The organism is Guptibacillus hwajinpoensis (assembly GCF_020171785.1).
In the GTDB taxonomy this organism is placed as follows: domain Bacteria; phylum Bacillota; class Bacilli; order Bacillales; family Guptibacillaceae; genus Guptibacillus; species Guptibacillus sedimenti.
The window spans coordinates 1-53654 of record NZ_JAIVAE010000019.1 but is presented as its reverse complement, the minus strand read 5'-3'; the positions used below and the strand labels follow the sequence as shown (position 1 = coordinate 53654).

Annotated in this window: 55 protein-coding genes, 2 tRNA genes and 2 rRNA genes; 1 reads left to right on the top strand and 58 read right to left on the bottom strand. The window is 40.8% G+C overall.

The genetic code is table 11. From position 1 onward, the window contains the following. The 47 genes from LCL91_RS20955 to metG all read right to left on the bottom strand — a co-directional run. Positions 1 to 89 (bottom strand): 16S ribosomal RNA (locus tag LCL91_RS20955); the annotation flags it as partial. A 427-nt stretch (positions 90 to 516) separates the two neighbouring features. Continuing rightward, a complete protein-coding gene (gene lysS / locus LCL91_RS20950) occupies positions 517 to 2010 on the bottom strand; it encodes a lysine--tRNA ligase (protein WP_224885279.1) in 1494 nt (497 codons plus the stop codon). A gap of 198 nt (positions 2011 to 2208) precedes the next feature. Further along, positions 2209 to 3195, bottom strand: a complete 987-nt coding sequence (gene dusB / locus LCL91_RS20945) for a tRNA dihydrouridine synthase DusB (RefSeq protein WP_160921593.1) — start codon at positions 3193 to 3195, stop codon at positions 2209 to 2211. Between the two features lie 16 nt (positions 3196 to 3211). Then, complete coding sequence (locus LCL91_RS20940; RefSeq protein WP_224885277.1) at positions 3212 to 3424, bottom strand: helix-turn-helix domain-containing protein; 213 nt, start codon at positions 3422 to 3424, stop codon at positions 3212 to 3214. Further along, positions 3376 to 3900 carry a 2-amino-4-hydroxy-6-hydroxymethyldihydropteridine diphosphokinase gene (folK, locus tag LCL91_RS20935; protein WP_224885276.1) on the bottom strand — a complete coding sequence of 175 codons (525 nt, stop codon included), beginning with the start codon at positions 3898 to 3900 and terminating at the stop codon, positions 3376 to 3378. The genes LCL91_RS20940 and folK overlap by 49 nt, the downstream gene beginning before the upstream one ends. Then, positions 3893 to 4258: a dihydroneopterin aldolase gene (folB, locus tag LCL91_RS20930; protein WP_098445941.1), complete on the bottom strand. Its 366-nt coding sequence runs from the start codon at positions 4256 to 4258 to the stop codon at positions 3893 to 3895. Before folB ends, folK begins: the two co-directional genes overlap by 8 nt. 14 nt (positions 4259 to 4272) lie before the next feature. Beyond that, entirely contained in the window at positions 4273 to 5091 is an 819-nt protein-coding gene (folP, locus tag LCL91_RS20925; RefSeq protein WP_425589707.1) for a dihydropteroate synthase, read from the bottom strand. 75 nt (positions 5092 to 5166) lie between these two features. Then, entirely contained in the window at positions 5167 to 6021 is an 855-nt protein-coding gene (pabC, locus tag LCL91_RS20920; RefSeq protein ID WP_224885274.1) for an aminodeoxychorismate lyase, read from the bottom strand. After that, positions 6012 to 6596: an aminodeoxychorismate/anthranilate synthase component II gene (gene pabA, locus LCL91_RS20915; protein WP_224885272.1), complete on the bottom strand. Its 585-nt coding sequence runs from the start codon at positions 6594 to 6596 to the stop codon at positions 6012 to 6014. Before pabA ends, pabC begins: the two co-directional genes overlap by 10 nt. Positions 6597 to 6614: 18 nt before the next feature. After that, positions 6615 to 8027, bottom strand: a complete 1413-nt coding sequence (locus tag LCL91_RS20910) for an anthranilate synthase component I family protein (RefSeq protein WP_224885281.1) — start codon at positions 8025 to 8027, stop codon at positions 6615 to 6617. A gap of 217 nt (positions 8028 to 8244) precedes the next feature. Then, a complete protein-coding gene (gene cysK, locus LCL91_RS20905) occupies positions 8245 to 9168 on the bottom strand; it encodes a cysteine synthase A (RefSeq protein ID WP_224885270.1) in 924 nt (307 codons plus the stop codon). Positions 9169 to 9257: 89 nt separating this feature from the next. Continuing rightward, positions 9258 to 10139, bottom strand: a complete 882-nt coding sequence (gene hslO / locus LCL91_RS20900) for an Hsp33 family molecular chaperone HslO (protein WP_224885268.1) — start codon at positions 10137 to 10139, stop codon at positions 9258 to 9260. Between the two features lie 269 nt (positions 10140 to 10408). Next, positions 10409 to 11194, bottom strand: coding sequence for a type III pantothenate kinase (locus tag LCL91_RS20895; protein ID WP_160921611.1), 786 nt, complete (start codon positions 11192 to 11194; stop codon positions 10409 to 10411). Between the two features lie 159 nt (positions 11195 to 11353). Further along, positions 11354 to 13288: an ATP-dependent zinc metalloprotease FtsH gene (gene ftsH / locus LCL91_RS20890; protein WP_224885266.1), complete on the bottom strand. Its 1935-nt coding sequence runs from the start codon at positions 13286 to 13288 to the stop codon at positions 11354 to 11356. 70 nt (positions 13289 to 13358) lie between these two features. Beyond that, positions 13359 to 13898: a hypoxanthine phosphoribosyltransferase gene (gene hpt / locus LCL91_RS20885; RefSeq protein ID WP_098445932.1), complete on the bottom strand. Its 540-nt coding sequence runs from the start codon at positions 13896 to 13898 to the stop codon at positions 13359 to 13361. A 21-nt stretch (positions 13899 to 13919) separates the two neighbouring features. Then, the gene (gene tilS / locus LCL91_RS20880; RefSeq protein WP_224885264.1) at positions 13920 to 15305 is read right to left on the bottom strand and encodes a tRNA lysidine(34) synthetase TilS; all 1386 of its coding nucleotides are present in this window, start codon (positions 15303 to 15305) and stop codon (positions 13920 to 13922) included. A gap of 91 nt (positions 15306 to 15396) precedes the next feature. Then, the gene (locus LCL91_RS20875; RefSeq protein ID WP_224885262.1) at positions 15397 to 16374 is read right to left on the bottom strand and encodes a serine/threonine protein kinase; all 978 of its coding nucleotides are present in this window, start codon (positions 16372 to 16374) and stop codon (positions 15397 to 15399) included. Beyond that, entirely contained in the window at positions 16343 to 17071 is a 729-nt protein-coding gene (locus LCL91_RS20870; protein WP_224885260.1) for a vWA domain-containing protein, read from the bottom strand. The genes LCL91_RS20875 and LCL91_RS20870 overlap by 32 nt, the downstream gene beginning before the upstream one ends. 59 nt (positions 17072 to 17130) lie before the next feature. After that, entirely contained in the window at positions 17131 to 19590 is a 2460-nt protein-coding gene (gene spoIIE, locus LCL91_RS20865; RefSeq protein ID WP_224885258.1) for a stage II sporulation protein E, read from the bottom strand. 492 nt (positions 19591 to 20082) lie between these two features. Then, positions 20083 to 20157: transfer RNA gene (locus tag LCL91_RS20860), tRNA-Glu, on the bottom strand. Positions 20158 to 20169: 12 nt separating this feature from the next. Next, positions 20170 to 20246, bottom strand: a tRNA-Met gene (locus LCL91_RS20855). Positions 20247 to 20458: 212 nt separating this feature from the next. Continuing rightward, a complete protein-coding gene (locus tag LCL91_RS20850; RefSeq protein ID WP_098445927.1) occupies positions 20459 to 20941 on the bottom strand; it encodes a S1 domain-containing RNA-binding protein in 483 nt (160 codons plus the stop codon). 74 nt (positions 20942 to 21015) lie between these two features. Then, complete coding sequence (locus LCL91_RS20845) at positions 21016 to 21399, bottom strand: FtsB family cell division protein (RefSeq protein WP_098445926.1); 384 nt, start codon at positions 21397 to 21399, stop codon at positions 21016 to 21018. 12 nt (positions 21400 to 21411) lie between these two features. Beyond that, positions 21412 to 22002 (bottom strand): spore cortex biosynthesis protein YabQ, encoded by a 591-nt coding sequence (gene yabQ / locus LCL91_RS20840; RefSeq protein ID WP_224885256.1) that lies wholly within the window; start codon positions 22000 to 22002, stop codon positions 21412 to 21414. Next, positions 21999 to 22307 (bottom strand): sporulation protein YabP, encoded by a 309-nt coding sequence (gene yabP / locus LCL91_RS20835; RefSeq protein ID WP_159780784.1) that lies wholly within the window; start codon positions 22305 to 22307, stop codon positions 21999 to 22001. The genes yabQ and yabP overlap by 4 nt, the downstream gene beginning before the upstream one ends. Before the next feature lie 130 nt (positions 22308 to 22437). Then, positions 22438 to 22698, bottom strand: coding sequence for an RNA-binding S4 domain-containing protein (locus LCL91_RS20830; protein WP_098445923.1), 261 nt, complete (start codon positions 22696 to 22698; stop codon positions 22438 to 22440). A gap of 15 nt (positions 22699 to 22713) precedes the next feature. After that, positions 22714 to 24171, bottom strand: a complete 1458-nt coding sequence (gene mazG, locus LCL91_RS20825) for a nucleoside triphosphate pyrophosphohydrolase (protein ID WP_224885253.1) — start codon at positions 24169 to 24171, stop codon at positions 22714 to 22716. 3 nt (positions 24172 to 24174) lie between these two features. Further along, a complete protein-coding gene (locus LCL91_RS20820) occupies positions 24175 to 25767 on the bottom strand; it encodes a putative polysaccharide biosynthesis protein (RefSeq protein WP_224885251.1) in 1593 nt (530 codons plus the stop codon). Positions 25768 to 25941: 174 nt separating this feature from the next. Further along, complete coding sequence (gene spoVT / locus LCL91_RS20815; protein ID WP_224885249.1) at positions 25942 to 26472, bottom strand: stage V sporulation protein T; 531 nt, start codon at positions 26470 to 26472, stop codon at positions 25942 to 25944. Between the two features lie 151 nt (positions 26473 to 26623). Further along, positions 26624 to 30157, bottom strand: coding sequence for a transcription-repair coupling factor (mfd, locus tag LCL91_RS20810; RefSeq protein WP_224885247.1), 3534 nt, complete (start codon positions 30155 to 30157; stop codon positions 26624 to 26626). A 194-nt stretch (positions 30158 to 30351) separates the two neighbouring features. Continuing rightward, positions 30352 to 30582, bottom strand: coding sequence for an anti-sigma-F factor Fin family protein (locus LCL91_RS20805; RefSeq protein WP_224885245.1), 231 nt, complete (start codon positions 30580 to 30582; stop codon positions 30352 to 30354). A 57-nt stretch (positions 30583 to 30639) separates the two neighbouring features. Continuing rightward, the gene (gene pth, locus LCL91_RS20800) at positions 30640 to 31197 is read right to left on the bottom strand and encodes an aminoacyl-tRNA hydrolase (RefSeq protein ID WP_224885243.1); all 558 of its coding nucleotides are present in this window, start codon (positions 31195 to 31197) and stop codon (positions 30640 to 30642) included. A gap of 121 nt (positions 31198 to 31318) precedes the next feature. Then, on the bottom strand, positions 31319 to 31969 hold the full coding sequence (locus tag LCL91_RS20795) for a 50S ribosomal protein L25/general stress protein Ctc (RefSeq protein WP_224885241.1): 651 nt from the start codon (positions 31967 to 31969) through the stop codon (positions 31319 to 31321). Positions 31970 to 32046: 77 nt separating this feature from the next. Beyond that, the gene (locus tag LCL91_RS20790) at positions 32047 to 32997 is read right to left on the bottom strand and encodes a ribose-phosphate diphosphokinase (protein WP_159780777.1); all 951 of its coding nucleotides are present in this window, start codon (positions 32995 to 32997) and stop codon (positions 32047 to 32049) included. A 106-nt stretch (positions 32998 to 33103) separates the two neighbouring features. After that, the gene (gene glmU / locus LCL91_RS20785) at positions 33104 to 34471 is read right to left on the bottom strand and encodes a bifunctional UDP-N-acetylglucosamine diphosphorylase/glucosamine-1-phosphate N-acetyltransferase GlmU (protein WP_224885239.1); all 1368 of its coding nucleotides are present in this window, start codon (positions 34469 to 34471) and stop codon (positions 33104 to 33106) included. Positions 34472 to 34665: 194 nt separating this feature from the next. Next, positions 34666 to 34956 (bottom strand): septation regulator SpoVG, encoded by a 291-nt coding sequence (gene spoVG, locus LCL91_RS20780; protein ID WP_098445913.1) that lies wholly within the window; start codon positions 34954 to 34956, stop codon positions 34666 to 34668. 204 nt (positions 34957 to 35160) lie between these two features. Next, a complete protein-coding gene (locus tag LCL91_RS20775) occupies positions 35161 to 35535 on the bottom strand; it encodes a RidA family protein (protein WP_224885237.1) in 375 nt (124 codons plus the stop codon). Continuing rightward, the gene (purR, locus tag LCL91_RS20770; RefSeq protein ID WP_098445911.1) at positions 35532 to 36386 is read right to left on the bottom strand and encodes a pur operon repressor; all 855 of its coding nucleotides are present in this window, start codon (positions 36384 to 36386) and stop codon (positions 35532 to 35534) included. Before purR ends, LCL91_RS20775 begins: the two co-directional genes overlap by 4 nt. 62 nt (positions 36387 to 36448) lie before the next feature. Beyond that, on the bottom strand, positions 36449 to 37318 hold the full coding sequence (gene ispE, locus LCL91_RS20765; RefSeq protein ID WP_224885235.1) for a 4-(cytidine 5'-diphospho)-2-C-methyl-D-erythritol kinase: 870 nt from the start codon (positions 37316 to 37318) through the stop codon (positions 36449 to 36451). Positions 37319 to 37478: 160 nt separating this feature from the next. Then, on the bottom strand, positions 37479 to 37661 hold the full coding sequence (locus LCL91_RS20760; RefSeq protein WP_098445909.1) for a small, acid-soluble spore protein, alpha/beta type: 183 nt from the start codon (positions 37659 to 37661) through the stop codon (positions 37479 to 37481). 134 nt (positions 37662 to 37795) lie between these two features. Then, positions 37796 to 38053, bottom strand: a complete 258-nt coding sequence (veg, locus tag LCL91_RS20755; protein ID WP_098445908.1) for a biofilm formation stimulator Veg — start codon at positions 38051 to 38053, stop codon at positions 37796 to 37798. Between the two features lie 289 nt (positions 38054 to 38342). Then, entirely contained in the window at positions 38343 to 39221 is an 879-nt protein-coding gene (gene yabG / locus LCL91_RS20750) for a sporulation peptidase YabG (protein WP_098445907.1), read from the bottom strand. A gap of 170 nt (positions 39222 to 39391) precedes the next feature. Then, entirely contained in the window at positions 39392 to 40267 is an 876-nt protein-coding gene (gene rsmA, locus LCL91_RS20745) for a 16S rRNA (adenine(1518)-N(6)/adenine(1519)-N(6))-dimethyltransferase RsmA (RefSeq protein WP_224885233.1), read from the bottom strand. Next, entirely contained in the window at positions 40264 to 40821 is a 558-nt protein-coding gene (gene rnmV / locus LCL91_RS20740; RefSeq protein ID WP_224885231.1) for a ribonuclease M5, read from the bottom strand. The genes rsmA and rnmV overlap by 4 nt, the downstream gene beginning before the upstream one ends. 145 nt (positions 40822 to 40966) lie before the next feature. Then, a complete protein-coding gene (locus LCL91_RS20735) occupies positions 40967 to 42271 on the bottom strand; it encodes a G5 and 3D domain-containing protein (RefSeq protein ID WP_224885229.1) in 1305 nt (434 codons plus the stop codon). Positions 42272 to 42433: 162 nt separating this feature from the next. Then, positions 42434 to 43204, bottom strand: coding sequence for a TatD family hydrolase (locus LCL91_RS20730; protein ID WP_224885227.1), 771 nt, complete (start codon positions 43202 to 43204; stop codon positions 42434 to 42436). A gap of 279 nt (positions 43205 to 43483) precedes the next feature. After that, on the bottom strand, positions 43484 to 45424 hold the full coding sequence (gene metG / locus LCL91_RS20725; protein ID WP_224885225.1) for a methionine--tRNA ligase: 1941 nt from the start codon (positions 45422 to 45424) through the stop codon (positions 43484 to 43486). 513 nt (positions 45425 to 45937) lie between these two features. Here metG and LCL91_RS20720 point away from each other — a divergent pair. Continuing rightward, a complete protein-coding gene (locus LCL91_RS20720) occupies positions 45938 to 46216 on the top strand; it encodes an AbrB/MazE/SpoVT family DNA-binding domain-containing protein (RefSeq protein WP_098445902.1) in 279 nt (92 codons plus the stop codon). A gap of 51 nt (positions 46217 to 46267) precedes the next feature. On the opposite strand, the gene rsmI is transcribed toward LCL91_RS20720, so the two are convergent. From rsmI to rrf, 11 genes are all read right to left on the bottom strand, one after another. Next, positions 46268 to 47134, bottom strand: a complete 867-nt coding sequence (gene rsmI / locus LCL91_RS20715) for a 16S rRNA (cytidine(1402)-2'-O)-methyltransferase (RefSeq protein ID WP_224885223.1) — start codon at positions 47132 to 47134, stop codon at positions 46268 to 46270. Positions 47135 to 47138: 4 nt separating this feature from the next. Next, positions 47139 to 47396, bottom strand: a complete 258-nt coding sequence (locus LCL91_RS20710) for a GIY-YIG nuclease family protein (RefSeq protein WP_224885221.1) — start codon at positions 47394 to 47396, stop codon at positions 47139 to 47141. Then, positions 47383 to 48120, bottom strand: a complete 738-nt coding sequence (locus tag LCL91_RS20705) for a tRNA1(Val) (adenine(37)-N6)-methyltransferase (RefSeq protein ID WP_224885220.1) — start codon at positions 48118 to 48120, stop codon at positions 47383 to 47385. The genes LCL91_RS20710 and LCL91_RS20705 overlap by 14 nt, the downstream gene beginning before the upstream one ends. Before the next feature lie 82 nt (positions 48121 to 48202). Continuing rightward, positions 48203 to 48547, bottom strand: a complete 345-nt coding sequence (gene yabA / locus LCL91_RS20700) for a DNA replication initiation control protein YabA (RefSeq protein ID WP_224885218.1) — start codon at positions 48545 to 48547, stop codon at positions 48203 to 48205. 16 nt (positions 48548 to 48563) lie between these two features. Continuing rightward, positions 48564 to 49391, bottom strand: a complete 828-nt coding sequence (locus LCL91_RS20695; protein WP_098445897.1) for a PSP1 domain-containing protein — start codon at positions 49389 to 49391, stop codon at positions 48564 to 48566. Between the two features lie 4 nt (positions 49392 to 49395). Beyond that, positions 49396 to 50382, bottom strand: coding sequence for a DNA polymerase III subunit delta' (gene holB, locus LCL91_RS20690; RefSeq protein WP_224885216.1), 987 nt, complete (start codon positions 50380 to 50382; stop codon positions 49396 to 49398). Positions 50383 to 50404: 22 nt separating this feature from the next. After that, positions 50405 to 50734, bottom strand: a complete 330-nt coding sequence (locus tag LCL91_RS20685) for a cyclic-di-AMP receptor (RefSeq protein ID WP_098445895.1) — start codon at positions 50732 to 50734, stop codon at positions 50405 to 50407. Positions 50735 to 50769: 35 nt separating this feature from the next. Next, positions 50770 to 51411, bottom strand: coding sequence for a dTMP kinase (gene tmk / locus LCL91_RS20680; protein WP_224885214.1), 642 nt, complete (start codon positions 51409 to 51411; stop codon positions 50770 to 50772). Between the two features lie 4 nt (positions 51412 to 51415). Continuing rightward, the gene (locus tag LCL91_RS20675) at positions 51416 to 52855 is read right to left on the bottom strand and encodes an aminotransferase class I/II-fold pyridoxal phosphate-dependent enzyme (protein WP_224885212.1); all 1440 of its coding nucleotides are present in this window, start codon (positions 52853 to 52855) and stop codon (positions 51416 to 51418) included. A 155-nt stretch (positions 52856 to 53010) separates the two neighbouring features. Next, the gene (locus LCL91_RS20670) at positions 53011 to 53205 is read right to left on the bottom strand and encodes a sigma factor G inhibitor Gin (protein ID WP_165999059.1); all 195 of its coding nucleotides are present in this window, start codon (positions 53203 to 53205) and stop codon (positions 53011 to 53013) included. A gap of 342 nt (positions 53206 to 53547) precedes the next feature. Then, a 5S ribosomal RNA gene (gene rrf / locus LCL91_RS20665) occupies positions 53548 to 53654 on the bottom strand; the annotation flags it as partial.

Below are 53654 nucleotides of genomic sequence, written 5' to 3'. Positions count from 1 at the left end.
GGGAGCAAGCTCCCATCTCTTCGCTCGACTTGCATGTATTAGGCACGCCGCCAGCGTTCGTCCTGAGCCAGGATCAAACTCTCCGATAGAAAGCTTAATCTAGCTTTTAAAACAATTTGTTTCCGTAGAAACAACTACTTACATGGCGTTTCGTTCAGTTTTCAAAGAGCAATTCGTTTCTTTCAATGTCGTTTTCAGCGACTTTATTAATATACCATATTAACTCAGTTGGCGTCAACAACTTTTTTGAAATTGTTTTTTGTGTTAACCGCGTTGTTGCGGCGACCTATATAACTATATCAGGGTTGTCTTAGTAACGCAAGCTTTTTTGAAATCTTTTTTTTAAAAGTTTTTTTGCCTCCTATGCCTTGTGTATTGTAATGAAATCATTGTACTGATACCTACGTAAAACATACATTTATTTGTGCCACCATCAACACTAAGTCATCCATTGAAAGATGGAAACAAAGATAAAAAAAGAATGAAGCTCGATGAACGAACTTCATTCTTACCCTTTTATCGCTCCGTATTTCTCATCTGCGGAAATAGAAGTACATCTCTAATGGAAGGAGAATTCGTTAATAGCATAACGAGACGATCAATTCCAATACCTAGACCACCGGTTGGTGGTAAGCCATACTCTAGTGCTTCAATAAAGTCATGGTCCATCATATGTGCCTCATCATTACCTTGCTCGCGCTCGACTAATTGCGCTTCAAACCGTTCTCTCTGATCAATTGGATCATTAAGCTCCGTAAAGGCATTAGCATGTTCACGAGCTACGATGAACAACTCAAAACGATCTGTAAAACGACCGTCTTCAGGGTTTTTCTTAGCAAGAGGTGAAATCGCAACAGGATGGCCGTAGACAAATGTTGGTTGAATTAGCGTGTCTTCTACTTTCTGTTCAAAGAATTCATTCACAACATGACCAAATTCCATTGTTTCTTTTACGTCTACACCGTGTTCTTTTGCAAGACTCCGCGCTTCTTCATCCGTCATTTCTTTCCAGAAATCTACGCCAGTTACTTCTTTAACAGCATCAACCATATGAACCCTCTTCCATTTTGGTTCAAGATTGATTTCCTCTTCCCCATACTGAATAGTTGTAGAGCCTGTCACTTCTTTCGCGATATGTGCTACCATTTCCTCAGTCAATGTCATCACATCTTTATAGTCCGCGTAAGCTTCATACAGTTCAAGCATAGTAAATTCAGGGTTATGCCTAGTCGATACACCCTCGTTTCGGAAAACACGTCCAATTTCATAGACGCGCTCCATACCACCCACAATTAAACGCTTAAGATGAAGCTCAATAGCAATACGCATGTAAAGCTCCATATCAAGTGCATTATGGTGAGTGACGAACGGACGCGCCGAGGCCCCTCCTGGAATGGAATGCATCATTGGTGTTTCCACTTCAAGAAAGCCTTGATCATCAAGGTAGCGGCGCATCGATTGAATGATACGACTTCTAGCAATAAAGGTTTCTTTTGATTCTGGACTCATAATCAAATCAAGGTAACGCTGACGGTACCGTTGTTCAACATCTTTTAAACCATGGAATTTATCAGGTAGCGGACGAAGTGACTTCGAAAGCAAATGAAGGTCGTTAACCTTTACGGAAAGCTCTCCCACTTTTGTTTTAAATGCCTCACCGCTTACTCCGATAATATCTCCAATATCCATCGAATCAAAAAGATCGTATTGCTCATCTCCAACAGTATCTTTTCTAATATAGAGCTGGATTTGACCAGTTAGATCCTGTATATGCGTGAAACCAGCTTTTCCTTTTCCACGTTTAGTCATAATTCTACCAGCTAACGAAACGGTTTTATTTTGTTCAGCTAGTTCTTCTTTTGTGAAAGAATCAAATTCTTCTAGCATTTTGCTAGCAGTATGAGAACGATCAAATCGATGTCCGAATGGATCAATGTTGTTCTCTTTTAGCACATCAAGCTTTTCTCTTCTTACTTTTAGAAGGTCATTCAATTCAAGCTCCTGACTCATCTCTATCACTCCTGTCAAATCTATGTTTATCCCGCTATAACTTTATCGGAAAGCACTATGAATAGCAAGCCTTCCTATATATAAAATCAATGACAAATGCGCCGGGTGTATCATGACATATATGAAGAAAACTGCCAGTATCCATTACTGGCAGTCCGTTATTTCCTAGATGTAGTATAGGAAATGCTAGTTAGAAAGTCAAACCGCCTGTTTCGCTTCCAATTCTTCAATAAATCCATACAGTAGTTCAGCTACACCGTTTCTTGTATTCGTTTCATTAACTTTATTCCTTATTGTCCCATTACCGCGAATTCCTTTTAAATACCAGGCTGCATGCTTACGCATCTCACGTACTGCAACATTTTCACCTTTTAGTGCGATGAGACGATCAAGATGGAGCATAGCGACATCTATTTTCTCACGAGGTGTGGGATCATCTAGAATTTTTCCAGTTTCGAGATACTGAACCGTACGATAAAGCATCCACGGATTTCCTAGTGCGCCTCTTCCAATCATCACTCCGTCTACTCCCGTTGTCTCAATCATTCTTTTTGCATCTTGGGGCGTCTTCACATCTCCATTCCCGATTACAGGTATAGAAACTGACTCTTTTACTTGTCGAATAATATCCCAGTCCGCTTCCCCTTCATACATCTGGACACGTGTACGGCCATGAAGTGAAACAGCTTTACCACCTGCAGCTTCAATTGCTTTTGCATTCTCAATCGCGTAAATGTGATCTTCGTCCCATCCACTACGCATTTTAACCGTAACAGGTTTTTCTACTTCCTTTGTAACAGCTGAAACCATTTCATAGATTTTATTAGGATCTAGAAGCCACTTGGCACCCGCATCACATTTTGTTATCTTCGGAACAGGGCACCCCATATTAATATCAATAATATCTGCGTTTGTGGCTTGGTCAACATAGCGAGCAGCACCAACAAGCGTATCTTTTTCGCCACCAAAGATTTGAAGACTCATTGGTTTCTCTCGGTCATCTACAAAAAGCATATCCATCGTCTTCTCATTCTTGCGCAAAACAGCTTTATCGCTAACCATTTCAGCACAGACTAACCCCGCACCAAACTCTCGAGCGATTAACCGAAAAGCTGGATTACATACGCCTGCCATGGGAGCAAGGACAACGGGATTCTTTAACGAAACATCTCCTATTTTCAACATACTATCACCTCAATTCTCAACTGTGTTTTAATGGAAAGAGTTCATCTATTGATACTCTAAGCTTTTGTGCTACTAATTGCATAAATTCGTTTGTAGGCTTTCGATTTCCACGCTCGATCTCCCCTAGTACGGATACCGATACACCAAGTTCTTTTGCTAGCTGTTCCTGAGTATACCCTTTTAACTTTCGAAAAGCGCGAATACGTCTTCCGTAGATTTCCGCTTCCATAGACGTACACCTTCTTTATCTTCTATATGATTAAAATAAGAATCAATCCTCTTATTAGTAGTTGGAATAATAATTTCAGGATTCAGTTCATGAAGAGGAATGATAACAAACCCTCTTTGAAGAAGTCTAGGGTGTGGAACCACCAAACCCTCTGCTACAATATTTTCTTGATTATAAAGCAGGATGTCAAGGTCTATTGTTCGTGGCCCCCATCTGATATCACGCTCTCTCCCAAGAGACTGCTCAATGCCTTGGAGAATCTCAAGTAGTTGAAAAGCGTTCATCTCCGTTTCTAGCATAGCTACCATATTAAGAAACGGACCTTGCTCCGTCACTCCTATAGGGGCAGTTTCATATAAAGAAGATGTCGAAGTAATCTGTACTCCTGGGTATTCTTGCAACCTTAATAAGGAGGTTTGGATATAGCTCTCTCTATCCCCGATGTTGGAACCAATTCCAATATATACACTATTCATTTCGTTCCCTCTTCATCTCGATCGCAACAGAGTCATAATGGCCATCTATTGGTGGATCAGGTTTAATCACTTTAACCGTACACGCACGAACAATTTCAAATTGCAGAAACATCTTATCCGCTATTTCCTCAGCTACTGTTTCAACTAATTTCCTAGGCGTCCCTTCTACGATACCTTTTATAACATTATACGCATCTGCATAATTCACTGTATAGTTTAGATCATCCGATTGACTGGCATTCGAAAGATCTGCTTCGAGTGTTAGATCGACATAAAAACGTTGGCCGAGCTTATTTTCTTCAGGGAATACTCCGTGGTATCCGTAGAATTTCATTCCGTTTAGATAGATTTTATCCATCCCATTCACTCTCCTTATCCATTGAGATGAGGTTTAAGCATCGCATCCATCATACGAGCCATTCGTGCCATCTGCTTTACGTCATGAACTCTGATAATTTGTGAGCCCCGCTCAATGCCAAGACAAACAGTTGCGCCAGTTCCTTCCACTCGATCATCAGGTGGCGTATTTAAAGTCTTTGCTACGATGGATTTTCTTGATGTACCAAGCAACACAGGATATCCTAATGCAACGAATTCATCCAGCCTTCTCATTACTTCGAGATTCTGCTCATGTGTTTTGGCAAAACCAATGCCGGGATCAAGAATGATATTCTCATCTTTCACGCCTGCTAAACGAACAATCTCTACGCTTTCTTCTATATCTGCCTTTATATTAATCATGATATCACTATAGTTCATGTCTTTACGATTGTGCATTAAAATAATAGGAACTTCGTGTTCTGCAGCCACAGTAGCCATTTCTGGATCTGCCTTGGCTCCCCACACATCATTAATGATATCTGCACCAGCTAGGACCGCTTGGTTGGCAACTTCTGCTTTATACGTATCAATTGAAATAGGTACGTTAACCGCGTGACGAACCGCTTTTATAACAGGAACAACACGGCGAAGCTCTTCTTCCAATGAGACAGGAGTTGCCCCAGGCCGAGTTGATTCTCCCCCAATGTCAATTAGATCTGCGCCGTCTTCAACTAGTTGGACCGCATGGGCAACTGCCTGTGCAGTCGTATTATATTCTCCACCATCTGAAAATGAATCCGGAGTTGTATTCAGGATACCCATAACCCAGGTTTTTTCATTCCAGTTTATTAGCTTGTCCCGCCACTTCATCATCATTGGATGTGCTTTATGCTTATCAATTACCGTTGCCACGCAGCTCACTCCTCTTCGTACGTATGTTCTTAGTTAGTATTCCTCTCGACTCATTAATGAAGTGCGATGGTGTTCATATTGAAGGATGAGCTCGTTCGTCGCAGGACCATCAAGTCCGGGTAAAGGCTTTTGTTCAATTTGAAACAACGGAACGATTTCTTGAATAGAGTTTGTAACAAACACTTCATCTGCTTCAAGAAGGGATTCTCTCTGGAAGCCACCTTCTCTTACGCTAATCCCCATTTTTCTTGCAACATGCACAACAAACTGTCTTGTGATTCCATTTAAAATTCCCGTCGAAAGGTCCGGGGTAAAAAGAATGCCGTTTTTAAACCAAAATAAATTTGAAACTATGCCTTCCGCTAGCCTTCCATCTTGTGATAGAAAAATGCCTTCAATTGAAGGATCACTTCCAACTTCTCTTTTCGCGAGGATATTATTTAAATAATGATGTGACTTTAACCTATATTCCCCCTCTGGGGAATTCCGCCTAAGAGAAAGAATGACACCTCGCTTTGTCTTCCGAACAGGATTACCAATTGCTTTCACATAAACAATAACCGTCGGAGTTAGGTATTCATCTGTTTTAAGTCCAATTTCTCCGGCTCCCGCTGAAACGTTCAGTCGAACATACGCGTCCTTCATTTCATTGGCTTCTATCGTTTGCTTTATCTGTAATAGGAGTTCGTCATACGTATAAGGGAGTGAGATCTGAAGATTTTCAAGTGAATTACGTAGGCGCTTATAGTGATCACCGAATAAAAAAGGGTGACCTTCATAAGTTCGGAATGTCTCAAATACGCCGACACCATATAAATAACCATGATCAAAAACCGAGATAGCCGCTTCTTTTTCGTCAATAAGCTTCCCATTAATCGTTAGAAACATTGTTCTTTTCGATGCGTTTCAATAAAGTTTTTCAATAATTTTTTACCAGTACCGGTCATAATAGATTCAGGATGGAATTGAACACCTTCGATCGCAAGTTCTTTATGACGGATGGCCATAATTTCACCCTCAGCTGTCCACGAGCTAATCTCAAAACATTCTGGAAGAGTTTCTTTTTTTACTATTAGCGAATGATACCTCGTTGCAGTAAACGGATTCTCAAGATCTTTGAAGATTGATCTTCCATCATGATGCATTTGAGACGTTTTTCCATGCATCAGTCGATCTGCTTTTATCACATCACCACCAAATACTTGAGCAATGGATTGATGACCAAGACATACACCGAATATCGGTATCCTTCCTGCAAAATGCTTAATAACTGCCATGCTAATACCCGCTTCATTCGGACTGCATGGTCCGGGCGATACCATTATGAAAGATGGATTAAGCTCCTCGATTTCCGAGATAGTGATGTCATCATTTCGTTTCACAACAAGCTCTTCACCCATTTCACCAAGGTATTGAACCAGGTTATACGTAAATGAATCGTAATTATCAATCATTAAGATCATTCTAATTCCTCCTCTAAGCTAATCTCTGCTAGTCTCTTTTACTTCACTTAACTCTTTTGCCTTCCATAAAGCTCTTGCTTTCTTTAATGACTCTTTATACTCAGCTTCTGGATTGGAGTCAATCACTATACCTGCGCCAGCCTGGACATGTGCAATGTTATCTTTAATAACCATTGTGCGGATCGCAATATTCAACTCCATATCATCATTAAATCCTATCCATCCAATAGAACCAGTGTAAACCCCACGGCGAACAGGCTCAAGTTCTTCGATAATTTCCATCGTTCTTATCTTTGGAGCACCCGTAATTGTACCACCAGGAAATGTGGCTTTAATAGCATCAAAAGCCGTTGCTTCTTTTGAAGAAATACCACGCACGTTGGAAACAATATGCTGCACGTGTGAATATTTCTCAATCACCATAAACTCATCTACTACCACCGTGCCGTATTCACATACACGTCCAAGATCATTACGTTCAAGATCAACAAGCATTACATGCTCTGCACGTTCTTTTTCATTTTCGATGAGCGTACGAGCAAGCTGTTGATCCTCTTCATCATTCTTCCCTCGTGAACGCGTACCAGCGATTGGCCTAGTACTCAATTCTACGCCCTTTTTCTTAATTAGAAGCTCCGGGGACGCACTGACAAGATCGAATGTATCGGTATGGATAAACGACATGTACGGTGAGGGATTAATCGTTCTAAGCGTTTCATATATCGAAACAGGGTCAGAATGGAGTGTTCTGGATTCTCTAAGTGAAAGATTCACTTGAAAAACATCTCCAGCCGATATATATGCTTGTATCTTTTGAACAGCTGACGAAAAGGCATGCTGATCCATTGAAAATAACTGTCTTGTCTCTTTTGAAAAAGAAGAAGCGTTTAACGGTTTAGTTACGTCCTTTTTCGCCCACTTTCGTTTATACATTTTCAGACGCTGCTCAGCTTCATATTCCTCACCATTTGGAGTCTGTGAAATGAACCACAGCTTTTCTGATAAATGATCATACACGCCAACATCTTCATAAACGATGAAGAAAAGTTCCGGTAGTTTGAGATCATCTGCAGCTACCTGTGGCAGTTTTTCAATTTGGCGAACAATATCATAACTAAGATACCCCATGGCACCGCCTTGAAAGTCCGGTAAAGACTCGTCGTTGATCGCCACATGACGCTGCATCCATTCCTGCATTAACTCTAATAAATTGCCGTCTAAGTATTTAGGATCTTTTCCTTCCTCAATAATTGTTAGAGAAGTACCAGATCCAATAAGCGAAGCAATTGGCTTGATTCCAAACATACTATATCGACCACCACGTGTACTATCCAATAAAATATGCTCTTCACATTCTTCGGCGAATGATTTATATCGTGAAAACCACTCATCCGCGCTTAACTCGATTGTTTCATAAATCGAATGACGCATGGTTTTCTCTAGCTGTTCTGGCAAACTGTTCACACCCTATCAAAAGCTTAAGCATACGCTGCCGCTCAGTTTATGCCTCTATTCTACATGAAGTTCCCTTACGCTTCATCCTTTTTATCCTCCCCAAACACTTTCAAATACTCAATTAGAAATACTTACCTATTCTATTGCCTAAAATAGAAAAGCAGCCCTTATAAGGACTGCTTTTCGTGGTTTCTTATTCATCATCAAATTGAAACAGTGGTGTACTTAGGTAACGTTCCCCATTACTTGGAATGACAGCAAGAACTTTTTTACCTTTACCAAGCTTCTTAGCTACTTCAAGCGCTGCATATATTGCAGCACCTGAAGAAATACCGCCTAGAATCCCTTCTTCTCTTGCTGCCTTTCTAGCCCACTCAAAAGCTTGATCGTTTTGAACTTGGATGACTTCATCATAGACATCCGTATTCAGAACCGCAGGTACAAATCCAGCACCAATCCCTTGAATTTTATGAGGACCAGGTTTCCCACCAGATAAAATAGGCGAGTCGGTTGGCTCTACAGCGTAAAGCTTAACTGACGGAAAGTGCTTTTTCAATACTTCACCTGCACCTGTAATTGTTCCACCAGTACCAATACCCGCAACAAATCCATCAAGCTGGTCCATCTGTTCAACAATTTCTTGACCCGTTGTACGACGATGCACGTCAGGATTTGCTTCATTTTTAAACTGTTGGGGCATGTAATACCCGTGCTCTTTTGCTAACTCCTCGGATTTGCGAATAGCTCCGCCCATACCTTCAGAGCCAGGAGTAAGAACAAGCTTTGCTCCGTATGCTTTCAATAGGTTACGTCGCTCCATACTCATCGTATCAGGCATAACGAGAACAGCCTGGTAGCCTTTTGCTGCTGCAACCATCGCAAGACCAATTCCTGTATTACCACTTGTAGGCTCCACAAAAGTATCTCCGGGCTTTAATTCGCCCTTTTCTTCAGCTGCTTCAATCATTGCAAGGGCAATACGATCTTTCACGCTGCTTCCAGGATTCATAAATTCAAGCTTTAAGTATACCTCTGCGTGGCCCTCATCAGCGATGCGGTTAAGTTTCACAATAGGTGTTTGACCGATTAGATCTGTAATTGAATTTGCTATTCTCATCGTCGCGCCTCCTCAAACCCGAGTATTTTTATAGGGATTATCTAACCTAAAGAATATCACCACTAAACTTATCTGTCAATTTGAACCTTTTATACTTTGCTTTCAGCGTATAACTTTTGAAGTTCTTCTTTTGAAAAGTGGTAGTGCGCGTTACAGAAGTGACAAGCGGTTTCTGCTTCTCCATCTTCCTCAATCATATTATTAATTTCTTCTTTTCCAAGTCCCATAATCCCATTCGAGAAACGCTCTTTCGAACAGCTACACTCAAATTGGACAGGCATGTTGTCGATGATTTTAATATTTTCTTCTCCAAGAAGAGCATACAAAATCTCTTCTGGCGTTTTTCCAGATTCGATTAATTTTGAAATTGGCGGAATGGCTTCAATTCGCTTCTCAATAAAACGGATGGTTTCCTCACCAGCGCCAGGAAGCAATTGAATCATAAATCCACCAGCTGCAAGGATCGTGTTATCCGGATTTACAAGGACACCAACGCCAACTGCTGAAGGTACTTGCTCAGAAGTAACAAGATAATACGTAAAATCTTCTCCTAATTCTCCAGATACAATCGGAACTTGCCCTGTAAATTTCTCACGCATGCCAATATCTTTCACCACTGATAAAAAGCCGTCGCGTCCTACAGCTTGAGCCACATCGAGCTTCCCATGATCATTTAAATCAAAGTGAACGTGGGGGTTGCTGACATACCCGCGCGTTTCACCTTTGGCATTCGCGTCCACAATAATAGCGCCGATCGGGCCCCCGCCTTCAATTTTTACCGTAATTTTTTCTTCTCCTTTTAGTCCAGTAGCCATCATTGTCGATGCTGTCATCGCGCGCCCAAGCGCAGCAGATGCAGTTGGCCAAGTCGTATGACGTCGCTGTGCCTCCGCAACCATTTCTGTACTAGATATCGCATAAGCCCTTACATTACCATCGAATGCAAGTGCTTTAATTAAATAATCATTCATTACTTTGTAGCTCCTTTCACTAATGGGCCATTGCCCACTTACACGATACATTATTTTTTCAAGAACTTCCATTATGAGCAACTGGGTCTAGAAGGTAAGAAGATCCTTGCATTAAAAGTCGTAATATCATTACTTTCCCCTTGATTACTTTAAACTTTCTTCTGCTATCACATTTCTCGAGAAAGTTGTGAGGGATCAAAACAACTTTTTATTGAAATGCCTATTATTCATAATTTCCCCAAAAACGTCAAATGAAAAACGCATCCCTTTTATCGGTATGCGTTTAACTCTTCTTTGTTCTTATTATAGATAAAATGCAAACCTTTCAGCGTTAAGAATGGGTCGACCACATCTATAAGGTCGCATTCCTCCGCAATTAGAGAAGCGAGTCCCCCGGTAGCAATAACAGTTGGTTCTTTAGGAGAATGCTTTTTCATACGAGAAACGATTCCTTCTACTTGACCAACATAACCATATAGCGTCCCGCTCTGCATCGCGCTCACCGTGTTTTTTCCAACAATATGGTTTGGCTTTGCGATTTCTATACGCGGAAGCTTCGCTGCATGCATGTAAAGCGCTTCTGTTGAAATGTTAATGCCAGGCGCAATCGCTCCGCCCACGTATTGTTTTTGTTCATCAATATAGCAGTACGTTGTGGCGGTTCCAAAGTCAACAATAATAAGAGGCGCTCCATAGAGATGAATGCCTGCTACAGCATTGACGATCCGATCGGCTCCTACTTCTTTTGGGTTATCATACTTTATATTGAGTCCTGTCTTAATTCCAGGACCGATAACTAACGGTTTATGGTGAAAATACTTCTGGCACATACGCTCAAGAGCGAACATGATTGGAGGCACAACAGATGAGATGATAATACCTTCTACATCATCAAACGAAAGTTCTTCATGAGAAAAAAGGCCTTTGATGACCATTGCGTATTCATCTTCTGTCTGCTTTCTGCTTGTCCCCATTCGCCAGTGGTGGGTTAACTCTTCACCTTCATACACACCGAGAACAATATTCGTATTTCCTACATCAAGCACAAGTATCATATTATCACCTTATTTAAAAATTTAACTTCGGTAACACTCTCTATAGTTATACCACACATTGGATTCAAAAACGAAGGTCTTTTTTGAAAACGGTTACCGATTCTGTAAAGGGATAGAAAAAGCAGGATGTCATTGTCGACATCCTGCATTAGCATAACCTTATTCTTGCTCTTCATTTGTTTCAGGATTTTCTTCCTTCTTAGAGATGTTTACTTTCACATCTTCAGAGCTAGCAGTAGCATGGTGACCTTCAGGAAGTTTTCCGTCTTCAACAAGAGAACGGATCTGTTCAGCATCAAGCGTTTCGATATCTTTTAGCGTTTCAGCAACAAGATTTAACTTTTCCTGATTTTCTAGAAGAATCTCACGACAGCGAGTGTACGCTGATTTAATGATGCTTTGAACTTCTAAATCAATCTCATTGGCGAATGAATCACTATAGTTCTGTTCATTTTGAATATCACGTCCAAGGAAGACGTTTCCTCCTGAACCTGATCCAAACTGCATCGGACCTAGCTTTTCACTCATACCATATTCCGTAACCATGCTACGGGCAATAGCTGTGGCACGTTGGAAGTCATTGCTCGCTCCAGTACTTGCTTCACCGAAGGTAATTTCTTCTGCTACACGACCACCAAGTAAACCAATGATTTTATCAATCAATTCTGGTTTCGTCATTAAGTAACGATCTTCCTTAGGAAGTGTTACCGCGTAACCACCAGCCTGGCCACGGGGAACAATCGTAACCTTATGAACAATATCGGCATTATCAAGCTGTGTACCAATAATCGTGTGACCTGCTTCGTGATAAGCAACGATGTTTTTCTCTTTTTCAGAGATCACGCGGCTTTTCTTAGCAGGACCAGCAATAACGCGGTCTGTCGCTTCATCAATATCGTTCATATCAACCTTTTTCTTGTTATGACGAGCAGCTACAAGAGCAGCTTCGTTCAATAAGTTCTCAAGGTCTGCACCAGAGAATCCTGGTGTACGCATCGCGATCGTTTTTAAATCAACTTCATCGCTTAATGGTTTGTTGCGTGCATGTACTTTAAGGACAGCTTCACGACCATTTACATCGGGACGGTTAACCGGAATTTGACGGTCAAAACGTCCTGGACGAAGAAGTGCCGGATCAAGAATATCAGGACGGTTTGTAGCTGCAACGATGATAATTCCTTCATTTGCACTAAAGCCATCCATTTCTACGAGAAGTTGGTTAAGCGTCTGTTCACGCTCATCGTGACCGCCACCAAGACCGGCACCACGTTGACGACCAACTGCATCAATCTCATCAATAAAGATAATACAAGGTGCGTTCTTCTTCGCATTTTCGAATAGGTCACGTACACGAGATGCACCGACACCAACGAACATTTCTACGAAATCAGAACCAGAAATGGAGAAGAACGGAACGCCTGCTTCACCAGCAACTGCTCGTGCTAGCAACGTTTTACCTGTACCTGGAGGTCCTACGAGTAGAACACCCTTTGGAATACGGGCACCAACTGCAGCAAACTTACGAGGATCCTTCAAGAACTCAACGACCTCGACAAGCTCTTGCTTCTCTTCATCAGCACCAGCTACGTCTTTAAAAGTAACTTTCTTTTTCTCTTCGCTGTATAACTTCGCTTTACTCTTACCAAAGTTCATAACACGGCCACCGCCGCCTTGAGCCTGGTTAAGAAGGAAGAAGAACAGAATGAAGATAATGACGAAAGGAATGATACTTGTTAGAAATGTAACCCAACCGCTTTGTTCAGGAGCTGGTTCTGTCGTTAACTCTACATTTCCTTCATCAGCTGCAGTTAAGATATTCTCCACAGCTCTTTCTGAGTCAGGTACATTCGTAACGAATGTATTAGCATCTTCGCTATCTTCACCACCACCAGCTAATTGACCAGTAACCGTGTAAACCCCACGCTCAGGTTGTAACGTTAACTCTTGAATTTCACCATTATTCAATTTGGACTGAAATTCGCCGTAATCGAGAACATTTGCCTCATTGTTTGTTCCATTAAAGAAACTGACAACACCTACTACGACGAGGAAAATTAACAAATAAAATATTGTATTTCGGAAGATACGATTCATTCCTTACCTCCTCCCACGAACAGGAAACCATAGATTATCTTACCATACTGGCACAACTGACTACAACAAATTAACCTTGATAAATCTCGGGTTTAAGAATCCCGATAAACGGAAGATTACGATACCTCTCAGCGAAGTCAAGACCGTACCCTACAACAAACTCATCAGGAACAATAAATCCTGCTACATCAGGCTTAAGATCAACTTTTCTTCCAGTTGGTTTGTCAAGAAGCGTTACAATCTTAATTGACTTTGCTTTGCGGTACTTTAGAAGATCAATCAGATAACTTAGCGTTAACCCACTATCAATGATATCTTCGAGAATAAGAACGTCGCGTCCTTCTACTGAAGTATCAAGATCTTTGATGATCTTTACTTCTCCAGAAGAAACAGTTGAGTTCCCATAACTTGAAACGTCCATAAAGTCCATTTCTAGATGACAAGTCATGCGCTTTGTTAAATCACCCATAAAAGGCATTGCACCTTTAAGGACGCCAATCACAAGTGGAAAACGATCCTCATATTCATCCGAAAGCCGTTTCCCTAACTCGCGGCATTTCTCTTGAATCTGTTCTTCACTAATTAATGTTTCTTGAATTTCGTTTAACATCAGTAGTATTGCCCTCCCAACCTATGTAAGTGTTTTTTTCTCATAGTGCAAATGCACAAGCTGACTCTTTCTTGCAGACAGTGTTGCCTTTTCAGAACGGGTTACTCCAGCGACCCAGATAATTTGACCCGTTACATCCTCAACAATTGGCCAAACATCACGTTCTGAACGGTCTATTTTACGGTCGATAAAAATATCTTTTACCTTTTTCGTCCCTATCATGCCTTTTGGCTGAATTCGATCACCAGGTCGTCTCGAGCGCACAACTGCTGGAAGCAAGTGTCCCTCAACAATAAGATCATTACCCGTGAGTGATTGTGGTACGTTTTTAACTGGAACGGCCGTAATCGTTCCGGTCGGCGTTTCCACAGAACCACGTAAAGGGAGATGATACGTATACGGTTCTGGTTGCAAAAAGGTTTCAAAAGAAAAATTACAGGTGGTATAAGATTTTACCGCCCTTAATTTTAGAGGTAAATTAAGGGAAGCAGAAGGATGCTCAGAATCGAGCATTAACCGCAAATCCTCAATATGTATAGAAGAAAAAGGAGCATTGCCTCTATAAAGATAGTTTAATATTAGATGAATCACTCTTCTTTGTAAAGGAATAGGGAGGCATTGATACGCCTTGTTGTCCATCTTCACAAATTTGTCATTTTGATCAATGATCACTTTTTCTAAATGTTGCTTTGCTAACTCCACTAAAAACCCTTCATCATCTTGCATTCGCTCACTATATAATTGGTACCGTTTGTGAACATTTGGATTCTCTTCTTTAAGAAAAGGAAGCACATGGTGGCGAAAGCGATTCCTCATATAATCATCTTTGTCATTAGATGGGTCACTTCTATAGTCCAACATATGATCGCTACAATAACGCAAAATCTGTTCCTTCGACACACAAAGAAAAGGACGAATAAGGTATCCTGTTGAGAAAGGACGCCTAGCAGGAATACCCGCAAGTCCTGAACTGATGCTACCATGAACTTGTCTCATTAACATTGTTTCAACTTGGTCGTCTCCATGGTGGGCAAGTGCAAGGAGATTTGCCTGGTGTTTTTCCATCTTTTCCTTAAAAAAGTGGTAGCGACATTCCCTAGCTGCAACCTGTGTCGAGATCTGATGTTGCTCTTTATAGTGGTTTACATCAATTGTAGAAGCTTCAAAGGTGATGTTTTCCTGATGGCAGTAGTGCTTAACGAACAATAAATCCTCTGCAGACTCTTTGCCTCGTAGGCCATGATCGACATGTGCAGCAACCAACTTTAATTGGAAAGACAATGCGACATTGCCCAAATAGTGAAGTAAAGCAATTGAGTCTGGTCCTCCAGAAACCCCAACGACAATTGTATCTCCACGATTGATTAGATGATGCTTATGAATAAACTGGTCGACATCTTGCAACAACCTCTGTCTTCCTCTCACTTCCTGCTTGAATTAAACAGTTATTCATTTTAGTACTATTAACCTAACGACCACGTTCTCAAACATATCTTTTTTAAAAAATGTGACCAACTAAGTATAAAGTATAGAAGAATAGAAGGAAAGCGACGAAAAGAACGGTTTCAATCCACCCTGACCGTTTTTTCTTGGCTGGAGAACGATTACGACGTGATGCGACTCGAGAATTGGCAGAGAGACTTTTATTTTTACGTACTTTCGATTTCTCTCCTCCTTGTAAAAGAACGAAGAGTTCTTGCCTCATTTCTGAAGCATGTTGATATTTTCCGAGTAAAGCTTTGCTAAGAATCGGTTTATATTCTTTAAGAAGTTGATTATTCTCAATCTTGTTCATTAAATAGTCTTCTGTTCCTTTCTTGGGACGGTCAAACCGTTTTGGATAGCCAGCGTTTAGAACGATCATAGCTACTGAAAACAAATCATAGGAAGGCTCAGCTACCCGATTACCGAGCCCCCAATAGCCCCGATCAAAAAACTCCGTAAATTCCTTAACAGACCTTCCTATCGACGTCGTCCCTCCCACATCGAGCCACCTCAATTTTGGAGGAGATCCTTCAACCAAAAGGTTGTCCGGCTTTAAATCGCCAAAAACCCACCCTTCTCTATGAAGAGCCGAAAGATCACGAAGCAATTGAAGCATTAAAATGCCAATCCACTCTTTTCCTCTTCGATTAATAAAAGCAAAAAGTGGTTCTCCATCAATGTATTCCATGACGTAGAAAGGATAACATTTTCCATTTCGTTCCCAATCATCGATCTCATAGAAAAACGGCCCAAGAACTGTTCCCTGGACCATTGAAAGCTGCTTTAGAACATTTACTTCTGACGTAATGGACATACTGTCAATTCCTATTTTTAAGGCTACTCGTCCTTTTAAAGAGTCTGCCAAATACACCGTACCGAGAGCACCGCTCCCTAATTTTTTCATGATTTGATAGGTTTGTTTGTTCCATTTCCCGCTAATTCTTGTTCCACGGGGAACATCAGCTAGTTGATTCTTCGATGTACCCGTCATCTAGCAGCCCTCTCTTTGAACGTTTATTCTGATAAGCCTCAATCGCTTCTTTTAAGGCAGGACCTGTTGGCGTAATACCACCAGTTGTTAGTTTCGGGAAAATGGTATGAATATCCTTCAGTATCGGTGTCCAATCCATCAGCCTCTCTACCTGCTTCCGTTTCCCGGGAAATGCATAAAGGGCATACTCATTTTCACCAATTCTTGAATGAAGACTAATCGAAAGATCGAGCAGGGCATCTTCTACTGTTGGAAGTTTATGCTGCATACTCGCACTTGTATCAATCATAATTAACACTTCCAAATCCATGGTCTCCCCCAGTTCGTCAACCACTTCGACTACCTGCCCCCTTTTGTCAGGTGGTAAGTCTTCTATTTCTTTATCCTGACCCAAGATCGATTGCAATTCCTTATGAATAAATCCTTGAATCGTCTGGGTCATTGCTTTACGCGTTACCATTTGCACCGTATGCGATAGCTGTTTCGCATAAACTAGCTGGTGGATGCCCCCGCCAGATAAAGCGATGTTTTCTATTTCCATTAATCCATCGGTCCGCTCATTTTCATCAAGTACACCTATTACATTAACCGTCATCCCGTGCTCTCTTGCAAGTGCAGCCATAGCCACCGGATCTTCCCCCTGATTCGAACATCCATCTGTTATTAAAAGAATCTGCCGTAGTGTTCCTTTTTTCATCTGGACTCCTCCTTTTATGCTGTTACAAGCATCGCCTTTAGGAGGAGAGTTTATACACCCTACTGCGCCTTTTTCTTTCGAAATGATGGGGCTGAATAAATTGGGATCGTCGACCATTTAGGTACGTTTCGTTTGATTCTCGCCACAACAATTGTCATGTCGTCATCAATTCTGCCATATTCGGTTCGGATCACCTCTTCCATAATGAGGTCTGCGATTTCTTGCGGTTTATCTGTGTCCAGCTCTCGAATTTTTCGCTTCATCCAAAATTCTGGATTCTCAATATTTTTCACACCTTCATAAATGCCATCACTCATCATTATTAGTAAATCGCCAGCCTTTAATTGCTCACTTACGACCTCAACATCAAATTCAGGAATAATACCCATTGGTAGATTACCTGATTCCACCATCATTACGCGATCGCCTCGCTTTATAAAACTTGGGATGGAGCCGATCTTAAGGAACTTTGCCGAAGCATCTTGTAAATCAATCATCGCTAAATCGAGTGTAGAAAACATTTCATCGGTATTCCGTAAAGAAAGCACGGAGTTAACCGATTTAATGGCAACAGTTTCATCAATTCCAGAATGAAGAATTTTTTGGAGAAGTTGAATGGTCTCTGTGCTTTCTTGGTGCGCTCTCTCTCCATTGCCCATTCCATCACTAATCGCAATCGCATATTTTCCAGCACCTAATTCAATTGTTGAATGGCTATCTCCAGAAAGCCACGCTCCTCCTTTTGCTGCATTTGCTACACCTGTTTCAATCACAAAATCTTTTGCTGATCCAAAGTAAAGGTGACAAGTATCGTGCTCGTGCTCAGCACAGACCTCTCTTTTGACAATGATGTTTTCTTTTAAAATGTCTGAAAGCATCGGCGCGATTACTTTCTCTCCTTCTCCTCTTCCGCCACATGCTGGAATCTTCATCTCAATGTCGACGTTTCCTTCATCAAGACAATAAATTTCTACCTGTCCAACTTCTAAACCCATACTTTGAATCGCATCCATGATTTGTTCTTCTTGTTGATGGAGGTTATCACGTTCTTTTTGAATCTCCCTCGCAAAATCTCCCATCACATGGGAAACGCCGCGCAGTTGATCTGCCACGATTTTTCTACTCTCACGAACCTGCTTTTTTAATAAACGATTTGCGTGATAGTGACTCATCTCCTTTCCAATAATATCGATAACTTTATTGGCCTTAATGCAGTGCTTATCAAAATCTCTTTTTAAGCTATAGTTCGTTAATTCAGTTGTTTGTTCAAGTTCCTCCATAATTCCTGTCATATAACCGTATGTGGCATCAAAGTTTTTTGCCCAGCACGTTTCTTTCTTAAAACAATTTTGGCACGTTTTTTCAGTCACATGACTTAGAAAATAATCCACTTCCCTCTCAGACTGATCATCAGCTTGGATATCAGAATCCGTAAAGCTACTTGAGAGCGCTTGAAATAAATTCGAAAATTGTTCGACGCGATTGGCTGTAACATCACGTACTTTCCGAAGGTATTGCTGTTGTTCATTGGCATGCTCAACCGTCCCTGGAATGTATTTAGAAAGTTGAGAGGTAACTTTAGATGGGGTAAAGAAAAAGAGCAATACGGCAATCACCGATTCCATCAAGTTAGGATACAAAAATTCAGGACCGCTCCCGTATAGGGCAATCAATAGTGTCCCTATAAGAAGCCCCATCCCGACGCCGACTTTCCTCCCATCCTTTAGTAACCCTCCAAGTAATCCCGAAAATGCGAGCATACTCATCTGATAGAGACTGGCAACATTAGCAAGTGCCAGAATTAATCCAGTCACTACCCCAACTGTTGAACCAATGGCCGCTCCTCCCACATAAGCAAAAATTAATACAAGATAACGTGATAAGATGTTTTCAATCGAAAATCCATAAACAACCCAACCGATCGTTCCAGTTAACATGGTTGCAAGCAAAATAATGAAGCTAATGATCTCCTCATTCTTAAGTGCCTGCGTTCTTTTCTTGATTGAAAGAATCGGTATGCTTTGAATAAATATAATGGTTAAAATCATTCCAAGCGCACCCTCTACCGCTGCTAATATCCAATTTGTATTAGCTAGAGAGCGCTCTGTCAGTAAACTCAAAATGAGTCTTCCTATCATACTTGTAGCAAACACTAGAATCGGTAGGGTCTTAACGAGAGAAAGAGAGGATAATTTCACAAAACGATTAATGATAAGAAAAACAAGAATGCCACACATAATAAATGCAGTGTTCTGTAGATTAGAAGTAGAAATGGCTCCGGCTAGCAAGGCGGCGATTATCATAGGTGCACGTTCACGTCTTAGAAAAAACACAGCTCCAAAAAAAGGAATGGCGAAAGGGGTTACTTGTGTAAGAATGACGGCTCGTCCAAGTAAAAATCCTATTACAAACAGAAGTAATCCACGTTGGAAAAGAATCGTTTCTACCCGACTTTTTGTTCCATGAATCCATTTTCCCACCCTTGATTTTGACCTCTCCATGACTAATTCGCTTTGCATTCCCCCACCTGCTTTCATTGATTCTATTTTTCACCGATCTGCTTGAAGCAGTTTGTGTAAATTATTAAACCATAATCAATTTTCGCTTTTTGTCAAAAAACAGGAGAGATATGTTAAAAACTTCTCGACTTCTTTCAGGGAAGCTTGTCAATCACGTGTAGAGAGAAGAAGAAATCTGTAAGCTAGGTGAGGGGTTTTTTCATCATCTTCAGTGAATTAACTTAAGAAAAATCTAGCTTCGCCCCCCTTTTTGAAATCGAACATGCGTTAAAAATAAAAAGGTCGAAATGTTAAAAATAAACTAGAAAAGAAATGTGATTGAAAGGGAAAAACGAGGTTTCTTTCTTCTTTTCCACCAGATAAGTGAACCATCAATTTGGATTTTCGCTCAGAATAAACTAAAAAAAGGTCCGACATTTTAGATCATGTCGGACCTTTTTAGCAAACTTTGTATATTGTAAGCATTTATATGTATAGTTATTAAAAAATAAGTGGTGACCCGTACGGGATTCGAACCCGTGATACCGCCGTGAAAGGGCGGTGTCTTAACCACTTGACCAACGGGCCAACTAATAAAAATGGTAGCGGCGGAGGGGATCGAACCCCCGACCTCACGGGTATGAACCGTACGCTCTAGCCAGCTGAGCTACACCGCCATAAGACTGTTTCTTTCTTAAGCACAAGTTATATAATACATTGCAGAAATGTTTGTGTCAACTTGTTTTTTATATTTTTTGCATACAAACTTTCAAAACAGGGTAGGACGTTGCAGATCATCATCTTATTCCGAATAACACCACCATAAACAAAACCGGCATGCAAGCGCATGCCGGTTTTGTTTATAGATATAGTTAGTAGACAACAAGCTCTAGCCGCGACGAGCGCCACGACCGCCTCGTTTTGACTCTGTTTGTTTCTTCAAAGTTGAAAGGCGGTCTTCACTGTCTTTAAGGAACTTGCTCATTTTATCCTCAAATGACTCTACCTGTGGACGGCCACCTCCGCGAGGCTTACCTTTGTAACCACCGCCACCGGGTCTGCCACCGCCACCTTGAGGGCGGCCTCCACCCTGTGGGCGACCTTGTGGACGACCCTGCGGACGCTCAGTTGCAGGTCGATCTTTTGCTTTCTTGATCGATAAACCAATTTTACCGTCGTTTTCAACCTGGATGACTTTAACCTCAACCTGATCGCCAACTGTAAGAAAATCATTAATATCCTTAACGTAATTGTCTGCAACTTCACTGATGTGAACGAGACCTGTTTTGCCGTCTGGTAGTTCAACAAACGCACCAAAATTTGTAATACCTGTTACCTTTCCCTGTAACTTGCTGCCTACTTCGATTGCCATGTAAAAAAAGCTCCTCCTTAAAATCTTTAAAAGATCAGTCGTACGCTAATTATACCCCTTCAAAAAACAACGTGTCAATTTGAGGAAGAAGGAAGCTTAAAGATTGTCTCACCGGGTTTTGACATAAAGTAGTCTCTTCTTGCCAATTCACCGATATAATCAAGGTCATTAAGTTTCTCAATTTCTTCAGTTAAATATTTTTCTTGCTCTTTTAATTTCGTTAATTCTTCTTCAGCCTGCTTTTGCTGTAGGTTTTTTTCTTCGATCGTTGCTGCCTGTGAAGTGAATACGGAGATAAATAGAATAGCTATGGCTAAAGCAGCTACCGCGAAAGCAGTAAGACGTCGAACTAGACCTCTTTTTCTACGTTCCTTCACTTTATCCTGTAGCTGTTTTTCTTGATGGTATTCCGAATGAACTTCCGTTACTTTAGGCTTGTGCTTATTCGCAGTAACCAAGCTTTTCCCTCCTCACTTTCGTATTTTAGTTAACCATTGGTATATGTAGTTCTTTATTTTATCGGCAACTCCTGCTACTTTTGTTAGTGATGTCTGCACCTGTTGAGGCAATAATCGCCATATCAACGAAATTGCCCACTTTAACGGTACCCAAAAAACATTAAAGATAAACCAAATAATGGTTGTCATCATACTCACTATCATCATACATAAGCTAAATAGAACTTTCAATATGAACCTTAAAGGCTTGTAGATCAAATGAAGAAACAGTGATTTAATAAAGCGACTGGTTGCTAGAACCACTAAAATAATTCGTTCTAATAAACGACGATATAACGGTTGAAAAAGAGCGCGATAGGCTGAATAGCCACATAATATGGCTAAAAAGACATAAAATCGGATCGCTCCTTCATTAACATAATACAGAACATAAAATATAAGTAGTCCCTGTAGTAGCCAAAAGACAACATCATTAGCATAAAGCAACCAATTTTTTTTCCTATTTGGATGAAGAAAACGGCTATAGGTATCCATGGCTATTCCAAGCCACACTCCCATAGCCACCATCGCAACCATCGTATAGAATTGCACCGATAATGTCATTTGAATAACTTGCTAAAGAATCCTTTAGCTTTTTCCCCTTCATGATGGTCGAGGTAGCTCAGATCAAAAATTTTCCCTTCAATCGAGACACGTCCTTGCTCCACATTTAAATTTTTCATTTTCAAGTGCTGACCGCGTATTGCGAGAAAACCCATGGTGGTTTCTAAAAGGAATTCCTCATTATCAAAGCTATCGACGTGCTTCACCCCAGTAATTTCAAGCGACTTACGTGACTTCATAACTAAATCGTGTTCAGGTGTGTTTGAAGCTTTATCATATGTGCCGTACTCATAATAATTATCCATCGCTCTCCCCCTCTTCTCGATACATGTCTATGAAAAAGAGGTATCTTTTAGAACAAGCTATGGATAGGGATAACGGATCAGCATAAACCTTCTTCTCTTCCTAGCAAAAAAAGGACCTGATCAGGTCCTTTTATTCACCAGCTGCTTCTTCTTTTAGGATGGTAAACATGTTATTTGCTTCTTCTTTCTTTGTCGTTTCTTTTATCTCATCCACGCGAGCCGTCACTTTTTTATGACCAAATGAAATCACTAGCTCATCACCCGCTTTAACATTCGTGCCTGCTTTCGCTTTGTTACCATTTACTTCAATACGCCCTTTATCACAAATTTCTTTTGCGATGGATCGGCGCTTAATTAATCGTGATACTTTTAGAAATTTATCTAATCTCATTTGTTTCAACGCTCCCTATTTAATTCCTTTTTGCTTTGCTTCATTCCAGAAATAATCTAGTTCTTCAAGTGATAACTTCTCTATTTCAAGTCCTTTTTCCTTTACTCGTCTCTCAATATATTGAAAACGAGAAACAAATTTATGATTGGTGCGGTGAATGGCTACTTCTGGATCAATTTTATAGTAGCGAGCTACATTCACGAGCGCAAATAATAAGTCTCCAAGCTCGTCTTCCTGATCATGAAACGTTTTATTTTTCACAGCTTCTTTAAATTCAGTTAGTTCCTCTTGAACTTTCTCCAAAATTGGATCGACTTCATCCCAGTCGAAACCCACTTTCGCAGCTGATTTTTGTAGTTCGTTTGCTCGCATGAGACCAGGAAGGCCTTTCTGAATCGTATCAAACTGTGATGGGGCAGCATCCTTTTCCTGTTCTTTCACTTGATTCCAAAGCCCTACTACTTCCTCAGCGGTTTGAACCTGTTCGTTTCCAAACACGTGTGGATGTCTTCGAATTAATTTATCGCTTAACTTTCCGATAACGTCCTCCATTGTAAACATCCCCTCGTCCTCACCAATTTGAGCATGTAAGAGAACCTGAAGCAATACATCGCCTAACTCATCAGAAAGATGTTCACCGTCTTGATCGTCTATTGCTTCTAACACTTCATAAGCTTCTTCAATTAAGTATTTTTTTAATGATTCGTGCGTTTGCTTCTGATCCCAAGGACAGCCTCCAGGGCCGCGTAGTCTTGCTACCACATGTCGAACCCATTCAAAATCCTGATATAAAAGCGTTGTATCCTTTACAGGTGGAACGTATACTGCCGTCAAATTATTAACTTCCATTGACCGGTCTAACTCGAACAAGGGTACTGTCATTATTTTCTCGTCCTGACTCCCCGCTGCTTGTAGAACAGTCACCTCGTAATCATCAGGCAAAAGCTCCATTAAGGTTAATTTAACACTTGAAGCAGTGAATTGATCATAAACCTGTACAAATATTAAATGATTCCGTACTTGAACCTCAGATTTCGTGAACCGCGTTGCATCGAGAATCTGACAGCCTTCAATTGGATCGATTCGAACCGCAGTAAATAGATCATCAAGGAAACTTTGTCCTCCAGCAACAATCACTTCAACACCATGCTGAGCTTGCTCCTCTAAGAGGAGCTGTACAGTCGCCTCAGCCATCATTGGATGTCCAGGAACAGCATAAATGAGAGAGCCCTGTTGTGCCTCTTCAAATAGACGGTCCACAATGGTGCGGTACGTTTCCTCAAAAGAATCATTACTTTCATAAATGTTGTCAAAACCGGTCACCACAAGCCCTTCACTCATTAACTCTCTAAGGACAGGGTGATCAAGCGTTCTTGCAAAAATTCGATCAGCCGACTTCAGCTTCCGATAGCTGCCGAGAGAGAGCTGAGTAAGGTCTCCCGCTCCAGTTCCAATAATTGTAATACTCGCCATCGTTCAGGCTCCTTTCTTTAATTTGGTTTGATATAAAGAGATCTTCTCTCCTTTAGGTAATTGCAGTAATTCTTTCTCTGTAAATACTTGCAGTATGAGTGTTGCGAATCCAAAGATGAGGCCTCCAACTATGGCCCCACAAAGTGCTGAGATACTGGATAGTCCTCTAGATAGAAACGATGGAATAAAGAACTGCAGTATCATTACAGCTGTACTCATGACCATCACTGCCGCTACAGCTCGTCTTAAATAGAAAGGATATTCAATCAATTTAACGTTAGAATGCACCGCAAAAACAGTTAGTCCGGCAACCACTCCAAAGCCAATGACTGTCGCAAATGCAGCCCCATTAATGCCTATTAGTGGAATCAAAATAAGATTTAAAAAGGCCTTCACAAATATACCAATTAAAGCATAACGAGCCGCTTTTCTTGCTAAACCCACACCTTGCAAAATACCTGCTGCAGTCATCGCAAGGGAACTGAAGAAAATTGCAAATGCAAGAAGGCTGAGCGTAGGTGAAAGAGATTGATCTCTAAAAAGCATCACATTGGTTTCCTTCATAATGAGCGCTAGCCCTGCGGAAGCTGCAAGTCCAATAACAAAACTAACTTTTAGAGAAAGAGCAGCCTTATCACGAATGAACTCCTTTTGTTTTTCCGCTGATGCTTTGGAGATCACCGGTACGATTGATAATGAAAGTGAGGTAGCAAGCACTGTGCCCACCTGCATAAGGGGCTGACCCCGATCAAATATTCCTTTTGTTTCCCTAGCTGCTATTGAAGAAAGTCCATGTTCCATTAACCCCGGTACAATGGTTACTGCGTCCATTAGCTGGAAAAGGACCATCACAAGAGCACTGACACATACTAATGTGCCTTCCGTTAAGATCCTGCGAGCGACGGCAAAAAAACGAAACGAGCGTGCCTTTAGAGAATTTATACGGAGCGGCTCATGTCGATAACGAAGAACAAAGAGCAAAATGAAGGCTGCAAGGCCACCTACTAATGAACCCAGTGCAGCGCCAGTTCCCGCTGCATAGGCATCCGCTCCGCCTCCAACAAGACTGATCGATATCGTAAGAATTGCTACAACACGAACAGATTGTTCGGTTACTTGTGACCACGCTGTAGGAACCACATTTTCTTGTCCTTGAAAATAACCTCTAATCGACGCAATACCAGGCATAATAAGAAAAGAAAAGGCTGTCGTGCGCAGCGGTCCAATTAAACGGTGATCCTCCATTAACGTAGCTAACAAAGGAGCAGAAACATACAGGAAAAGAAACCCACCAAAACCAAGCATAGCAAGAATATAGAAGCTATAACGAGAAAGCTCTTTTGCTTGATCAACGTTATTTGCTGCAAGCTGTTCAGAAATAAGACGAGAAATGACAACCGGAAACCCATATGTAGCAAGAATGATAGCGATCGAGTAGAACGGGTAAATTTGTTGATAAACGTAAAAACCGATGTCACCAGTAATATTTTGATAAGGAATTCGATAGCCAACGCTGAGCACCTTCATAAAAAGAGCGACTGCAGTAAGTAAAAGCGCTCCGTGCCAGAATCCTTTTTGATTTTCTTCTGTTTTCATACCCACCTGCCAAAATTCAATACGTGTTTATGTACGAATTATATCATATGAGACAAAATGGGAAAGTTTTGAAAGCCGAGGAGAGGAGTACAAGCGCCTAATTCAAGTCGACTAGACTTTCCCATCTTTTAAACCAAAGAAAATGGAGGCGTTGGCCTCCATTTAATCGCTGTTCTATTGTTCCATTTGTCTTGCAAGAAAACCCGCTGCTGTTTCAGCTAACTTTTGTTCCAATTCCGTTACCTTTTCATCTTCTTTCGCAAGTAAGATGACCGTTCCAATTGGATCGCCATTCGCTATTATTGGAGCAATCACATGTCCTGTCTCAACAGAAACACCTTCAATGAGTTCAGATTTACTTTCATTTAGCAAACATCTTCGTTCATTCATCGCTTTTTCTACAGATTCGCCAATGCTTTTGTTTAAGTATTCTTTCTTTGGACCACCCGCAGTTGTAATGTAGACGTCGCGATCAGAGATAAGGGCAATATGCCCCGAATGCTCTGCTAGAGACTCTGCGTATTCTTTCGCAAAATCACCAAGCTCACTGATTGGAGAGTATTTTTTGAGAATAACTTCCCCTTCTCGATCAACAAAAATCTCCAGTGGGTCCCCTTCTCTAATCCTGAGTGTTCTGCGAATTTCTTTCGGGATAACAACACGCCCCAAATCATCAATACGACGCACGATACCTGTTGCTTTCATCTAAGTTGCCTCGCTTTCTGGAAGTTGTAGGTGATTGCTCCAATCACTTTTTCTATTGCATGTTCTACAATATGTTTCCATTAGTATCGTTTGGACGTATGAGTTCTATTCACAAACCTGTCAAAATTATGAGGTTCCTCCAAAATCGGCTTTAATTCGCATTCATTGGCTGCTTTTTTGCTCCCTTTACTTTCTTTAAAACTTTTTCAACAAGCTGAAGATGTCCCTTTGTTTCAAGACCTCTCCCCTTCACCACTACCTTTACTTTATTTCCATCTGCTCCCAAGGAGAGTTTATTCCCAAATTCATTCGCTACCTCAAAGATCGTTTCTCCTCCAATTGCTTCTCGCGCTGATTCATGGAAAAGTAGCTGAATGTCTTTCTTACTTCGGCCAACTTTTTCAACTTTTACTTCTTTGGCAAGCTCTTTCATACGAGACACTTGGAAGAGATATTCAACCTCTTCTGGAAAATCTCCAAAACGATCCATCATCTCATCTTGTAAATCCATGATGTCTTTCAATGATTCAATTGATCGGAAACGTTTATACATATCAATTTTCTGCTTCTCATCGTTAATATACGTACCAGGAATGTAAGCATCTACCTCAAGATCAATTTCAACGCTGAACGCTTTCTCTTTTGGTGCATCGCCTTTTCGTTCTTCAATTGCATCTTTTAACATCTGAGAATATAAATCGAAACCGACCGAATCAATAAACCCATGCTGTTCTGCTCCAAGAAGGTTACCAGCACCCCGAATAGAAAGATCGCGCATAGCGATTTTAAATCCGGAACCTAACTCAGTAAATTCTTTAATCGCTTGAAGACGTTTCTCTGCTACTTCTGTTAGAACTTTATCTCGTTGATACGTAATATAAGCATAAGCAACACGATTCGAGCGACCTACTCGACCACGGAGCTGATATAGCTGAGACAGTCCCATTTTATCGCCATCGTAGACAAGAAGGGTATTAACGTTTGGAATATCTACACCTGTTTCAATAATGGTTGTACTAACGAGTACGTCATAATTTCCATCAAGAAAATCAATCATAACTGATTCGAGCTCAGTTTCACTCATTTGCCCATGAGCAAAGCTAACTCTCGCTTCAGGGACAAGCGTTCGAATTTGATCTGTCATGTAATCAATAGACTCTACGCGGTTATAAAGGAAATAAACCTGTCCTCCACGCGCAAGCTCCCTTTCAATGGCTTCTCGTACAAGTGTCCCATTATATTCGACCACATACGTTTGTACAGGGAAGCGGTTTTCTGGAGGCGTCTCGATAACGGATAAATCTCGAACACCTAACATTGACATATGAAGCGTTCTTGGAATTGGTGTTGCAGTAAGGGTTAACACATCTACGTTCGCTTTTAACTTCTTGATTTTTTCTTTATGAGTGACACCAAAACGTTGTTCTTCATCGACGATCAGGAGGCCAAGATCATGATACGTGACGTCTTTCGATAAAAGCCGGTGTGTACCAATCACAATATCAACCGTACCGTTTTTAACACCCTTTAACGTCTCATTTTGCTCTTTCCTTGAGCGGAAGCGGCTTAATAGCCCTATGTTAATAGGATGATCCGCAAAACGCTCCTGTATCGTCGCAAAATGCTGTTGAGCGAGAATTGTTGTCGGCACTAGAAAAGCCACCTGTTTTCCATCCATAATAGCTTTAAACGCAGCTCGAATACTAACTTCGGTTTTACCATAACCTACATCACCACACAGCAATCGATCCATCGGACGTGTTTTTTCCATGTCTTCTTTAATTTCTTGAATGGCTCGGAGCTGATCATCCGTTTCTTGGTACGGAAAGGCAGCTTCGAACTCCCTCTGCTCTTCTGTATCCTTCTCAAACTTATGGCCAACGCTCGCCTCACGTTCGGCATACAATTTAATTAAGTCGTCAGCTATGTCTTCAACAGAGGATTGAACTTTACGCTTTACTTTTTTCCATTCCGTTCCACCAAGTTTGTAGAGCTTCGGTTCTTTTCCTTCAGAACCAACATATTTCATCACTTGATCGATTTGCTCCACCGGCACATACAAATTATCATTACCCGCATAGCTCACATACAGATAATCTTTATGAATGCCGCTAACTTCTAGTGTGCGTATACCGAGATATTTCCCTATTCCGTGATTAACGTGAACAATGTAATCGCCGACCTTCAACTCTGAATAGCTTTTAATTCGTTCAGCGTTCGACATCTTTTGAGAACGTCTTGGCTTTTTCGATTGTTTCGTAAATACTTCCGCTTCTGTTAGAACAGCTAGCTTCTGCATCGGTAATTCAAACCCACCGTTTAGGCTACCTATTAAAATTTGTGGCTGCTGATGGGAAATCGGCGTATCTTGTTCTACCATCATCGCATTGATTTCATAATCTTCTAGAACTCGCTCAAGGCGCTTCCTTCGCTCTTCTGTTGCTGCAAGAAAAACAATGGCGATACCGCTTTTTTTCCACCGCTCAATTTCACTAGTTAGTACTTTCATCTGACCGTGGAAGTTCTGCATTGCTTTACTTGAAACATTAATAATGTTTTGTGGATTTGTATATGGAACGTGTCGTAAGAAGATCGATAAATAGATTGTTGAGTGAACAGGCTTTGCGAATAACGTATCGTAAGATCTCGATAAGGAAACAGATGACACAATTTCCCCCTGATTTAGGAGAGCTGTTTGCCATTCTGCTTCTTCTTTATCCAGATCAGAAGACATTTCTTGTATTCGGCTCACTTCATCAAAAACAACCAGACCATCCTCAGGTAAATAATCTAGTAAACTTGCAGGCTGGTCATAATAATAATCCATATACTTGATCACACCCTGAAAATTTTGCTCACTTTTCAGCTGATCAATTTCATACGTAATGTTTTGGTGCATGGCTTCTTTTACTTTCTGATCTTTCACTTTTTTTAGTGAAGCCTGCAATTCTTTCTGAAGGCGCTCTGCCCCTCGTTGATAATTTTCTGGAAATAATACAACTTCATCTGCAGGTCCAATTGTAATGCGATCTGTTTTATTTGCAGATCGTTGAGACTCGATATCAAAAAATCGAATCGAATCCACTTCTGTATCGAATAATTCAATTCGGATTGGGCTATTTTCCGTCAAAGGATAAATGTCGATAATACCGCCTCTGACGCTAAATTCGCCTGGTGAAGAAACCATTGGTACACGTTCATATCCCATAGCGACAAAAGTAGCGAGCGTTTCATCTAAAGGAATGTCGTCGCCCACAGCAAATGAAATTTGGCTTTTTTGCCAGATCCTTTTTGGAGGAAGATATCTTCTAACGCCGGAAATTGGCGCAATAACGATCCCGTTTTTATTCTTTATCCAATAATTTAAAGCTTCCATTCGCTGTCCTCTTAATTCAGGGCTTGCTATGGCAATTTCTGAAGAAATGAGCTCATTTACAGGATACAAGTAAACTTCATCTTGAGAGACAAGCTCACACATATCTTCATAGAGCTTCTGAGCTTGATACAAATTGTGGGTAATAATGAGCTGAGGACGCTTTGTTTCATGATAGAGAGAGGCCATCAGAAGCATCCGAGCAGAACCAGCTAGCCCTGCAACGAGTTGTTCTTTAAGCCCCTCCTTCACCCCGGTAAACACGGACTGAAATTCATCGCCCTTACTAAAATATTCTCTTAAACCTAACATCGGTAAATTATTCTCCCCTCTCACTATGGAAAAGTGCAAGCATGTCGTAAATCGTCTTAATACGCTTGTGCTGAAACGATGGACATTAACAAACTTCGCACAGAATCTTAAAAACCTCTAAAATCTATTGGTCTTGAAATCGGTTGGTTCCTTTGGTTAACGCAAAAATGCTTTGGACGCACTCCCAAAGCTTCTTACTGAATAAATGTATCAAGCTCATGAAAAGACGGCGATCGCTCCATGGCTTCATGGCAATCTTCGCAAATGGCTTTCACTTCAATTGTTCCATCATGGTGATAGTGAACCATTGTCTGGCGCTCCTTCTCAGTTAGCTGTTGAAACCCCAGTTCGTCAGTTGTGTGGTTTTGTTGTGACAGTCTTCCAATTTCCGTTCCACAGTGACGGCATACGTAATGAATATCCATAAAAGATCCTCCCTGTTCCTATCTTTTACTAGTATGGACGGGAGAATGACAGGATATTCACGAGTTATATTGATTCATCACTTCTGGAAAAGAGGTTGTTGTCCATGCTTCACACGCTTTTGCCGTTTGCTCGATAGCAAGTTGAATCGGCTCTTCTTCTTCTTTTGAGAAAGGTTTTAAAACATAGTCAATGACAGTCTGGCGTGCTGATCGATCAATTCCGATTCGCACCCTCTTAAATTCTTGTGTATGGAGGTGTGTGATAATGGACTTCATTCCATTATGTCCACCCGCGCTGCCCTTCTGTCGAATTCGCACTTTACCAGTAGGAAGATCCAAATCATCATAAATGACAAGCAAGTCTGCTACCTCAATATTAAAGTATTCCATCAATGGACGTACGGATTCTCCTGACAAATTCATAAAGGTTTGTGGTTTTAATAGATAAACGGCTTCTCCATTTACCATACCTTTACCGTATACACCCTGAAACTTCTTTTGATCTAACGCAATTCCCATCTCTTTTGCAAGTTGGTCAATCGCCATAAATCCTACATTATGTCTTGTATTATTAAATTTCTTTCCCGGGTTACCGAGACCTACAATTAATTTCAACGCCTGACGCCCTACCTTTCATTGCTTTTCTTCTATCGTATCAAAAATTCGTGCACTTAATCACCTGAAGTCTCTTTATCTTGAAAAAAAGACGTAACCCGTTCGGTTACGTCCTTGTTGTTTATTCTGTTTTCGTTGTTTCGTCACCAGTTTCTTCTTGATCTGCTGGTGGCTCTTCTGCTACCTCATCAGCTTCTTCTTCGTCTTCAGCAGGCTCTTCTGTTGGAGGCACGATTGAAGCAATCGGCTCTTCAGCATCTAGAAGAATTTCGTATTTATCACCTTTTGGCAGATCTCCAGCTTGTACAGCGTCACCAATGTTAAGTTCTGAAATATCAACATCGATGCTATCAGGGAAATCATTAGGCTTAGCTTTTACAAGAATTTCATGAAGCATCTGCTGAACAACGCCGCCATCTTTACTTCCCGCAGCTTCGCCAGTTAAGTGAACCGGAACTTCTGCTTCTACTTCCTTGTTAAGATCAACAGAATAGAAGTCAACGTGAAGAACGTGGTTTTTAATTGGATCAACTTGCATATCATATACCATAACAGGATAAGTACCCTGACCTTCGAAGTTCAACTCAATAACGCCATTTTTTCCGACCTGACGATATACCTTAATGAATTCAAGAGCGTCCACCTGTACCGGAGCGCTTTTGCGGTCTTTTCCGTAAAGAACGCCCGGAAGACCTTCTTCAGTTTCGCGTAGTGTTCTAAGTTCACTTCTTTTAGTTGTATTACGATCTAATGCTTTTAATGTTGCTGCCATTATTAATCACCTTCCTGATTAGGTTTTACTCTACTATTATGAATACCCATAATCAGGTGGCAATAAACGTATTTCATTTAATCAAATAATTTACTTACTGAAAGTTGCTCATGAACACGGATGATTGCTTCACCAAGAAGAGGTGCCACAGACAGCTGTGTAATCTTATCGATTTGCTTGTCATTCGGAAGTGGAATCGTATTCGTAATGGCAAGTTCTTTAATTTTAGAATTATCAATTCGTTCGATTGCTGGACCTGACAAGACAGGGTGTGTACAGCAGGCAAACACTTCTTTTGCTCCGTTTTCGATCAGCGCGTTAGCTGCTAGCGTAATTGTACCGGCCGTATCAATAATATCGTCAATAATAATGGCTGTTTTGCCTTCAATGTTACCAACAATATTCATAACTTCAGCCACATTCGGACGTGGGCGACGCTTATCAATAATTGCAATTGGCGCTTTTAGGCGCTCAGCAAGTTTACGAGCACGAGTTACTCCACCATGGTCTGGGGACACCACGACAATATCTTCAAGGTTCTTTTCTTCAAAGTGTTTCGCAAGCGTAGGAACACCCATCAACTGGTCAACTGGAATATCAAAAAATCCTTGAATCTGGGATGCGTGAAGATCCAACGTAATAAGACGCGTTACTCCAGCTACTTCAAGAAGGTTTGCTACCAATTTCGCCGTAATCGGTTCCCGAGATCTTGCCTTACGATCCTGACGAGCGTATCCGTAATAAGGAAGCACAATATTGATTGTTTTCGCGGAAGCTCTCTTTAAAGCATCAATCATAATGAGAAGCTCCATAATGTTTTCATTTACAGGGGCACATGTTGATTGAATTACATAAACATCGCAGCCACGGATACTTTCTTCAATGTTAATTTGGATTTCTCCGTCACTAAAGCGCACAACAGAACATTTTCCCATTGGAACACCTATGTGCTCTACAATCTCTTCTGCAAGGTCAGGATTCGAATTTAAACTAAACACTTTCAAATTTGGATCTAAATAATTAGCCATCGGCTGGTACCCCTCCATTTATTAATAAGAAAAACACAAATGCTTTATCGACTCCTCAAAGCTTGAGCAGACAACATTCTTTTCATACTTTCTTATCCTATAAAAATCAATTGTCCTTCTTCTTTGTTGCATAATCTTCTTTATTCGTCTGACGAGAGCGCGCGATGGATAGCGCCTGGTTAGGAACATCATCTGTAATTGTAGAGCCGGCCGCTACCGTTGCACCTTTCCCTACTGTTACAGGTGCGATCAAATTCACATTACAGCCAATGAATGCCCCATCTTCAACTTTCGTTAAGTACTTTTTCTGCCCATCATAATTAACAGTAATAGAACCACAGCCAAGATTCACATCTTTTCCGATTTCAGCATCGCCGACATAACTCAAGTGAGAAGCTTTGCTTCCATGACCCATCACAGCTTTTTTCACTTCCACAAAGTTTCCAATCTTCACTTCATCACTGATTTGTGAAGCCGGTCGAATGTGGGCAAACGGTCCAATATTTACAGCATTTCCTACTTTGCTATCATGAATAACCGATTGTTTCACAACGGTCATATCTCCAACCTGACTATCTTTTATTTCAGTATTAGGCCCAACCTTAGCTTCTTCACCAATTGTGGTGCTGCCAACTATCGTTGTGCCTGGATAAATGACCGTATCTTGACCAATCACAGCATCTGGAGAAATGTATGTTGCATCAGGATCAATGAGAGTTACGCCGTTACGCATATGTTTCTCATTAATGCGCTTTTTCATTGCAACTTCTGCTTTTGAAAGTGCAACACGATCATTCACGCCCATGGTTTCATCGAAATCTGCTGTTTGATAAGCTGCTACGACTTCACCTTGTTTTTGAAGAATCTCAACAACATCCGGTAGATAATATTCTCCCTGAGCATTTTCATTTTTTACTAGCTGAAGCGTCTCAAAAAGGGTTTTGTTATCAAAACAGTATGTACCTGTATTAATTTCCGTCACTTGCTGTTCATCGTCAGTTGCATCTTTTTGTTCAACAATACGTTGAACACGTCCATTTTCATCCCGGATAATTCGTCCGTAACCAAATGGATTGTCAGCGTCTGCCGTCAAAATCGTAGCTTTTGCACCCTTTTCCTCATGATATGTTAAGAGAGCATCCATTGTTTCTTTCGTAATGAGAGGAGTATCACCGCATACTACAAGCGTCACACCTTCATTATTTGCCAGTGTTTCTTGCGTCTGCATGACTGCATGAGCCGTTCCTAACTGTTCTTCTTGGAGAACATAATTGACTCGACTACCAAGTTGATCACGAACTTTCTCAGCGCCGTGACCGACAACAGTGACAATGTTCTCAAGCTTAAGCTCTTCGAGTTGACCCACTACGTGTTCAACCATCGGCTTCCCACAAACGGGGTGGAGCACTTTATAAAGCTTTGATTTCATCCGCGTGCCTTGACCTGCTGCTAATACCACTGCAAATCTATTCATGTATATGGTTCCTCCATCGCATCCTATTTTTCCACTTTGACTATATCTCAAAAACCCCTCATTTTCAAGGAAGTTCCTGAAATCCTCACCATATATGAGGCTGGAAAAGAAAGGTTGATGAACATTTCGATTTTTATTCTTTTATTCAGTCGTAAAACATAAAAAAAGTCTGGTCAATTGACCAGACTTTTCGATCAGGAAGCTCCTGCTTCTTCATAAGCTGCTTCCATTTCACCAACACGATGGTATTCAGCTAAAACTGCAGTTTGAATCTTTTCCCTTGTATTCGAGGAAATTGGATGAGCGATATCGCGAAACTCTCCATCCGGAGTTCTTTTGCTTGGCATCGCTACAAACATGCCGTTATTCCCATCAATAACGCGAATATCATGAACGACGAATTCATGATCCATTGTGATGGAAGCGATTGCGCGCATGCGTCCTTCCGTATTCACACGACGTAGGCGAACATCTGTAATTTCCAACTCGAGTGCACCACCTTTTTCCATTAATTAGAGCATATATGCACTATTCAACTTATAATCAACAAATCCTTCTTCTAAATATAAAAAATGTTATAAAAATTTGCTGTTAGTAGCTCATAAAATCCATGTTCGACACAAATGAGAGAATCTAAACAGTGAAATGATTAAAAAAGACGCACTCAGTAAATGAGTGCGTCAACTTGATTAACCTACTAGGGCAATCACTTCTATTTCAATAAGGGCATCTTTAGGAAGTCGCGCTACTTCAACACAGGAGCGCGCTGGCTTGTGTGTATCAAAGTATTCCCCATATATCTCATTGATCGCTCCAAATTGATTCATATCTTTAATGTACACGGTTGTTTTCACAACGCGATTAAGTGATGATCCTGCAGCTTCGAGAACAGCTTTTACATTCGAAAAGACTTGGTGTGTCTGCTCTTCAATGGCGCCATCAACAAGTGTTCCATCTGCTCGTAAAGGAATTTGTCCCGAGCTATAAAACAGATTGTTAACGATCATTCCTTGTGAATAAGGGCCAATGGCTTCTGGTGCTGATTTCGTGTAGACAGTTTTCATTCGTTCTCCACTCCTTCAGTTAATCGCGCAAGAAATTTTTTGTAGTTCCCTGGTGCTACCTGAATCGAACGTTCTTTCATATCGACTCCACCTAGGTTCATCATCGAGACATACTCTTCTACCAATCGTTCTTCTCCTTCACCTTCTGCTTCAACAAGAACACCTATTCCAGCTACGTCAGCTTGAAACTCTTCAAGAAGGTTTACCATTCCTTGAATCGTTCCACCCGCTTTCATAAAGTCGTCCACGATAAGGACATTAGCGCCTGGCTTCAAACTCCTACGAGCCAGAGCCATCGTTTGAATGCGTTTGGATGAGCCAGATACATAGTTAATACTTACCGTTGAGCCTTCTGTTACCTTGCTATCACGCCTTACGATAACAACCGGAACGTTGAGGTGACTGGCCGCTGCATACGCGAGTGGAATCCCTTTTGTTGCAACGGTCATTACGCAATCAATTTTACGGTCAGCAAACACCGATGCGAAAAGACGGCCAACCTGATTCATAATTTCTGGATTCCCTAGGATATCAGTTAAATACAAATACCCACCCGGAAGAAGGCGATCAGGACTTTCTAAGAAATCACACAGCTCACCAACAACGCGGTCTGCTTCTTCATCACTGATGAGCGGCATATATCGAACACCACCAGCTGCACCAGGAACAGTCAATAACGAGCCAACACCTTGTTGCTCAAAATTTTCTTTAATAATAACCAAATCTTCGCTGATTGAAGATTTAGCTGCGCCGTAGCGCTCTGAAAAATAAGTTAGTGAAACTAAGCGGTGTGGATGCTCTAACATATACCTTGTCATGTCCACTAACCGAGAACTCCGTTTCATCTTCATAGAAGAACCTCCAAAAAAATCCGAATAATTACTCATAATATATCACTAATGTACGGATTTATTCAAGGGTTCTTCTCACCTAGCAGACGAACCGCATAAACTTGACCACAAAAGCCTCGTAATCCATTATAAATTCGCTGCATTCTTGATTCGTGACGAGTTAGTCCAAAGACAGTCGGTCCACTTCCACTCATTAGGACGCCATCAGCACCTAGACTTTCCATTTTCTCTTTGATTTGACGCACTTCCGGGTGAAGTTTTAATGTCACATCTTCTAAAACATTTCCTAGAAGGTCACAAATGGCTTCGTAATTTTTGTCCTCAATCGCCTGCATCATCCCTTCTACATCAGGATGATCCATTTCACTTGTACGAAGTCGTCGATAAACTTCTGCTGTCGAAACACCAATCGACGGTTTCGCAAGAATGACCCAACACGGAGGAGGTGAATCGATCGGCTTGATAATCTCTCCACGCCCCTTGGCAAGGGCAGTACCTCCATAAACGCAAAATGCCACGTCTGAGCCAATCTCAGAACCTATATCAGCAAGTTCATCATAAGTAAGTCCTAATTCCCAAAGTTCATTAAGACCTCTTAATGTTGCTGCTGCATCACTACTTCCACCAGCTAATCCAGCTGCTACAGGAATTTGCTTATCGATTTTAATGGCAATCCCCTGCCGAATGTTAAATTTGTTTTTGAGGAGAGCTGCCGCTTGAAACGCCAAATTTCTCTGATCATCAGGTACAAAACCACTAGTGGATTCAATAATGATCTCATTCCGTCTTAGCTCGGTTAACTCAAGACGGTCCGCCAAATCTACATTCGTCATAACCATTTCCACTTCATGAAAGCCATCAGGTCGTTTATGAAGCACATCAAGTGCTAAGTTTATCTTCGCTGGCGCTTTCACACTCAATTTTTTTCTCATCTCGTTCACCTACATTTTCGTCCTACCGTTCGATATTTTAACTTACTGTGAATTATTGTAACACAACAACCCTAAAAGAAAGAAACAGATTAAGAAGGAGTGTAGCAGCATTTCGCAACAAAAAAAGCCCCTGGCTATTAGCCAGGGGCAGTCACAGGGTTCAGTGTTTTTGTTGGTTTCCAAGCTGTTCTTCTGCTAGTTGAATCGCACGCTTCACGATGTTACCTGCATCGCGAGCTTTAATTCCTCCCCAACCTTCTTTCTGAACCGTATCATAAAAGCCAAGCTCTTTCGCAATTTCTTCTTTCAAATGATCGGACATAATCCCTCTACGTCTCGCCATGCGAATCAAGCTCCTTTCTATCCTGTGACACGCTTAGTTTGAGGATAGAAAGCAACCATTATACTACGAATATGTAACCATAAAAGGGAATAAATCTTTCTAAAGAAAGCAAAAAAGCAGTTAGACCAATTGCCTTAACCGCTTACTGCCGCTTGTTCTTCATTAAATGTAATTTGTACTGTATCTGTAAGAATATCTGTGTAGCTGTATGACACGCGCTCAAATGCGTTAGTGTCCTGATCCAGCTTAACTATGAACACTGCCGGGTAGGTTTCTTCAAGGATGCCTGAACGTTGAATTGTCTTTCTGCGACCTCCGTTTGCCTTTAAGGTCAAGCGTTTGCCAACCTGAGATTGTAACGTTTGTTTGATCTCAATAATCGTTTTTGCCATCGGAACCTCCACCTCACTTAGACAAATTATAACATCTTTTGCACCATCTTGTCAAATAAAACTTAAATTATAACAACGAAGCAAAAACAATGTCAATTGTTATTTACTACTGATGTGCATTTTTATTATTTCTTAATTTGTCGAAAAATATGTGTAATTGATGAAAACTGTTTATTTATAGGCGTTTTCATTATAAATAGCACGTCTTTTTCTGCCCCATTTCTTTACCAGAAATTTAAAAGATAGAGTAAAAAAAGAAAACGGATGAGTATCGCTACCATCCGTTTTTTCACTCTGAATAATCTTCATTTTCTTTCATCGGCATGCCAGTTCGTAGTATTCCTTTCGTTTCAACGCCTCCAAGGCCGTCTTCACCGGTTAACGTATTTCTTAGAGCATCCCAAACATTCACATGGTCGGTAAATGACGTGAGCGCGATTTTAGACACAATGAAAACGGGATCCAACATGTGGATGTTAATTCTTGAAGGTGAGCTTGCAAAATTTGCACCCGCTCGAATTAATGATTCAAAATGAGACTGACACGCACCGGCAAAAATCACCAGATGATCGAGGTTCGGAAAAATACTTCTTACTTCTTTTACTGCACGAACAAAATACCGTGAGTTGCGATAGGACTGCAAATCCTTTTTTTCGCCTTTATGTTTACTATACGCATCATGTCCTGTTATCACGAGAATATCGGGTCTTACATTGTTAACTAACTTAATGATATTCTCAGGAATTTCACTTTCTTTCATATACAAACCATAGACTGGAACTCCTAAACGCTTATACATTTCTAAACATTTGCTTAAATAAAGGGGATCGCCATCAATATGAAGAATTTTACCTGGAAGTTCAAAGAAACTCGTTTCTTTCTTAAAATGGCTAGTAGCCGAATATTCTCGCTTCATACGTAACAACTGATAATCTTGTCTGAACAAGCGAAACGAATAATCCTCTTTCTCTTTCGACTGCTCTCGCCTCATTTTATGTTCACTTGAGTCAATTAACACGAGATCGTCATATGGGGCATCTGCGATGAGCCTCATGTCTTCACCTACGAGCTCAGCTGACTTGTTCGCTTCGTTTAATCTCGTAACACGGAAGATTAAATCACAGCCGTATGAACGCCTTGCAACGATATCTCCTTCTTTCATCGTCATCTCTTCCCTCCACGCCGCTTGACCTTTAAACGAAACGATAGCTCCTTTTTCTACTATATGAGAAGTTTTCAAAAAGATGTTTTTCTGGAGCTGATTAAGATTGTCGGCCAGCCCTTACCATATGAAAGCAAAAGCGGATAAAAAAAACACCCTCAAAGGTGTTTTTCAAATCAAGATCTTCGCTTATAAAATGCATTGCTTAATGTTGCAAACTCTTCCATGGAAAGTGTTTCTCCACGACGTCTTCCATCAATTCCTGTTTCTGTTAATACTTCTTCAATCATTGGCTTCTGATCTTTGCTCAGTAAGTTATTTTGCAAGTTATTTAATAATGTCTTTCTGCGCTGTCCAAAACTTGCTCGAATAACTTCAAAGAAATAAGCTTCATCCAAAAGATCAACAGGAGGCTTCTCGCGCAACTCTAAATGAAGTACAGCAGAATCAACATTCGGTTTAGGGACGAATACCGTTTTAGGAACAGTTAAAGCCGTTTTTGCTACGGCATGATACTGAACAGCTAGTGAAAGCGAACCATAATCTTTTGAGCCAGGTTTAGCTGCTATACGCTCAGCCACCTCTTTTTGGATCATTACCACAATACCACGAACCGGCAGTTTTTCTTCTAATAACTTCATCAGTATAGGGGTTGTCACATAATATGGAAGGTTTGCCACCACCATTAAATCCTGACCTTCTTCAAATTCTTCAGCGATAACTTGATGAACGTCTGCTTCTAACACATCGCTATGGCGGATATGAACATGAGGGTACGGTGACAGTGTATCATCTAGAATTGGGAGAAGGCGCTGGTCTATTTCGAACGCCACTACTTTCTTTGCTCGTTTCGCAAGTTTTTCTGTGAGCGCACCAATTCCAGGACCAATTTCGATGGCACCTGACTCAGGTGATAATTGAGCCTGATCGACAATTTTAGTTAGGACATTCGAGTCAATTAGAAAGTTTTGTCCAAGACTTTTCTTAAATGTAAATCCGTATTTTGCTAGTATCTCTTTTGTTCTAACGGGGGTTGATATTTCTTTATTCATTTCTCTTCCTCCTGTAACACTTCTTCGAGTGCCTGACCAAACTCTTCTTTTGATATTTGAAACATTTGAAGTCGTTTAAATAACTGCTTGCCATTCATATAGCCCATCTGCAACCGCTCACCAAGAGCTTTTCTTCTCTCCTTCGCACGATCACCAACCACAAGACCTGCTGCAATTAAATCTTCCCATTCAATTAAAATCTCTGGTGTCTCAAACTCTTCTCTTACTGAAAGGATGGCCTCTTGAATATCCTGAATGGAAGCGTGCTCGATCCCAACTTTTTTTCCATTTGAAGAGATCGCTCGCTTTTTGTTAAGAAAAGCATGCTTGCATGAAGGAAGTCGCTCGCTTATGATCTGTCGAATACGTGTCCCAGGATAATCAGGGTCTGTAAAAACAATAACGCCTCTTCTCTTCCAGGCTAATTCAATTCGTATGAGCGTTTCTTCACTAATCTCTGAACCATTTGTTTCAAGCGTATCAGCATCTAACGCACGCTTGACAGCCAGCGTATCGTTCTTACCCTCTACGATAATAACTTCTTTTACTTTCACTCTGTTGCCTCCATAATACGTAACCGATTCTATTTATAACGCGTTAATTCTTTTAGTTTTCCTCATTAAACTTTTCTTTATCATACAAAAAACACAGAGAGAGATTTGCCTCACTCTGTGTTAATAGCATATCATAGATCGATCACTAATCGAGAATCGTAATTTGGACGGTCTTATTTCCCCATGCATAGGCCTGTGACTTGGATGAGAAAAAGACGTCAATTTTGTTCCCTTTGATTGCTCCCCCTGTATCAGCAGCAATCGCCGTTCCATATCCTTCAACAAATACTTTTGAACCAAGTGGAATAACACTCGGATCAACTGCAATCACTTTCGCATTAGGATTGGATTTTAAGTTAAACCCAGTCGATGTAATTCCCGAACACCCTGTACAGTTTGCTGTGTAGGCTGTTGTAGATACGTTAAGAACTTTACCAGCAGGTTCACTCTTGGGTTTTGGTTCACTTTTAGCTTTTGGTTCAGGCTTCTTCACATCACTAGCAGGCTCAGGCTTGCTAGATGACTTCGTTGATTTAGTAGGTGTTGAAGGCTCACTACTTGTTTTAACAGCGGTTTGCATAATCACCTGAGTTCCAACAGCAACGATTTTGTCACTGCTTTCCTTCACAACATCGGTTTTCTTAAGTTCACGTGAAACCTCTTTGCCATTTTCTAAAACAACTTCATAATGTTTCTCTTGCTTGCCTTCTTGTCCATTTTCTACTACTTTTTCAGTTCCTTTTTGCATCGAGCTATCATTTTTCTTAATGGTTGCATAGTCGATTGGTTCTTCCACTACATCGGTGACCTTTTCTACTCGAATCACGTTGATTTCCGAGTTCGCTTTTACATTCTCGCTTTTTCCTGGTTCTACGCGATCAAGTTCTCCAAGTTGAATGTTCTGCTGTTCTAAAAAGCCAGCGACCGTAGTCGAAGTTGTCCAAACATCACTCTGTTTACCACCGTCATTTACAGCCACTTTAAACGCCTCATCAACGGCAATTGTCATATCTTCCTTCAATTCATCATCGAGGGAAACAGACATTTCATCATGTTCTCTTAGCTTAATGTTCTGATCTTCTAGAAAGCCTTTAACGGTCTCTTGAGTTGACCACACCTGTTGATTCTTTCCATTGACTGACAGCGTTACTTGAAAAGCAGGCTTCCATTCAATCACGTCACCAGCATCAAGCTGTGCTGATAAATCGTGACTTAAATAATCATGAGCATCAGGACTCAAGTTTTCATCTTTCAATAACTCCGCAACTGTATCTGCATGTGTATCTACTAACTTCTCTTCCCCATCAAGGACAAGCGTGACCGAAGCTTTTGTAGTTTCAAACACGATAAAGCCGGAGACTAAACCCAGTACAATTACACTTAAGCAAATCATGAATACGTTCTTTCCGCCCTTAAGACGAGCAAAAAAGTTTTCCATGTTCGATTTCATTGTCATAGATCCCCCCTGAACCGACTGTGTTTCATAAAGAAAAGCTTCTGACTTATCCCCTCATTACGAGATTAATAGAAAAGGTTTTATCTTCACTCTAGATGGGGAAGTTTCTGCAAAAACCATAAGATGATCTCTCTTTTTTAACGACAACGGTTTTGATTAGCGATTCATCCCAAATAGGTTCATCGCATTTTCAGATGTTCTTCTTGCTAACTCTTCATAGTCCATTTCCTTTAATTCCGCAATTTGCTCTGCTACAAGCTTGACATAAGCAGGCTCATTTCGTTTACCGCGGTTAGGGTGCGGCGCTAAAAATGGACAATCGGTTTCAATAAGCAAACGATCAACTGGTATTTCTTTTGCAACTTCCTTAGGTAGTTTAGCGTTTTTAAATGTCACTGGACCACCAAGAGAAATGTAGAAATTCATCTCTAGGCACTCATTCGCCTCTTCTACAGTTCCAGCGAAACAGTGCATAATGCCGCCTACCTCTGCTGCATTTTCTTCCTTCAATACATCAATGACATCTCTCGTCGCTTCACGATTATGTATGATGATCGGTAAATTCACTCTTTTCGCAAGCGCAATTTGCTTACGAAAAACGTCTTTTTGTATGTCATGAGGTGACTTGTCCCAATGGTAATCAAGGCCCATCTCGCCAATGGCAACGACTTTTGGATGACCGGCAAGTTCTTCAATCCACTCGAGGTCTTCCTCTTTCATGTCAATTGCATCAACAGGGTGCCATCCCACTGCTGCGTAAAGAAAATCATGCTTTTCTACAAGCGTCATAGCCTGTGTAATTGTTTCGCGATCGAAACCAACTACAACCATCTTACTGACTCCTGCTGCTTGAGCCCGCTCAATCACTTCTTGTTGATCTTCGGAAAATTGTTCAACATTCAAATGTGTATGTGTGTCGAATAGCATGTCAAAACTCCTTCTCCACTCTAGTACGATGCTAGTGTACCAAATGTCCTAGTTTTTTTCTAAGTCTAAACAGTTTCATTTTAATTACAATTTGTTTACAACGAACAGAAAATAAGTTAGAATATTCTGTATATTAAGCCTTTCTATTATGGTTCGCTTTGCTTTTATAGTGCGCAAACGAAGGTAATCCACTCATAAACCCTCTATTTATTTACAGGGATAAATTGTGAAATGAAAAGTAAAAAAGACCCGGTCTGAGTAAGACCGAGTCTTGAGTGATTATTTAATTTGAGTTCCATTCGGCAAACTTTCAGCAATGGTCGACAATTTTAGTTCACCATCGTGTTCACCTGCTAGAATCATGCCTTCAGATAATTCTCCTCTTAGGGTTACTGGCTTAAGATTGGATACACAAACGACCTTCTTGCCGATGAGATCCTCTGCTTTATAATGTTTTGCAATTCCTGAAACCACCTGCCTAGTTTCATAACCGAGATCTAACTTCAATTTCAAAAGCTTATTTGCTTTTTTAACCGCCTCAACTTCCAACACTTGAGCTACTCTTAAATCAACCTTTGTAAAGTCATCGATTGTAATTTCATCTAGATCTGGTTTTTCTACAGCGGGTGCTTCTTTCACCACATTGCCACCCATCTGTTCGACGATATAGGCAACCTCTTCTTCACGATCAAGACGTGGGAAAAGTGGTGCATCCTTTTGAACAGTCGTACCACCGTAGCCTTTTTTGAATCCTAATGAATCCCAGCTTGTTTTCTCACCTTCTGCTATTCCCAGCTGCGCCCAAATCTTTTTAGGCGTTTGCGTTAGGAAAGGCTGTAAAAGAATACCGACTTGTCTTAACGATTCAGCAAGATGAACCATTACGGCGCCAAGTTTCTCCTTATTAGCCTCGTCTTTTGCAAGAATCCAAGGTTCCGTTTCATCAATGTACTTGTTCGTACGACTAATGAGCTGCCAAATGGATGCTAGCGCTACTGAAAACTCCATATTCTCAAGAGAATTTTCTACTTTTGAAATGGTGGAATCAACCATCTCAACGAGAATATCATCAAAAGCAGTAACAGACCCTTGATAAACAGGTACCTCACCGTCAAAATATTTCGCAATCATGGCTACTGTTCGATTTAACAAGTTACCAAGATCGTTAGCTAAATCATGATTAATTCGTTCAACAAAGCTCTCTGGTGTAAAGACGCCATCTGAACCAAATGGTACTTCGCGTAATAGATAGTAACGCAACGCATCCAAACCATAACGATCGATTAATGTTACCGGATCTACGACGTTACCTTTTGATTTCGACATTTTTCCATCTTTCATTAACAACCATCCATGAGCAAAAACTTTCTTAGGAAGAGGAAGATCAAGAGACATTAACATAATCGGCCAGTAAATCGTATGGAAACGAACAATTTCCTTACCAACTAGATGGACATCAGCTGGCCAAAACTTATTATAAAGCTCATCATTTTCAGTTCCATAACCCAGGGAGGTGATGTAATTGGACAACGCATCAATCCAAACGTAAATGACGTGTTTTGGATCGCCAGGAACTTTTACGCCCCAGTCGAAAGAAGTTCGCGATACGGCAAGATCTTCAAGACCAGGCTTGATGAAGTTGTTGATCATTTCATTCTTTCTAGATTCCGGCTGGATAAACTCAGGATTATCTTCGTAAAATTTCAGGAGACGGTCCGCGTATTTACCCATTTTAAAGAAATAAGATTCTTCCTTCACTTTTTCTACTTCTCGTCCACAGTCGGGACACTTGCCATCAACTAACTGACGTTCAGTAAAGAAAGACTCGCATTGAGTGCAATACCATCCTTCGTACTGGTCAAGATAGATATCCCCTTTTTCATACATCTTTTGGAAAATGGTTTCGACAATCTCTTCGTGTCGCTTCTCTGTTGTACGGATAAAATCGTCGTAACTAATGTCTAATTTATCCCAAAGGTCTTTAATGCCCGCAACGATGTCATCAACATATGCTTGAGGCGTAACACCTTGTTCCTGAGCTTTCTTTTGGATTTTTTGTCCATGCTCATCGGTTCCAGTTAAGTATTGAACTTCAAAGCCTCTTAGTCGCTTGTAACGAGCCATTGCATCGCCAGCTACTGTTGTATAGGCATGGCCAATGTGTAGCTTACCGCTAGGATAATAGATCGGTGTCGTAATATAAAACGTCTTGTCACCCATGTTGCTTCCTCCTTGATTAAACAGTTATAAGTGGAACGTCTCGATCGTTCTTTAGAAACAAAGAATTCCCCACCTTAACGTCCAAATGAACTCACGTTTTGAGGTGGGGCTACTAGATAAAAAGCTCCCGTCCCACCTTGGACGAGAACGTTAGCATCTTTTAACTACAGCCCGCATTTGCGTTTCGCTATGTACGTCACTTCTTCATCAAAATATAACTAATTTAAGGAATAATTGCAAGGAAGCGGAGCTTAAATCCTTTTTACCTACACAAATTTACAATTCATGTCGAAGGATTTACAAGAAAATTGTCGAATTATTAATATAGGCAAGTCAGGTTTTGGCAATTTCATAGTACTATCAATCCCTTAACGGACCTTTTGTAGGAAATATTTACCCATTCAAAAGGATTGACGCTAATGGGAAACACTGGTATTATATAGAACATAAATAGAGAAATTTGTCGAATCCTGACGTAATTAATAAAAAATTGGGAATAGGGGAGTATAAAACATGAAATCTACTGGTATTGTACGTAAAGTTGACGAGCTTGGCCGTGTTGTTATTCCAATCGAACTTCGCCGTACTCTTGGCATCGCAGAAAAGGACGCTCTTGAAATCTACGTCGACGACGAGCGCATCATTCTTAAAAAGTATAAGCCTAACATGACTTGTCAGGTAACTGGTGAAGTATCCGATGACAATTTAGCAATCGGTAACGGGAAGCTTATCCTTAGCAAAGAAGGCGCAGAGCAAGTGTTGGAAGAAATCCAAAAAGCTCTTGCAAAATAATGAACGTATCGAAAAGCTCCTGCCTGCGGCAGGAGCTTTTTTTCGACATCTTTATTCGACATGATACGCTTGATACACATCTCTTTTGGGAAGTTCTCTTTCTAACGCTACTTGTTTAATAGCATCCTTACTTTTCATTCCTTCATTAACATAGTGCTCCACGTGTTCTTGTAATGAAAAGTTTGTCCACCACTGTTCTTCACTACTCACTTCTTCGGTACCCCCATCAACAACAACACAGAATTCGCCTCGAATCTCTGACTGCTCACACCAGACAAGGACTTCTTCGACTGTTCCGCGTATAAACTCTTCATATCGCTTCGTTAATTCTCTTGCTATAACAATCTCTCTGTTACCAAGTACTTCGAGAATGGCTTTCATCATTTCCTTTAAGCGATGAGGAGCTTCATAGAACATAATTGGTGAGGGAATACTTCTTAATTGGGATAGTTCTTTCTTCCGCTCTTTCTTCTGTCGTGAGAGGAAACCATAATAATAGAAATGCTGGGTTGGTAAGCCTGATGCAACAAGTGCAGTGATGGCAGCATTTGCTCCTGGTAACGGGATAACAGGAATATTTTCAGCGAGGCAAGATGAAACAATTTCATATCCTGGGTCGGAAATGGCAGGCATCCCCGCATCACTAATAAGAGCAATGGTTTGACCTTCTCTTAATCGCTCCAATAACTTAAAACCACTCGACTCTTTGTTATGTTCATGATAACTAATTAACTTTGTTTCAATTTCGAAGTGATTCGTCAATTTTTTGGATTGTCTCGTATCTTCTGCTGCAATAAGATCAGCGTCTTTTAAGGTCTGAATGGCACGAAAGGTCATATCGTTTAAATTGCCTATTGGGGTGGGGACGAGATAAAGCTTACCTGTCTCAGTCTCTTTGTAGCTCTGTTGACTCCACATGATTTTACCTCTCTTCTTTAATAATCTTTTCTTTTTTTTCACGTGATAATTGTTTAATTTGATATTCTACCTGCATCGCTTCACGCTTCGTCTCGAATTCGTCTTGATAGACGAGAGTCAGTGGCCCTCTGCCCCTTGTATACTTAGCCCCTTTTCCACATTCATGTTGTGCTAACCGCTGGGATATATCCGTCGTATAACCAGTATAGTAGCTTCCATCTCCACACTCCAATATATACACGAAATGATTAGAGCTCTTCATATACGCTGCTCATTTCATCGGTGTATTGATTATCATTTTGATAAACAATGAATGGGGGCAACACTTTTAAATCAGGTTTCCCGTCTTTTATTCCTTCTATTAAAAGCGTATTGGCTTCTTTACCAGCTTTCGGATAGATGAGCTGCATCCTTTTTGGTTCGATTCGATACTTTCGCATGAATGTCATAATGTCCAGTAACCTTTCAGGACGATGCACTAGGGATACCTTACCGCCCTGCTTAACTAATTGGCTACAGGACTGAATGACATCTTCAAGGGTACACATCACTTCATGTCGAGCGATGGTAAAATGCTCGTTTAAATTATGCTGCTCGTTTCGCGTACTTTTAAAATATGGTGGATTACACGTAACCGCATCATATGATTCCCGTTTAATGGTTGAAGGTAATTCACGAATATCCGCATGATGGAGGGTTAATTGAGCATCTAGTTTATTTAATTCAATACTCCTCTGCCCCATATCAAAGAGGCGATCTTGAATTTCCACCCCTTCAATCGTAACTTCACTTTTCCGCGATAATAACAGCGGGATAATACCGTTTCCTGTACAAAGATCAATTATCTTTCCACGCTTGATTGGAACCCAAGCAAACCTAGCTAGTAAGATGGCATCTAAGGAAAAAGAAAAAACTGTTGGACTTTGAATAATGCTCAGTTCGTTTTCAACGATGTAATCAATTCGTTCATCACCGTTTAATTGCATGATGCTGTTCTCCTATCTATATGAAATGTTTGTCTCTCGAAAGTGTAAAAAAGGTCTTTCCAGATACGGAAAGACCAGATCACTACTTTTTATTTAAGAATGACAGGCAGAAAAGGCAATCTCCTTCTGTCCGAATACTACCATAGTGGAGATTACATATATGAAAACCTTCCTGGTACAACCTGGCAAGATTATCATAGCCTTCTCCAACTTCTGGCTTACCACGCTTCTTCTTGCTAGATGAATGACTCTTCGGCTCTGAAGTTTGTTCTAACCGCTCTCGCAAGTGGTGATTCTCAATTTCGAGATGGTGATTTTCTTCCAGCAGTCCTGCAAGATGTTCTTTAAGTTCGCCTAATTGTTTGTATAAGTCACCAATCTGTTCTTCCATTGAGCTTACACGTGAAAAAACTTCTTTTTTCTCCACTTCCGTTCCACCTCAATCAATCTGTGGCTTGCGTAGATACTGCGCCGTCTTGTATTAATTCATCAAGCGTATATTCTGTCACGCGGTTAAGTTCGAACAATTCAACCTGAACAAGACGTTCCAATATATTCAACCCAACAACTTTTCCTTTGCCCTGTCCGGTATGAATCGTCTTCCCAACGTCTGGAAGCTCTTTTTTACCAGACTCATAAGCATCGTTCTCATACTTCAAGCAACACATTAATCTGCCGCAAAGTCCTGATATTTTAGCAGGATTTAAGGATAAATTTTGATCTTTCGCCATCTTTATTGAAACAGGTTCAAAATCGCCAAGCCACGTTGAGCAACAAAGCATTCTGCCACACGGTCCAATACCACCAAGCATCTTCGCTTCATCCCGTACCCCAATCTGACGAAGTTCAATTCTTGTTCGAAAAATGGATGCGAGCCCTTTCACAAGTTCGCGAAAATCGACTCTTCCATCTGCTGTGAAATAAAAAATAATTTTATTTCGATCAAATGTATATTCCACATCAACAAGCTTCATATCAAGCTTGTACTCTTCAATTTTAGAAACGCATACATCAAATGCTTCTTCAGCTGCATGTTTATTATCTTCGACCGCAAGACGATCTTTCTCATCGGCTATACGAATTACTTTCTTAAGAGGAAGAACGATATCTTCTTCATCAACTTGCTTGTTAGCTAATACAACTTTCCCAAATTCAACCCCTCTGGCAGTCTCCACGATAACAAATTCTTTGTCGGACACCTGGAGGCTACTCGGATCAAAGTAATAGATCTTCCCCGCTTTTTTAAAGCGAACGCCAACTACTTCATACACAAACTTATCCCTCCCGTAACCTGAGCACTAACTGTTCCATCACAAACTGTGGGTTTGTGTTTGCACTCAGACGTCTTTTGGCATCGAGTATCGCCATCATATGCTGACTTATCTTCTTTCTTCCGAATTGAAGGGCATAACGTTCGAGCTTATCCTTCTGATCTGCATAGACAATCCGATTATCCTGCAGTTGTATTTTCAATAAATCCTTATACCAAAAAAGCATAAGGTTAAGGCCCATATCCTGCTGCGTTTTATCCTTAAAATGTGCTAGCCATTTGTCATGGATCGTTAGGAAAACCTGATGAGGTCTTTCCTTCAACTCTTCAGTCAATTGTATCACTATCGCTCTTGCCTGTGCAAACCACTCATCAAGTGCAAGCTCCTTTGCTGCACGCTGATCATTCGTTAGCTGAGCAGCCGATTTAGCAAGGTATGAGGGCACTCCGTCGTTTATAAGAGCTTCCTCCACTCCATTTGTTGAAAGTGGCTGAAAGGTAATGACCTGGCACCTCGAATAAATCGTCGAAAGAATGTGCTGCTTTTGTTCAGTTAATAAAATCGCCATCGTCATTTGCCCCGGCTCTTCTAGGAATTTAAGTAAACTATTTGCAGCCTGCGTTGTCATTCGATCTGAATGATTCAAGATATAAACTTTTTTTCGAGACTCAACTCCCAGATAGGAGAATTCCTTTTGTAGCTTTCTTATTTGATCAATTTTAATTGATTGACCTTCAGGCTCTATGAGGTGGAGGTCCGGGTGGTTCCCTGAATCAATTCGCTTGCAATCTTTGCAGTGTTGACAAGGCTCAATCCCCGTGCGTTCCTGACAAAAATAAGTTTTTGCCATATGAACGGCGACATCTTTTTTACCAGTTCCTGCTCCACCATCAAATAAGTACGCATGAGAAAGACGATTCTTTGTGAAGCTGTTGGTTACCATCCTAACAACCGTAGGCTGACGTTCTTTTAATTCATTCCAATCTACCATTTCTATCCCTCATCCTACCGTATTAAAAATGATGGAAAGCCTCTACTGGAAGAACAAACACCGTTGCTCCTCCTACAGACACCTCAACAGGATAAGGGACATAAGAGTCCGCATTTCCTCCCATTGGAGATACCGGTGCCACCATTTGCTCTCTGCTTTGGCAATTGTCTTTAATGATATCAAGAAGCTTTTGCACACGATGGTCTTCTGTACCAATAAGGAATGTTGTATTCCCTGCACGCAAAAATCCACCGGTGGTCGCAAGCTTTGTCGCCTGAAAATTATGGTCGACCAGGGCATTGGATAAGCGATTGCTATCTTTATCCTGTACGACAGCCATGACTAACTTCATTTATATCCCTCCCTGGGCGGCAAATTCCCACCCTTTTATTTGCTATTAATAGAATAATTATCCCAAAGTGTTTTAAAATCCTTTATTATAGATGAAAAAATCTCATCCACACTTTGCTCACCATTAATCAAATGAATCCGGTCTTTGTTATCTTTATATAGTTCCAAAAAGGCTTCTCTTACTTTTTCATGATAAGCTGTTCCTTTTTGTTCAATGCGGTCTAGTTGATTTCTAGCAATCATTCTTTCTTTACCAACGGAAACTGGCAGATCAATCATATAGCTCCGATTAGGTGTAAGTCCACCAGTAGCAAATTCGTTAATGACTTTCACACTTTCCACATCTAATCCAAGCCCAACTGCCTGATAAGCAATCGATGCATCAACAAAGCGATCACAAATGACAAGGTACCCTTCATTTAATGCCGGGATAATCTTCTCTCTTACGTGCTGTGCACGCGATGAAGCATAAAGAAGAACCTCTGTTTCATCCACCATCTCTTTATGTTCTGGGTTCAAAATCAACGAACGAATCTGATCACTGATTGCTGTACCCCCAGGCTCTCGTGTATGAATAAAAGGAATTCCCTCTTCTTTTAAATAATCAACTAGTTTCTGAACCTGTGTGGATTTACCTGCACCATCTGGTCCTTCAAAAGTTATAAATAATCCTTTCACTGCCCTACTCCTCTTCTCTTGCAATCTCAATCAGATCTCCATCTAATCCTTGTATGTGCCCACCAGCACGTAAAATCATATCTAACTGTTTCATTTTCTCTAATCCGATTCGTTCACCCGGTATGACAATAGGAACACCCGGTGGATAGGGAATGACAGCTTTCGATGCAATCAATCCCTTCGCTTCAGTTATCCTAACCTTCTCTTTTATCATCGTCTCCAACTTCGCAAAGGAATAAGCAGGAAAAGTAATATCTTCGTCAGCCATCTTAGTGAACGACACGTTAAAATTAGCTTCATCCCTGAGTGAAGCAATATTTTTAAATGCCTGTAATCCCCGCTCAAAAACCTCCTTATTAGAAGCAATTGGGCATACAAGTAAAACATTTAAAGGATCACTAAGCTCAACAAATACATTCTCATTCTCAAGTTTCATTGCTAACTCATATCCCGACATGCCAGATAACTGCACCGTAATTTTGAGAGGATCAAGCTGGTAATACGCTTGACCTACCTCCCCTATGACGCTTATACCAGGAACCTCACTTAGTTGTTTCTTAAATTGAAGAACCTCTTCTAGGATAAGGCTAAGCTGATCATCTGTCAGCGAAAAAAGATAGTGTCTCGCTAAATCGAGCGAAGCCATAATTGGATAGGAAGGACTGCTTGATTGAAAGAGTTGTAAATAGTCATTAATTGCATCTCTATACATTTCATTCCCTACGTGTAAGTAAGAACCCATCGTCATAGCAGGTAGGGTTTTGTGGGCAGATTGAACAACCACATCTGCTCCTTGCTTTAAAGCACTCTCAGGGAAAAACTCACTTTTCACAAAATGTGCACCGTGCGCCTCATCAACTAGAACCGGAATTCCATTCTGGTGAGCACAAGAGATAATTGACTCTAAGTTAACAGTCATTCCATAATAATTTGGATTGGTGAGTACAATCACTTTGATATCTTTATATTGATTCAATGCACGACGTATGAGATCGAGTGTTACTCCAGTCGGTACCTGACTTGTTTCATCAATAGATGGGCTGAGAAAAATAGGTCTAGCTTTAGCTAAGCGCAGTCCATTCAATACAGATTTGTGACAGTTCTTTTGAACAAGAACACGATCTCCTTCAGAACATAATGCCATGATCATCGCCAGGTTCCCAGCTGTAGAACCACCCACCAAAAAGCGACTTTCAACACTTCCATAGAGATGAGCAGTAAGCTGCTCTGCTTTTTTAATTGGACCTTCTGCATGATGAAGATCATCTAGTCCAGAAAGTTCGGTTGCATCTATTTTCAATAAATCTTTATATAAATCATCCGCACGCATATATGTAGAAAAACTCGTCCCATTCTTATGCCCAGGGACATGAAAGGAAAGAGGATTTTGATCTTTCCACGATAGTAGAGCTTCATATAATGGAGCTTGATTCCTTTTGTTCATTTAATCAACTTCAATCTATTGAAGAGTCATTTCCTTATACTAGTATTCTATCATTATCTCGACTATCGGAGAAGTAAAGGGATAAGCAAATCCTTATGATTGTCCCTTCTTTAGATCAAGTAAAAAAACAGATAGCTTATGGAACAGCTATCTGCTTATGCTAATCGACTTAGTCGTAGTTTGCGTAGTTTTTCAAGGTAAAATTGATAGTTTTCATGACTGGTATCTGTTTGAATGACCTTTCGCTCACAGTCATGACAGATAAAACGATCACAAATATGGATGCCTTTGAAACTGTGCTCTTCACAAACAAGACAGCACTCGCTGCTCTCCCTGATTGTCTTCTCCATCTTCCCACCTCCATGGTAAAAGCATTGCCCAATTATAGCTGATCTATACCGATTATTTAATTTAAGCTGTTTTTTCGCTTCTTTCTAAGGATATGTGCCTGTAACTTATCCCGTGTCTGTGATTTACCAAAAGAAAGAAAATTTCAAAGGTATATTATCCTTATCGCTCAAGGAGGTATGTGAAGGTAGCAAGTATATTCCGCGATATTTTAGATATTTCCGCGAATTTGAGATTAATTCCGCGAACGATACGAATGAGAGCTTGGAGCTAGTGAAAACTCATCCATAAAACCATACAAAAAAAGCGAGAAACCGTTTTTGGTCTCTCGCCTTTTCATCATTGCCCAGCGACGTCCTACTCTTGCAGGGGGAGATCCCCCAACTACCATCGGCGCTGAAGAGCTTAACTTCCGTGTTCGGCATGGGAACGGGTGTGACCTCTTCGCCAT

What these genes read in the sequence shown, in the direction of transcription:
- LCL91_RS20790 (WP_159780777.1), bottom strand. Translation starts at nt 32,997, where the DNA reads ATGGCTAATTATTTAGATCCAAATTTGAAAGTGTTTAGTTTAAATTCG.
- LCL91_RS20735 (WP_224885229.1), bottom strand. Translation starts at nt 42,271, where the DNA reads ATGAAATCGAACATGGAAAACTTTTTTGCTCGTCTTAAGGGCGGAAAG.
- LCL91_RS20820 (WP_224885251.1), bottom strand. Translation starts at nt 25,767, where the DNA reads ATGAAAACAGAAGAAAATCAAAAAGGATTCTGGCACGGAGCGCTTTTA.
- hslO (WP_224885268.1), bottom strand. Translation starts at nt 10,139, where the DNA reads ATGAATGATTATTTAATTAAAGCACTTGCATTCGATGGTAATGTAAGG.
- rsmI (WP_224885223.1), bottom strand. Translation starts at nt 47,134, where the DNA reads ATGTGGAGTCAACAGAGCTACAAAGAGACTGAGACAGGTAAGCTTTAT.
- mazG (WP_224885253.1), bottom strand. Translation starts at nt 24,171, where the DNA reads ATGGCGAGTATTACAATTATTGGAACTGGAGCGGGAGACCTTACTCAG.
- folK (WP_224885276.1), bottom strand. Translation starts at nt 3,900, where the DNA reads ATGAATAGTGTATATATTGGAATTGGTTCCAACATCGGGGATAGAGAG.
- LCL91_RS20730 (WP_224885227.1), bottom strand. Translation starts at nt 43,204, where the DNA reads ATGCTATTCGACACACATACACATTTGAATGTTGAACAATTTTCCGAA.
- LCL91_RS20795 (WP_224885241.1), bottom strand. Translation starts at nt 31,969, where the DNA reads ATGGCAGCAACATTAAAAGCATTAGATCGTAATACAACTAAAAGAAGT.
- folB (WP_098445941.1), bottom strand. Translation starts at nt 4,258, where the DNA reads ATGGATAAAATCTATCTAAACGGAATGAAATTCTACGGATACCACGGA.
- rsmA (WP_224885233.1), bottom strand. Translation starts at nt 40,267, where the DNA reads ATGAATAAAGAAATATCAACCCCCGTTAGAACAAAAGAGATACTAGCA.
- LCL91_RS20910 (WP_224885281.1), bottom strand. Translation starts at nt 8,027, where the DNA reads ATGCGTCATTCGATTTATGAAACAATCGAGTTAAGCGCGGATGAGTGG.
- lysS (WP_224885279.1), bottom strand. Translation starts at nt 2,010, where the DNA reads ATGAGTCAGGAGCTTGAATTGAATGACCTTCTAAAAGTAAGAAGAGAA.
- metG (WP_224885225.1), bottom strand. Translation starts at nt 45,424, where the DNA reads ATGGGTGACAAGACGTTTTATATTACGACACCGATCTATTATCCTAGC.
- LCL91_RS20670 (WP_165999059.1), bottom strand. Translation starts at nt 53,205, where the DNA reads ATGGAGAAGACAATCAGGGAGAGCAGCGAGTGCTGTCTTGTTTGTGAA.
- LCL91_RS20685 (WP_098445895.1), bottom strand. Translation starts at nt 50,734, where the DNA reads ATGAAGTTAGTCATGGCTGTCGTACAGGATAAAGATAGCAATCGCTTA.
- LCL91_RS20760 (WP_098445909.1), bottom strand. Translation starts at nt 37,661, where the DNA reads ATGGCGAGACGTAGAGGGATTATGTCCGATCATTTGAAAGAAGAAATT.
- dusB (WP_160921593.1), bottom strand. Translation starts at nt 3,195, where the DNA reads ATGTTGAAAATAGGAGATGTTTCGTTAAAGAATCCCGTTGTCCTTGCT.
- LCL91_RS20805 (WP_224885245.1), bottom strand. Translation starts at nt 30,582, where the DNA reads ATGGATATTCATTACGTATGCCGTCACTGTGGAACGGAAATTGGAAGA.
- yabQ (WP_224885256.1), bottom strand. Translation starts at nt 22,002, where the DNA reads ATGACATTATCGGTGCAATTCTATACGATGGTTGCGATGGTGGCTATG.
- hpt (WP_098445932.1), bottom strand. Translation starts at nt 13,898, where the DNA reads ATGTTAAACGAAATTCAAGAAACATTAATTAGTGAAGAACAGATTCAA.
- glmU (WP_224885239.1), bottom strand. Translation starts at nt 34,471, where the DNA reads ATGAATAGATTTGCAGTGGTATTAGCAGCAGGTCAAGGCACGCGGATG.
- ispE (WP_224885235.1), bottom strand. Translation starts at nt 37,318, where the DNA reads ATGAGAAAAAAATTGAGTGTGAAAGCGCCAGCGAAGATAAACTTAGCA.
- LCL91_RS20720 (WP_098445902.1), top strand. Translation starts at nt 45,938, where the DNA reads ATGAAATCTACTGGTATTGTACGTAAAGTTGACGAGCTTGGCCGTGTT.
- folP (WP_425589707.1), bottom strand. Translation starts at nt 5,091, where the DNA reads ATGAAGTGGCGGGACAAGCTAATAAACTGGAATGAAAAAACCTGGGTT.
- pabC (WP_224885274.1), bottom strand. Translation starts at nt 6,021, where the DNA reads ATGTTTCTAACGATTAATGGGAAGCTTATTGACGAAAAAGAAGCGGCT.
- yabG (WP_098445907.1), bottom strand. Translation starts at nt 39,221, where the DNA reads ATGACGATGAAAGAAGGAGATATCGTTGCAAGGCGTTCATACGGCTGT.
- pabA (WP_224885272.1), bottom strand. Translation starts at nt 6,596, where the DNA reads ATGATCTTAATGATTGATAATTACGATTCATTTACGTATAACCTGGTT.
- LCL91_RS20850 (WP_098445927.1), bottom strand. Translation starts at nt 20,941, where the DNA reads ATGGCAATCGAAGTAGGCAGCAAGTTACAGGGAAAGGTAACAGGTATT.
- yabP (WP_159780784.1), bottom strand. Translation starts at nt 22,307, where the DNA reads ATGGATAATTATTATGAGTACGGCACATATGATAAAGCTTCAAACACA.
- holB (WP_224885216.1), bottom strand. Translation starts at nt 50,382, where the DNA reads ATGGTAGATTGGAATGAATTAAAAGAACGTCAGCCTACGGTTGTTAGG.
- LCL91_RS20870 (WP_224885260.1), bottom strand. Translation starts at nt 17,071, where the DNA reads ATGAAAAAAGGAACACTACGGCAGATTCTTTTAATAACAGATGGATGT.
- LCL91_RS20775 (WP_224885237.1), bottom strand. Translation starts at nt 35,535, where the DNA reads ATGAAAACTGTCTACACGAAATCAGCACCAGAAGCCATTGGCCCTTAT.
- LCL91_RS20895 (WP_160921611.1), bottom strand. Translation starts at nt 11,194, where the DNA reads ATGATACTTGTGCTTGATGTAGGAAATACGAATATTGTTCTCGGTGTG.
- LCL91_RS20710 (WP_224885221.1), bottom strand. Translation starts at nt 47,396, where the DNA reads ATGAAGAGCTCTAATCATTTCGTGTATATATTGGAGTGTGGAGATGGA.
- purR (WP_098445911.1), bottom strand. Translation starts at nt 36,386, where the DNA reads ATGAAGATGAAACGGAGTTCTCGGTTAGTGGACATGACAAGGTATATG.
- veg (WP_098445908.1), bottom strand. Translation starts at nt 38,053, where the DNA reads ATGGCAAAAACGATTATTGAGATCAAACAAACGTTACAATCTCAGGTT.
- LCL91_RS20875 (WP_224885262.1), bottom strand. Translation starts at nt 16,374, where the DNA reads ATGACGGGTACATCGAAGAATCAACTAGCTGATGTTCCCCGTGGAACA.
- cysK (WP_224885270.1), bottom strand. Translation starts at nt 9,168, where the DNA reads ATGAGAATAGCAAATTCAATTACAGATCTAATCGGTCAAACACCTATT.
- LCL91_RS20940 (WP_224885277.1), bottom strand. Translation starts at nt 3,424, where the DNA reads ATGGAAGCGGAAATCTACGGAAGACGTATTCGCGCTTTTCGAAAGTTA.
- LCL91_RS20675 (WP_224885212.1), bottom strand. Translation starts at nt 52,855, where the DNA reads ATGAACAAAAGGAATCAAGCTCCATTATATGAAGCTCTACTATCGTGG.
- LCL91_RS20705 (WP_224885220.1), bottom strand. Translation starts at nt 48,120, where the DNA reads ATGCAATTAAACGGTGATGAACGAATTGATTACATCGTTGAAAACGAA.
- LCL91_RS20830 (WP_098445923.1), bottom strand. Translation starts at nt 22,698, where the DNA reads ATGAGATTAGATAAATTTCTAAAAGTATCACGATTAATTAAGCGCCGA.
- ftsH (WP_224885266.1), bottom strand. Translation starts at nt 13,288, where the DNA reads ATGAATCGTATCTTCCGAAATACAATATTTTATTTGTTAATTTTCCTC.
- mfd (WP_224885247.1), bottom strand. Translation starts at nt 30,157, where the DNA reads ATGTTAGGTTTAAGAGAATATTTTAGTAAGGGCGATGAATTTCAGTCC.
- spoVT (WP_224885249.1), bottom strand. Translation starts at nt 26,472, where the DNA reads ATGAAAGCAACAGGTATCGTGCGTCGTATTGATGATTTGGGGCGTGTT.
- spoIIE (WP_224885258.1), bottom strand. Translation starts at nt 19,590, where the DNA reads ATGCAAAGCGAATTAGTCATGGAGAGGTCAAAATCAAGGGTGGGAAAA.